The organism is Marinobacterium mangrovicola, assembly GCF_004339595.1.
Classification (GTDB): Bacteria; Pseudomonadota; Gammaproteobacteria; order Pseudomonadales; family Balneatricaceae; genus Marinobacterium_D; species Marinobacterium_D mangrovicola.
The window spans coordinates 1,542,435-1,600,105 of the sequence record NZ_SMFU01000007.1; the positions used below are offsets into that span (position 1 = coordinate 1,542,435).

54 protein-coding genes (2 of these 54 cut by a window edge) are annotated in these 57,671 nt (G+C 54.7%); 19 read left to right on the forward strand and 35 right to left on the reverse strand.

From position 1 onward, the window contains the following. The 3 genes from CLV83_RS07950 to queE form a co-directional block, all read left to right on the forward strand. Positions 1–499: the 3' portion of an adenine phosphoribosyltransferase gene (locus CLV83_RS07950; protein WP_132289908.1), read on the forward strand. The gene continues 44 nt to the left of window position 1, outside the view; only the last 499 of its 543 coding nucleotides appear in the window; its start codon lies off the left edge, out of view; its stop codon occupies positions 497–499. 106 nt (positions 500–605) lie between these two features. After that, entirely contained in the window at positions 606–1,523 is a 918-nt protein-coding gene (locus tag CLV83_RS07955; protein WP_132289911.1) for a recombination-associated protein RdgC, read from the forward strand. A 4-nt stretch (positions 1,524–1,527) separates the two neighbouring features. Further along, complete coding sequence (queE, locus tag CLV83_RS07960; protein WP_132289914.1) at positions 1,528–2,160, forward strand: 7-carboxy-7-deazaguanine synthase; 633 nt, start codon at positions 1,528–1,530, stop codon at positions 2,158–2,160. Positions 2,161–2,204: 44 nt separating this feature from the next. Here the strand turns inward: queE and CLV83_RS07965 are convergent, their stop codons facing one another. Then, entirely contained in the window at positions 2,205–3,089 is an 885-nt protein-coding gene (locus CLV83_RS07965; protein ID WP_132289917.1) for a bile acid:sodium symporter family protein, read from the reverse strand. 530 nt (positions 3,090–3,619) lie between these two features. Between CLV83_RS07965 and CLV83_RS07970 the strand changes: the two genes are divergently transcribed. Together CLV83_RS07970 and CLV83_RS07975 are read left to right on the forward strand one after the other, a co-directional pair. Further along, a complete protein-coding gene (locus CLV83_RS07970) occupies positions 3,620–4,783 on the forward strand; it encodes a cation diffusion facilitator family transporter (protein WP_132289920.1) in 1,164 nt (387 codons plus the stop codon). Positions 4,784–4,833: 50 nt separating this feature from the next. Continuing rightward, positions 4,834–5,883, forward strand: a complete 1,050-nt coding sequence (locus tag CLV83_RS07975) for a diguanylate cyclase (protein WP_132289923.1) — start codon at positions 4,834–4,836, stop codon at positions 5,881–5,883. 100 nt (positions 5,884–5,983) lie between these two features. Here CLV83_RS07975 and gor read toward each other — a convergent pair whose 3' ends face one another. After that, on the reverse strand, positions 5,984–7,342 hold the full coding sequence (gene gor / locus CLV83_RS07980; RefSeq protein WP_132289926.1) for a glutathione-disulfide reductase: 1,359 nt from the start codon (positions 7,340–7,342) through the stop codon (positions 5,984–5,986). Between the two features lie 191 nt (positions 7,343–7,533). Between gor and xthA the strand changes: the two genes are divergently transcribed. Next, positions 7,534–8,352 carry an exodeoxyribonuclease III gene (gene xthA, locus CLV83_RS07985; protein ID WP_132289928.1) on the forward strand — a complete coding sequence of 273 codons (819 nt, stop codon included), beginning with the start codon at positions 7,534–7,536 and terminating at the stop codon, positions 8,350–8,352. Positions 8,353–8,363: 11 nt separating this feature from the next. Here the strand turns inward: xthA and CLV83_RS07990 are convergent, their stop codons facing one another. Next, positions 8,364–9,269, reverse strand: coding sequence for a universal stress protein (locus CLV83_RS07990; protein WP_132289930.1), 906 nt, complete (start codon positions 9,267–9,269; stop codon positions 8,364–8,366). Positions 9,270–9,519: 250 nt separating this feature from the next. On the opposite strand from CLV83_RS07990, the gene CLV83_RS07995 reads away from it, so the two are divergent. After that, a complete protein-coding gene (locus tag CLV83_RS07995) occupies positions 9,520–10,785 on the forward strand; it encodes a GGDEF domain-containing protein (RefSeq protein ID WP_132289932.1) in 1,266 nt (421 codons plus the stop codon). A gap of 359 nt (positions 10,786–11,144) precedes the next feature. Continuing rightward, positions 11,145–11,432: an ArsR/SmtB family transcription factor gene (locus tag CLV83_RS08000; protein WP_132290479.1), complete on the forward strand. Its 288-nt coding sequence runs from the start codon at positions 11,145–11,147 to the stop codon at positions 11,430–11,432. Positions 11,433–11,450: 18 nt separating this feature from the next. Here CLV83_RS08000 and CLV83_RS08005 read toward each other — a convergent pair whose 3' ends face one another. From CLV83_RS08005 to CLV83_RS08015, 3 genes are read right to left on the reverse strand one after another with little or no spacing between them, the layout of a single operon-like run. Beyond that, entirely contained in the window at positions 11,451–11,786 is a 336-nt protein-coding gene (locus CLV83_RS08005) for a branched-chain amino acid transporter permease (protein ID WP_165900256.1), read from the reverse strand. After that, positions 11,779–12,480, reverse strand: a complete 702-nt coding sequence (locus tag CLV83_RS08010) for an AzlC family ABC transporter permease (protein ID WP_132289936.1) — start codon at positions 12,478–12,480, stop codon at positions 11,779–11,781. Before CLV83_RS08010 ends, CLV83_RS08005 begins: the two co-directional genes overlap by 8 nt. 51 nt (positions 12,481–12,531) lie before the next feature. Beyond that, a complete protein-coding gene (locus CLV83_RS08015; RefSeq protein ID WP_132289938.1) occupies positions 12,532–15,267 on the reverse strand; it encodes a bifunctional acetate--CoA ligase family protein/GNAT family N-acetyltransferase in 2,736 nt (911 codons plus the stop codon). 404 nt (positions 15,268–15,671) lie between these two features. Here CLV83_RS08015 and CLV83_RS08020 point away from each other — a divergent pair, with 404 nt between their 5' ends. Then, positions 15,672–17,405 carry a PHA/PHB synthase family protein gene (locus CLV83_RS08020; protein ID WP_132289940.1) on the forward strand — a complete coding sequence of 578 codons (1,734 nt, stop codon included), beginning with the start codon at positions 15,672–15,674 and terminating at the stop codon, positions 17,403–17,405. 250 nt (positions 17,406–17,655) lie between these two features. Beyond that, entirely contained in the window at positions 17,656–17,853 is a 198-nt protein-coding gene (locus CLV83_RS08025) for a PA3496 family putative envelope integrity protein (RefSeq protein WP_132289942.1), read from the forward strand. A 72-nt stretch (positions 17,854–17,925) separates the two neighbouring features. On the opposite strand, the gene CLV83_RS08030 is transcribed toward CLV83_RS08025, so the two are convergent. From CLV83_RS08030 to ectA, 4 genes are all read right to left on the reverse strand, one after another. Then, complete coding sequence (locus tag CLV83_RS08030) at positions 17,926–19,386, reverse strand: aspartate kinase (RefSeq protein ID WP_132289944.1); 1,461 nt, start codon at positions 19,384–19,386, stop codon at positions 17,926–17,928. Beyond that, complete coding sequence (locus tag CLV83_RS08035; protein ID WP_104001388.1) at positions 19,379–19,786, reverse strand: ectoine synthase; 408 nt, start codon at positions 19,784–19,786, stop codon at positions 19,379–19,381. The genes CLV83_RS08030 and CLV83_RS08035 overlap by 8 nt, the downstream gene beginning before the upstream one ends. Before the next feature lie 34 nt (positions 19,787–19,820). Continuing rightward, the gene (ectB, locus tag CLV83_RS08040; protein ID WP_132289947.1) at positions 19,821–21,095 is read right to left on the reverse strand and encodes a diaminobutyrate--2-oxoglutarate transaminase; all 1,275 of its coding nucleotides are present in this window, start codon (positions 21,093–21,095) and stop codon (positions 19,821–19,823) included. Between the two features lie 68 nt (positions 21,096–21,163). Further along, on the reverse strand, positions 21,164–21,685 hold the full coding sequence (gene ectA, locus CLV83_RS08045) for a diaminobutyrate acetyltransferase (protein ID WP_207894770.1): 522 nt from the start codon (positions 21,683–21,685) through the stop codon (positions 21,164–21,166). Positions 21,686–21,967: 282 nt separating this feature from the next. Between ectA and CLV83_RS08050 the strand changes: the two genes are divergently transcribed. Beyond that, positions 21,968–22,447 (forward strand): MarR family winged helix-turn-helix transcriptional regulator, encoded by a 480-nt coding sequence (locus CLV83_RS08050; protein WP_132289950.1) that lies wholly within the window; start codon positions 21,968–21,970, stop codon positions 22,445–22,447. A gap of 8 nt (positions 22,448–22,455) precedes the next feature. Here CLV83_RS08050 and CLV83_RS08055 read toward each other — a convergent pair whose 3' ends face one another. Beyond that, the gene (locus CLV83_RS08055) at positions 22,456–23,208 is read right to left on the reverse strand and encodes a GGDEF domain-containing protein (RefSeq protein WP_132289953.1); all 753 of its coding nucleotides are present in this window, start codon (positions 23,206–23,208) and stop codon (positions 22,456–22,458) included. A 180-nt stretch (positions 23,209–23,388) separates the two neighbouring features. Between CLV83_RS08055 and hisC the strand changes: the two genes are divergently transcribed. Next, positions 23,389–24,468, forward strand: a complete 1,080-nt coding sequence (gene hisC, locus CLV83_RS08060; RefSeq protein ID WP_132289957.1) for a histidinol-phosphate transaminase — start codon at positions 23,389–23,391, stop codon at positions 24,466–24,468. Positions 24,469–24,488: 20 nt separating this feature from the next. On the opposite strand, the gene CLV83_RS08065 is transcribed toward hisC, so the two are convergent. Continuing rightward, positions 24,489–25,391, reverse strand: coding sequence for a GGDEF domain-containing protein (locus CLV83_RS08065; RefSeq protein WP_132289960.1), 903 nt, complete (start codon positions 25,389–25,391; stop codon positions 24,489–24,491). A 223-nt stretch (positions 25,392–25,614) separates the two neighbouring features. Here CLV83_RS08065 and CLV83_RS08070 point away from each other — a divergent pair, with 223 nt between their 5' ends. After that, positions 25,615–26,829 (forward strand): EAL and HDOD domain-containing protein, encoded by a 1,215-nt coding sequence (locus tag CLV83_RS08070; RefSeq protein WP_132289963.1) that lies wholly within the window; start codon positions 25,615–25,617, stop codon positions 26,827–26,829. A 9-nt stretch (positions 26,830–26,838) separates the two neighbouring features. On the opposite strand, the gene CLV83_RS08075 is transcribed toward CLV83_RS08070, so the two are convergent. From CLV83_RS08075 to sdhC, 10 genes are all read right to left on the reverse strand, one after another. Then, on the reverse strand, positions 26,839–27,147 hold the full coding sequence (locus CLV83_RS08075) for a c-type cytochrome (RefSeq protein WP_132289966.1): 309 nt from the start codon (positions 27,145–27,147) through the stop codon (positions 26,839–26,841). 141 nt (positions 27,148–27,288) lie between these two features. Then, a complete protein-coding gene (gene sucD / locus CLV83_RS08080; protein ID WP_104001381.1) occupies positions 27,289–28,170 on the reverse strand; it encodes a succinate--CoA ligase subunit alpha in 882 nt (293 codons plus the stop codon). Between the two features lie 2 nt (positions 28,171–28,172). After that, positions 28,173–29,339, reverse strand: a complete 1,167-nt coding sequence (sucC, locus tag CLV83_RS08085; protein ID WP_132289969.1) for an ADP-forming succinate--CoA ligase subunit beta — start codon at positions 29,337–29,339, stop codon at positions 28,173–28,175. A gap of 131 nt (positions 29,340–29,470) precedes the next feature. Continuing rightward, positions 29,471–30,910: a dihydrolipoyl dehydrogenase gene (lpdA, locus tag CLV83_RS08090; protein WP_132289972.1), complete on the reverse strand. Its 1,440-nt coding sequence runs from the start codon at positions 30,908–30,910 to the stop codon at positions 29,471–29,473. A 39-nt stretch (positions 30,911–30,949) separates the two neighbouring features. Further along, complete coding sequence (gene odhB / locus CLV83_RS08095; protein ID WP_132289975.1) at positions 30,950–32,167, reverse strand: 2-oxoglutarate dehydrogenase complex dihydrolipoyllysine-residue succinyltransferase; 1,218 nt, start codon at positions 32,165–32,167, stop codon at positions 30,950–30,952. 46 nt (positions 32,168–32,213) lie between these two features. Continuing rightward, complete coding sequence (locus CLV83_RS08100) at positions 32,214–35,045, reverse strand: 2-oxoglutarate dehydrogenase E1 component (RefSeq protein WP_132289978.1); 2,832 nt, start codon at positions 35,043–35,045, stop codon at positions 32,214–32,216. 298 nt (positions 35,046–35,343) lie between these two features. Continuing rightward, a complete protein-coding gene (locus CLV83_RS08105; protein ID WP_132289981.1) occupies positions 35,344–36,048 on the reverse strand; it encodes a succinate dehydrogenase iron-sulfur subunit in 705 nt (234 codons plus the stop codon). Positions 36,049–36,060: 12 nt separating this feature from the next. Continuing rightward, positions 36,061–37,833 (reverse strand): succinate dehydrogenase flavoprotein subunit, encoded by a 1,773-nt coding sequence (sdhA, locus tag CLV83_RS08110; protein ID WP_132289984.1) that lies wholly within the window; start codon positions 37,831–37,833, stop codon positions 36,061–36,063. 3 nt (positions 37,834–37,836) lie between these two features. Beyond that, positions 37,837–38,184, reverse strand: a complete 348-nt coding sequence (gene sdhD / locus CLV83_RS08115; RefSeq protein WP_132289987.1) for a succinate dehydrogenase, hydrophobic membrane anchor protein — start codon at positions 38,182–38,184, stop codon at positions 37,837–37,839. Next, entirely contained in the window at positions 38,178–38,555 is a 378-nt protein-coding gene (sdhC, locus tag CLV83_RS08120) for a succinate dehydrogenase, cytochrome b556 subunit (protein WP_104001373.1), read from the reverse strand. Before sdhC ends, sdhD begins: the two co-directional genes overlap by 7 nt. 432 nt (positions 38,556–38,987) lie before the next feature. Here sdhC and gltA point away from each other — a divergent pair, with 432 nt between their 5' ends. Next, positions 38,988–40,268 (forward strand): citrate synthase, encoded by a 1,281-nt coding sequence (gene gltA, locus CLV83_RS08125; RefSeq protein ID WP_132289990.1) that lies wholly within the window; start codon positions 38,988–38,990, stop codon positions 40,266–40,268. 162 nt (positions 40,269–40,430) lie between these two features. Here the strand turns inward: gltA and CLV83_RS08130 are convergent, their stop codons facing one another. From CLV83_RS08130 to CLV83_RS08170, 9 genes are all read right to left on the reverse strand, one after another. Further along, positions 40,431–41,576 carry a sterol desaturase family protein gene (locus CLV83_RS08130; RefSeq protein WP_243642314.1) on the reverse strand — a complete coding sequence of 382 codons (1,146 nt, stop codon included), beginning with the start codon at positions 41,574–41,576 and terminating at the stop codon, positions 40,431–40,433. A 605-nt stretch (positions 41,577–42,181) separates the two neighbouring features. Continuing rightward, the gene (locus CLV83_RS08135; protein ID WP_132289994.1) at positions 42,182–42,634 is read right to left on the reverse strand and encodes a PA2169 family four-helix-bundle protein; all 453 of its coding nucleotides are present in this window, start codon (positions 42,632–42,634) and stop codon (positions 42,182–42,184) included. A gap of 587 nt (positions 42,635–43,221) precedes the next feature. Then, complete coding sequence (locus CLV83_RS08140; protein WP_132289997.1) at positions 43,222–43,407, reverse strand: hypothetical protein; 186 nt, start codon at positions 43,405–43,407, stop codon at positions 43,222–43,224. A gap of 249 nt (positions 43,408–43,656) precedes the next feature. Next, positions 43,657–45,024 carry a sigma-54 interaction domain-containing protein gene (locus CLV83_RS08145; RefSeq protein WP_132290000.1) on the reverse strand — a complete coding sequence of 456 codons (1,368 nt, stop codon included), beginning with the start codon at positions 45,022–45,024 and terminating at the stop codon, positions 43,657–43,659. 196 nt (positions 45,025–45,220) lie between these two features. Further along, the gene (locus CLV83_RS08150) at positions 45,221–45,679 is read right to left on the reverse strand and encodes a PA2169 family four-helix-bundle protein (protein WP_132290003.1); all 459 of its coding nucleotides are present in this window, start codon (positions 45,677–45,679) and stop codon (positions 45,221–45,223) included. Positions 45,680–45,694: 15 nt separating this feature from the next. Further along, positions 45,695–46,261, reverse strand: coding sequence for a BON domain-containing protein (locus CLV83_RS08155; protein WP_132290006.1), 567 nt, complete (start codon positions 46,259–46,261; stop codon positions 45,695–45,697). 237 nt (positions 46,262–46,498) lie between these two features. Beyond that, complete coding sequence (locus CLV83_RS08160) at positions 46,499–46,693, reverse strand: hypothetical protein (protein ID WP_243642315.1); 195 nt, start codon at positions 46,691–46,693, stop codon at positions 46,499–46,501. Between the two features lie 65 nt (positions 46,694–46,758). Beyond that, complete coding sequence (locus tag CLV83_RS08165; protein ID WP_132290012.1) at positions 46,759–46,935, reverse strand: DUF1328 family protein; 177 nt, start codon at positions 46,933–46,935, stop codon at positions 46,759–46,761. A gap of 517 nt (positions 46,936–47,452) precedes the next feature. Beyond that, entirely contained in the window at positions 47,453–47,644 is a 192-nt protein-coding gene (locus CLV83_RS08170) for a CsbD family protein (protein WP_132290016.1), read from the reverse strand. Positions 47,645–48,164: 520 nt separating this feature from the next. On the opposite strand from CLV83_RS08170, the gene CLV83_RS08175 reads away from it, so the two are divergent. Then, positions 48,165–49,178, forward strand: a complete 1,014-nt coding sequence (locus tag CLV83_RS08175) for a zinc-dependent alcohol dehydrogenase family protein (RefSeq protein ID WP_132290019.1) — start codon at positions 48,165–48,167, stop codon at positions 49,176–49,178. Positions 49,179–49,254: 76 nt separating this feature from the next. Here CLV83_RS08175 and CLV83_RS08180 read toward each other — a convergent pair whose 3' ends face one another. Beyond that, a complete protein-coding gene (locus tag CLV83_RS08180) occupies positions 49,255–49,929 on the reverse strand; it encodes a GntR family transcriptional regulator (RefSeq protein WP_132290022.1) in 675 nt (224 codons plus the stop codon). 307 nt (positions 49,930–50,236) lie between these two features. On the opposite strand from CLV83_RS08180, the gene CLV83_RS08185 reads away from it, so the two are divergent. Beyond that, entirely contained in the window at positions 50,237–51,052 is an 816-nt protein-coding gene (locus CLV83_RS08185) for a hypothetical protein (protein ID WP_165900257.1), read from the forward strand. Between the two features lie 19 nt (positions 51,053–51,071). Further along, positions 51,072–51,911 carry a sugar phosphate isomerase/epimerase family protein gene (locus CLV83_RS08190; protein ID WP_132290028.1) on the forward strand — a complete coding sequence of 280 codons (840 nt, stop codon included), beginning with the start codon at positions 51,072–51,074 and terminating at the stop codon, positions 51,909–51,911. Between the two features lie 69 nt (positions 51,912–51,980). Here the strand turns inward: CLV83_RS08190 and CLV83_RS08195 are convergent, their stop codons facing one another. Continuing rightward, positions 51,981–53,840: a bifunctional sugar phosphate isomerase/epimerase/4-hydroxyphenylpyruvate dioxygenase family protein gene (locus tag CLV83_RS08195; protein WP_132290031.1), complete on the reverse strand. Its 1,860-nt coding sequence runs from the start codon at positions 53,838–53,840 to the stop codon at positions 51,981–51,983. Between the two features lie 343 nt (positions 53,841–54,183). Here CLV83_RS08195 and CLV83_RS08200 point away from each other — a divergent pair, with 343 nt between their 5' ends. Further along, on the forward strand, positions 54,184–55,116 hold the full coding sequence (locus CLV83_RS08200; protein ID WP_132290034.1) for an AEC family transporter: 933 nt from the start codon (positions 54,184–54,186) through the stop codon (positions 55,114–55,116). 167 nt (positions 55,117–55,283) lie between these two features. Here CLV83_RS08200 and CLV83_RS08205 read toward each other — a convergent pair whose 3' ends face one another. Beyond that, positions 55,284–55,955 carry a GntR family transcriptional regulator gene (locus tag CLV83_RS08205; protein ID WP_132290487.1) on the reverse strand — a complete coding sequence of 224 codons (672 nt, stop codon included), beginning with the start codon at positions 55,953–55,955 and terminating at the stop codon, positions 55,284–55,286. A 193-nt stretch (positions 55,956–56,148) separates the two neighbouring features. Beyond that, positions 56,149–57,000, reverse strand: a complete 852-nt coding sequence (locus CLV83_RS08210) for a shikimate dehydrogenase family protein (protein ID WP_132290037.1) — start codon at positions 56,998–57,000, stop codon at positions 56,149–56,151. Between the two features lie 379 nt (positions 57,001–57,379). Here CLV83_RS08210 and CLV83_RS08215 point away from each other — a divergent pair, with 379 nt between their 5' ends. Further along, positions 57,380–57,671 carry the start of a DctP family TRAP transporter solute-binding subunit gene (locus CLV83_RS08215; RefSeq protein WP_132290040.1) on the forward strand. The gene runs 734 nt beyond the window's last position, so the window shows 292 of its 1,026 coding nt (coding positions 1–292); it begins with the start codon at positions 57,380–57,382; its stop codon lies beyond the right edge, outside the window.

Genomic DNA, 57,671 nt, shown 5'->3' on the forward strand with positions numbered 1-57,671 from the left:
TCCGGACTGGCCTGAGCCTGGCGTTCTGTTTCGCGATATTACCCCGATATTCAAGGATCCTCGCGCACTGCGCATGGTTGCCGATGCCTTTATCCATCGTTACCTGGATTCGGGGATAACCCATATCGCCTGCATCGATGCCCGCGGCTTCCTGTTCGGCTCTATCCTGGCACACCAGCTCAACCTGCCATTGGTACTCGTGCGCAAGAAAGGCAAGCTTCCGGGCGACACCATCCACCAGGAGTATCAACTGGAATACGGCACATCCGCCGTTGAAATGCAGGCCGACTCCGTCTCTGCCGGCGATCGCGTGCTTCTGTTTGATGATCTGATCGCCACCGGCGGGACCATCCTCGCGGCCTGCACGCTGATCAAAAAGCTCGGCGCCGAAATTGTCGAGGCTGCCGCCCTCATCGACCTCCCGGATCTGAAAGGCTCTGCGCTAATCCAGGAAGCAGGCGTTCCGGTCTATACACTGCTCGCATACGAAGGCTCCTGAGGGAAGGCGATCGTCCGCCTTTACCCCCGCCCCTTGCATCTGAGGCAGAGCCACTCAATAATGCGCGCCTTCGCTTCAATCCCTTTGGACCCTGACAGGAGGCGCAATGCTCTGGTTCAAGAATGCCGTCTGGTACCGATTTACGCCCGACACCGACTTCGACGCAGAAAAACTGGAGCAGGCACTTCTCGCCAAGCCGTTTACTCCCTGTAGCCGCCACGAGCAGAAACGCACCGGCTGGACATCCCCCTCCTACGGCCTGACCGAAAGCCCGGTATTTGCCAGCACCGGTTATCTGCTGGTCTGTCTGCAGCAGGAGGAGCGCATCCTCCCCGGCAGCGTGGTACGCGATGCACTAAATGAAAAGGTCGAACAGATAGAGGCCGAGGAAGATCGCAAGGTGTTCCGCAAAGAGCGCGCCCAGATCAAGGAGGAAGTGACCTTCGAACTGCTGCCCCGCGCCTTTACCCGGCGCCGCCCCACCCATGCACTTATCTCTGCAGAGCATGGCTGGATTGCCGTTGACGCCTCCTCCATCACCAAGGCCGAGCAGCTTCTTAGCGAGTTGCGCGAAGCACTGGGGTCACTGCGCGTACGCCTGCCGGAGGTTCAGCATTCACCAGGGGCAACGCTCTCGGGCTGGGTCATGGGTACTCACGACCTGCCGTCAGGCATCGAGCTTGAGCAGGAGTGCGAAATCAAAGATACGCTCTCGGAAGATGGCGGCGTCATCAAGGTAAAGGGTCAGGACCTGACCAGCAACGAGATCCGAGCCCATATCGAAGGCGGTATGGAAGTGAGCAAACTGGCGCTCTGCTGGGAGCAGCAGCTGCGCATGGTCCTGCATGAGGATCTGACACTGCACCGTCTTAAACTGACCGACGAATACCGCGACCAGCTTGAGGAACAGGCCCCTGAAGAGGAACTGGCCGCCCTGGATGCCGATGTCACCCAACTGGGCCTGGAATACACCCGCCTGTTCCCGCAACTGCTGGCAGCCTTTGGCGGCGAGCTGGAGCGCTAAAGCGATGTACAGCGTATACGAGATGTTCTACACCCTGCAGGGTGAAGGCGCCCAAAGTGGCAGGCCGTCCGTATTCTGCCGTTTCTCTGGCTGTAACCTCTGGAGCGGTCGGGAGAAAGACCGCGCCAACGCTATCTGTGATTTTTGCGATACCGACTTCGTAGGTACCGGTGGCCAGGGTGGTGGCAAGTTTGCCAACGCTGCGGCCCTCGCCGAGCGTATCGCCAGCCTCTGGCCTGATCTTGAGCAGGGCCGGCCCTACGTGGTCTGTACCGGCGGCGAACCCGCCCTGCAGCTAGATAGCTCCCTTATCGCCGCTCTGCACGAACTGGGTTTCGAGATCGCCATCGAAACCAACGGTACTCGCCCTCTGCCCGAGGGGATCGACTGGATCTGCGTCAGCCCAAAGGCCGGCACCGAGATCCTGATTACCGAGGGCAATGAGCTGAAACTGGTTTATCCACAATCACTGGCGCCGCCCGAGCGCTTCGAACAGCTCAACTTTGAGCACTTCTATCTGCAGCCGATGGATGGCCCATTGCAGGATACCAACACGCGTCGCTGCGTCGAGTATTGTCTGGCTCACCCGCAATGGCACCTGAGCATGCAAACCCATAAATATCTGGGCATCGACTAAGCACCAGGCCAGGCAGCGGTTGCTGGCCTGGCAAACGCTGTAGCTCAATTCGCGGCCGCACCGGCGCGGCTGAACGGAAGGTTTCGGTACAGCATCAGCAAGGCTGCAGGCAGCTGCATCACCACCCCGTAGATCAACACCACTGCAGACATCTCAGGGCTAGCCAATAGCGTTCCGGTAACCATCAATGCCGTGCCAGCATTCTGAATCCCCACCTCTATCGCCAGCGTAAGCCGCCCTGTCCGACTGATACCAAATATCCAACCCAGGCACGCACCCGCCAACATCGACAGCAGGGCTAACAGCAGCGCCACATGGGCATAGCTGTGCAGGAGGCCCGGCAAACGCTGCTGATTGGCCAGTACAATGACTGCCACCATCAGCAGAAAGCCAGCAACGGCCAGCCCCTTTACCCAGGGATAAAGCGCCTGACAGGGAACGGGAAAGCGGCCCCTGAGAGCGATACCAATCAGCACAGGAAGCAGAGTCACGGTGGCAAGTTTCAGGATTGAGGGAAGCAACGGAAAACCGCTCAGATCGCTACTGATATCGCTGTAGCTCAACACCAGTGCAGTCAGCAGGGGCAGCGTAAAGGGAGTGATCAAACTGCCCACCGCGGTCAGCGCCACCGATAAAGCGGTATCACCGCGTACAACCAGCGTAATCATATTGGAGGTCACCCCACCGGGGGCCAGCGTCACTATCATCAACGCCGCTGCGACCAATGGTGGCAGCTGCAAGGCCAGACAAACCAGCACGCCAATACAAGGCAGCAGTATCAACTGACCGAACAGACCGACGAGCAGTGCGACCCGATCCTGGCGAAACACTCGGCCCAGATCACGCCACTCCAGGGTAATCCCCACTCCCAGCATCATCAGAAACAGTGCAAACGGCAGCAGTAACCGGCCCAGTAATTCGACATCCATGACATATCCCCAAACATTCGAAACGGCGTATCAGATCGAGAATAAAGGTCTTGACCAATGCCGAACAGTGTTAACCGATGATCCGTCTGCGATTAGATTCAACAGCGCACAGAAGAGAATCCACAGCGTAAGATTTTGTTAACAGAACTGGAACAGTTCAGTAACCATGGGGCCTGGGTCGCACTACCCACATCTGTTGTGGATAAGACTGTGAAAAGTGCCACAAAATCCCTCCTCAGCACCCGCTATCTCGCCACCTCACACAGATTGATCATTTTTTAACCAGTAGTATTAAGCAATTATAAAACAATAGGTTATGATTAGCGCGCTGATATGAAAACGTCGCTTAGAGGTAAACTTCTCACTGCATGAGCCTCTTTGCATATTGTCATATTCGCTACATCTCATCAGCACAGTGTCAAGGCTTAACAAGCAGGTTTTTTGTAATAATTACGCAACACCCCACCAGCTAGCTCCATTAGAGAAAGCAGGTTAATATTGCCGCCTACGCTGTCACAGGGAACCCGTCGATGCAGGAACAGTTGGATCAACGCCGTAAAGCCGCCGAGAAAGTGACTCTGATCGGTTCGGTTCTCGATCTCGCTCTGGGTATTCTCAAAATTGTCGTCGGCATTATGGCCAGCTCTGCCGCTCTGGTAGCTGACGGTATACATTCCCTGTCAGACCTGTTTACCGATGCTCTGGTTATTGTCGTTCTGCGCCTCTCCCATCAAGCACCAGACCGCAACCACCCCTGGGGGCACGGCCGCTTTGAAACCATCGGGACGGTGGTTCTCGGGGTTATTCTCGCTACTGTGGGCATCCTGATCGCTTATGACAGTATTATGCGTCTGCTCTCTGGCGCACCGCCCACTACGCCGGGTTGGCCGGCACTGGTGGCCGCTGCGATCTCTATTCTCGGTAAGGAGTGGATATTCCGCTATACCCTGAAGATCGGCAAGGCACTTAAATCCGACCTCATTATCGCCAATGCCTGGCACAGCCGTTCTGACGCACTCTCATCAGTGGTCGTGCTCGTCGCCCTGGCCGGTGCCATGATGGGTGTCTGGTGGCTGGATGGCCTCGCTGCCGTGTTGGTCGCGCTGTTGATCGGAAAGATCGGCTGGGACCTGGTTGCCCGCAGCGTCACAGAACTGGTCGATACTGCCCTGCCTGAGGAGCGCGTAAAGGAGCTCAGGGAAACGATCCTGGCAGTTGAAGGGGTAGAGAGCGTGCACAGCTTCAAAAGCCGCCAGATGGGCAGCGAGAGCCAGCTGGAAATGCACCTTCAGGTTGAGCCCCACCTCAGCGCCGCGGAGGGACACTATATAGGGGATGTGGCGGTACTGAGACTGAAAGAGCGTTTCGATCATATCGGTCATGTGATTTTTCACATCGACACCTACGATGACCAGATTTATCCCGACGACAGCCTGCCGGTTATGCCGGCCCGCGCCGAAATAGAGCACCATCTCGATGCTGCTATCAGCAGGATTACTGGTGAGAACCCGGACTACGAGCTGATTCTTTATTATCACCCGGAATATATCGACCTCGAACTGCGAGCATCAGCAGAAATGCACGACATTCTGCGGCAAACCAACATTGAGGCAAAAAGCCTGGAGCAACAGCTGATTGAGCAGCTGAACAGCCAGAGTTGGTTCCGTGAGCTCAGGGTCTGGCTACCAGCCTGATCCACACAGGGCTCAAACCGCCAGTACAATACAGGGAGGACAGATCTGTCATGAAATACACCGAGGCGCCTAACCAGGCCACCGCGTACCTGCGCGAGGCTCTACCGCTGATGGTACGTAACAACATCCCTCCCAACCCTCTGAACTACGCGCTCTGGTACACCTACGTGTCGAAAAAGGTACCAGCGCTGAACGCCGCACTGGATAGCACGCTCAACACCTACGGAACCTGCCCGAACCTGCTCAGTGAACAGCTGTTCCAGGATCATCTGGCTGAGAACGACGCCAACGGTAGTGGTAACGAAGTCCTCACGGGACTGCTGAAGCTCACCTCCCTGCTCCAGGACCAGGCGGGCGAAGTAGCCGGTAATACCGACAGCTATTCCCAGCAGTTGCGTAAGAGCTTTGAGGCGCTGCAGGAGACCCGCACCAACCCCGAAAGCGGCCTGCCGCTGGAATCGATCATCCAGGATCTGGCTACCAACACCCAGGCGATCAACGAATCCACCCAGCGTTTCCAAAAAAGAATCGACGAAGCGCAAAAAGAGATCGAACAGCTCCGACAGGAGCTGACCAAGACCCGTCAGGATGCCCGCATGGATGTCCTCACGGGACTCTATAACCGCCGGGTGTTCGATACCGAACTTGCTCAGTTGATCGACCTTGAACTCCCTGCCGGATTTTCGCTGGTACTCGTCGATGTGGATCATTTCAAGCAGTTCAACGACACCTACGGTCACCTGATGGGCGACAAAGTGCTGCAGTACGTAGGCCGTATTCTCAAGGAAAAATGCGCCGAACCACTGATACCGGTGCGCTTTGGCGGCGAGGAGTTCGCCGTGCTCATGCCGGGAACTAACCTGGACGGTTCACAGAAGCTGGCTGAGGAACTGCGCAAACGGATCGAAGCGATCCGCATTCGCCAGAAAAGCTCCGGCACGGTGATCAGCTCGATTACCGCGTCCTTCGGCGTCGCCACATTCCACAGCGACGATAGCGCTCAGTCCCTGATCCAGCGGGCAGACGATGCGCTGTATCAGGCCAAGCAGCAGGGACGCAACCAGGTGAGACTGCAGAGCTCCCCAGCGACAAAAACTTAAGCCAGATTCAGCATCACTGGACGCAGGCAATAAAAACGCCAGCTATCAAAGCTGGCGTTTTTTTGTGTCGACTTCACGCTATTTTCTTAAAAATCCGCGCTCAGTTGCGTGTAGGCTGACGCATGGTAACGAACTCTTCTGCGGCCGTCGGATGGATACCGATGGTGCTGTCGAATACCGCCTTGGTTGCACCGGCTTTCAGTGCCACGGCAATGCCCTGAATAATCTCACCGGCATCATCACCAACCATATGCACGCCCACCACCCGATCGGTGGCTTTATCGACGATCAGCTTCATCAGGGTGCGCTCGTCGCTGCCACTGAGCGTATGTTTCATCGCTCGGAACTCAGAACAGTAGACCTCAATCTCGTCGTAACGCTCCCGCGCCTGCTCCTCGGTAATACCCACAGTGCCAATATTTGGCTGACAGAATACCGCGGTAGGAATCAGCTCGTAATCCACCTTGGCGCTCCCTTCGGCATAAAGATGACGCACCAGCGCCATACCTTCAGCCAGGGCGACGGGCGTCAGCTGCACGCGATCGATCACATCGCCAATCGCATAGATCGACGGCACCGAACTCTGGAAGTTGTCGTTGACCTTGATTGCACCATTATCGGCCAGAGCAACGCCCGCTTCTTCAAGCCCCAGCCCGCCGGTTTTCGGTGTCCGACCGGTGGCATAAAGAACCTGGTCGGCCTCAACCTTGCGACCATCGGTGTATTCGACCAGCAGAGAGCCGTCAGCCTGCTTGTCGATACGCACTACATTGGTGTTGAGTGAGAGGTTAACCCCCTTCTTGACGATCTCCTTGGCGGTAAACTGACGAATCTCCTCGTCAAAGCCACGCAGAATCATGTCGCCTCGATAGAGCAACTCGGTGTGTGCACCGAGGCCCGCGAAGATACCGGCGAACTCCACGGCGATATAGCCGCCACCGACCACAACCACCTTCTGCGGGAAGGACTCCAGATCGAACACCTCGTTGGAGCTGATGACATGCTCGCTACCCGGGAATTCCGGCACGAACGGCCAGCCACCGGTGGCCACCAGAATGCGCTCAGCGGTGTAGGTCTTACCCGCAACCTCGACACTGTTCGGACCGGTCACCACGGCGCGACCATCGATCAGATCACAGCCGGAGTTACGCAGCATGTTGCCGTAGATACCATTGAGACGTGAGATCTCTGTCTTTTTGTTGTCTCTCAGGGTCGGCCAATCAAACTTCACATCCCCCGCTTCCAGTCCGAAGCCCTTGGCTTCATGGAAACCGTCCGCGTAGTGGGAAGCGTAAACGTAGAGTTTCTTGGGCACGCAGCCAACGTTGACACAGGTACCGCCCAAATAAAGATCTTCTGCTATGGCCACTTTGACGCCACGACCCGCCGCCATACGTCCGGCACGCACACCGCCGGAGCCGGCCCCGATAACAAAGAGATCGTAATCAAACTGAGACACGCTCATTACTCCCGATTAGCTGATAGTTTCCATCCGATTGCGCCAACCTTAACCGGTTCACTCCATGGAGGCCAATTGAACGGGCAAACACGATAGATAAACAGAATCTATCAGCCCATTAGCCGCCTCGGGAACGCAATTTTGTTAGTATCCCGTCTCCAAAGTGAGCCTCGAACCAAGGGAGATCCCCAGTGACCAAATTAGTCTCGTTCAACGTTAACGGTATACGGGCGCGCCAGCACCAGCTTGAAGCATTGATCGAACGCCACTCACCCGACGTTATCGGGATTCAGGAGAGCAAGGTCGCCGATGATCAGTTCCCGGTCGAGATGATTGAATCCCTGGGCTATCACGTGGCGTTCTTCGGCCAGAAAACCCATTACGGCGTCTGTCTGCTGTCAAAGAAGCCCGCAATCTCGGTGCAGAAAGGTTTTATTGGTGATGAAGAAGACGCCCAGCGCCGGCTGATTATCGGCGAATACGAAAGCGAGACCGGCAAGCGCTTCACCCTGATCAACGGTTACTTCCCTCAGGGGGAAAATATCGCTCACGAAACCAAGTTCCCGGCGAAACGACGCTTCTATGCGGACCTGCTCACCCATCTTCAGGAACATTGCGATCCCACCCAGCCGCTGGTGGTGATGGGCGACCTGAACATTTCTCCGGCGGATATCGATATCGGCATCGGCGACCAGAACCGCAAGCGCTGGCTGAAAACCGGCAAGACCAGCTTCCAGCCGGAAGAACGTGAATGGCTGCAGCGTCTGTATAACTGGGGCTTGGCCGATACCTACCGCCACTGCCACCCCGAACGCGACGATCTTTTCAGCTGGTTCGATTACCGTAGCCGCGGTTTCGATGACGATCCAAAACGCGGCCTGCGCATCGACGCGATCATGGCAACGCCATCAATGCTGGACAGCTGCACCGACGCCGGCATCGACTACGAGATTCGCGGTATGGAAAAACCATCGGATCACGCCCCGGTTTGGGCACTTTTCGATTTCTGAGCTTTTCGCTTTCAGTCAGGCTTGATCACCATCAGGTCGCAACTGACTCGATCCAGGATGCGCTCGGCACTGCTACCCAGTAGCAGCCGCTCGAGCGCACCGCGAGGCACGCTCCCCATTATCAGTAGATCAACCTGCTGATCCTTGCAGAACTGCGGCACCAGATGGTGCAACTCCCCTTCCATCAGATGGACTTCCGGCGCACCTTCCAGGTGACGCCAGGGTGCCAGCAACCCCTCCATGCGCTGCTGATGCTCATCGACAACCTTTTTCTGCAGATAACCGAAATCGGTTACCTGGTGCTCATCGAACACCGCGCTCTCCGGCAGCATCGTGTAGGTATGCAGTACATGCAGCTCCGCCTCAAGCTCGAGTGAAAGCGCCTCTGCCATCTGCATCAGCTTGGTATCCAGGGAAGCCGGTTCATTGCGGCTATGGAACGGATCGATGGCAACGGCAATGCGGGGGTGGCTGGGCCACGACCGGTCACGACTGATCAGCAAAGGCACCGGGCACTCGCGCAGTACCTTCCAGTCTTCGGGCGCCAACAGATGATGCAGCAGCGCCGATTGGGGCGCCACCGGATAGATCACCAAGTCAGCACCGAAACGTTCGCATTTACGTAGCAGCGCATGAGCCCCGTCATCATCCCAGGCGATGTCGGTACCGATGCGCTGCGGGTCGATACGGATGCGTTCGGCCAGATGGTCCAGTCGACCTTCACACTGCACCATGTAAGCGTGCCGGGAGCGCTTTTCCGCCTCCGCGTTAAATACACCTGCGCCCTTGATAAAGGGCTGATAAGCGCAGCAGAACAGCTCCAGCTGCCCCTCCGTCCCGGAGAGTCTTATGGCCTTCTCCAGCATCTCCAGATGCTCTCTCTGTTCATCAACATCGACAAGCAGTTTGTTGAACATCGCCTCTCTCCTATTCCTTTGCGCTTTGAATTGATGCAGGGGGGCTATTCCATGCCCCTCTTGATCTAAGCATAGCGCCGCACATCTTTTTTCTCGCCCCGGCACCACAGAAAACAGCTCAAGCGTCTGCGGCCAGGCAAGGATTTATAACCCCTGGCAACAAACCGCCCCTAACCCGGAGCATCTTCTCCTTATACCTGTCTCCATCGTGATACAATATTTTCTTACCGATCCGAGGAAACATACGCCGGTGCTCCGTTTCATTCGTCTTATCCTGCCACTGTTGCTGATCGCCCTGCCCTGGGCAGTGTATCCGCTCGTCCGGCAGGCGGATCCGGTACTGGAACGGTTGACCGAAGGCTTGCCGCTACTGCTAGCGATATCCGCCCTGTTGCTGGCGATCGGTTTCAAGCGCGGTCGTATCGCCCTGGCATCGATCGCCCTTGGCTGCAGTAGCCTGTTGCTCAGCGCTGCCAGCAGGCGCGGCCTGGACTACCCCGACGCCTACGTACTTTTCACTGCCACCAGCCTGTTACTGCCGCTGGTCTATGCCTGGCTGCTGGTACAGCGGGATACCTCGTTATTAAATCTACGCGGTCTGATTAAACCAGTCGCTCTCCTCTTCTCTTTCGCACTGCTGTTGTTCGCCTGGCAATATCCGCAACAGCTGGCCCTTGGCCTGCCCCGGCTGCCAACTCCTCTGCTGGAGGTCATCGGCGAGCACTCGATGCTGACCCGGGGCATATTCTGGCTTTCCCTTCCACTGCTCGCTCTATATCTGCTGCTGACCCTGACCCGACGCAGTGTCGATGAGGTAGCTTTGTTCGGCGCATTCCTGGCGCAGCTGCTCGCTTTACACAACCTTCAGGAGCCAAAGCTGGCGGCCCTGTTTGAGGCAAGTGCGGGGCTTATATTCATTACCGCCATAGTCGTACATATTTACGCGCTGGCCTTTGTCGATACGTTGACCGGAGTGCCGGCAAGACGTGCGCTTGAACACCATCTGGCCAACCTGGGTAGGCACTACAGCATTGCCATACTCGATATCGATCACTTCAAACGTTTTAACGATACCTACGGCCACGACGTGGGTGATCAGGTACTCAGAATGGTGGCCTCGCAACTCAGCAGAGTCAGCGCCGGTGGCAGTCTGTTCCGATATGGCGGCGAGGAGTTCACCATCGTCTTCAAGGGCCAGCGCGAGGAAGAGGTGATCGCAGCACTGGATGCGATGCGTCAACGCGTTGCCGATTACCCAATGAAAGTCCGTGCGCCACAGCGCCCCAAAGATGATCGCCGTGGTCGCAAGACCCGCTCAGAAACCGCACCGGCTGACACCGAGCAGGTGAAAGTAACCATCAGCATTGGTGCCGCTTGGCGACTGGCGGAGGAAAAACCAGACATGGTGATTAAACGCGCCGACAAGGCGCTTTACAAAGCCAAGGGAGCCGGGCGTAACCGGCTAATGACAGATATTGCCAGCAAGCCTCGCAGACAAGGAGGAACTGCGGGATAGATACGTGAAAAAACAGGTCCAACGTTGAGTGACCGCCCGATCACACTTGATCGACCTTCCCGGGATGAAGGGGAGAGATGAACCGGACCAAGCGCTGGAAGGTGCTGATATTTAATCTATATTAGAAACTGATAATAGTTAAATAGTCAACGGTGCTTGGTATGAGCAATTAGTCGATTACGATATAATCAGTAATCATTATCGTTCAGGTTCTTATGCAGCTTTACAGAAGCGACCTTCCTTCACAGGCTGCAGAATCCAAGAGAAACCTAGACTCGAATAACGGAGATAGACTCGTGAGCCAAGCAAACAAACAGCCCGCCAACGAGCAGACAGACAGCAAGGAGATGCTGGAACTAATGAAGGAAAACGCTGGCCGCGCCGCCAAGCTGATGCGCGCACTGGGCAACGACAGTCGCCTGTTGATTCTGTGTCATCTGGATGGCCAGGAGCTTTCGGTAAGCGAGCTTAATAGCCGTCTGGATCTTAGCCAGAGCGCCCTTTCCCAGCACCTAGCGGTACTGCGTAAGGATGAACTGGTTAAAACCCGCCGAGCGTCCCAGACAATCTACTATTCTCTGGAAGGCGACACCGCCAAACGCATCATCCGCACGCTGCACGAGATGTTTTGCCCGGAAACCCTGTAATCAACCGGTACAGAGCTATCATTGCCCCCCCAAAGGCATAAGCGACTGCACCAGCACCATATAGCAGAACGTTCCACCGAGGATACTGATTAACGCGTTACGCGCCAGCAGATGCAGCACCGTGACAACGGTCAATGAGACCAGTGACTGCGTCAGTCCGTCACCCTCAACCAGGGGCGTTCTTAGCGCATAAACCACAAGCAGGACCATCAGCACTGGCGGCAAATAACGTCCAAGAAAAGTCAGCAGCGGATGGTCTGCCTGTTTTGACAGCAGCAGGAACGGGGTGGCTCGGGTCAGAAAGGTAGCCAACGCCGCCAGTGCGATAAAACCGATCAGATACGCCTCAGACATCAGCCTGCCTCCCCCGCGCCATCAACAACAGAGACACCGCCAACAGAATCGCAATCATCAGCATGTTATCGGCGCTGATCAGTAGCGCCAGCCCGGCAATCGCCAAGGCCACCAGAAACAGCAGCGGACGCCGCACAGCTCGATACTGCTCAATGGCCAACACGGTAAACAGTGCTGGCAGCGCAAACTCCGCACCTTCAGTCGGCAGATCCAGCTGACTGCCAAGCCAGGCACCCAGCGTACAGCCAAACACCCAGTAAAGCTGATTCAGCGCGGCGATTCGCAGCTGCAGTGAATTATTCTGAGCCCCTGATCGGGTGATACTCAGCAGCGAGTAGGTTTCATCGGTCAGCGCAAAAATCAGATACCAGCGACGCCACCCCTTAAGCTCCAGCGTAGAGATCAGCGACAGACCATAAACCAGATGACGGGCATTCAGCAGCAGAATAGCCACAAACACTTCGAACAGTCCCGCGTGATTGGCGATCAGCCCCACGGCCAGAAACTGCGCAGCACCGGCATAGATAAACAGCCCCATGGCGGTGGCCCAAAGCCAGTGATAACCCAGGTCGGAGAAAAGCACCCCAAAGGCGATGCCTAAGGGTATGTAGCCAAACATCACCGGCAGCGACAGACGCAGCGCAGAGCTCGGTTGAGGAGTGGATTGAAAACTATCGGGGCTTCTTGAAGCCATAGCGCGTGATCCTGACTGAACGATCAGGCGCGCTATGGTAATGCGCCGGCGTTACTGCTGCAAACGATAGATCTGCCAGTCTTCGGTCGGCTCGTTGAGCTGCATCTTCATCTCAACGACCTCCTCTTCAGCGTTATAGCTGATATCAAAACCGAGTTTACGGGCCAGTGCCTGCATCCCCTTATTGCTGGCAAGCGTCGAGCCGGACAACTCCAGCGTGCCTCGCGAACGGCAATAATCGATGGTTTTCGACATCAGGATGATACCCAGCCCCTCGCCCTGCAGATCATCACGAATGACCACTGAGAACTCGGCGCGAATGTTGTCGGCATCGGTCACCGCCCGCACCACGCCCAGAGTTTCATAGCCTTTACCATCAAGACGCGGCGCCGAGACGATGAAAGCCATCTCACGGTCGTAATCGATCTGTGTCCAGTTGGCCAGTTCATCGTGGGTCGGCACCCCACGGCTGTAGAAGTAGCGCAGACGGATCGATTCAGGGCTTAGTTGGTTGTAGAACTCCAGATGCGCGGGCTCATCTTCTCCGCGCACCGCACGCAAGATCGCGGGCCGCCCCGAGCGCTTAAGGGTGATCTGCTCGGTCAAATGCTCAGGGTAAGGACTGATCGAAAGCCGCCCCGGCTCAGCCACGGTAGCGGAATAGTCCACCGCCAGCAGACCACGCTTATTCAGCAGCAGCGGGTTGATCTCAAGGGATTTGAGCTGTGGAATATCCACCAGCATCTCAGACAGACTTACCAGTAATCCGCTGATCTGTTCTACATCGCGCTCAACCTGGTAGCTGTTTTCGGCAATGATGCGATAGATGCGTGAAGAGCGCACCATCTCCTTGGCCAGCGCCAGGTTAAGTGGCGGTAGCATCACATTGCGATCCGCCAATACATCCACGGTGTACCCCCCCACACCGAAAATCATCAATGGCCCGAACACAGGATCCCGGGTAAAGCCGACGTTGATCTGCATCGACTGGAAGCCGCGCTTCATCTGCTGCACAGCGTAGCCGAACAGCTGTTCATTGCCGTAAAGCTCGTTCACCCGGTACGCCAGCTTGGTGGTGGAGTGACGCACCTCGCTGATGGAGTAGAGATCCAGCGCCAGGTCATGCCAGCGCTGATGACCTGATGCGTCGTAGCTGAAAGGGTAAACATTGGCGCTATGCAGCGCCTTGACGGCGACCGAGCCACCCATCTGGCGGGCACAATCCACCACGCCCTGAATATCCTCGGCATAACGGGTTCGTGAGGTGGGGATCTCGTACAGGTTCAGCAGCGTGCTGACCTCGGCATGAGTAAGGAAATCACGCTCATCACGGGGAATCGCTTCGATCAGCGCGGCCGCCTGCTCCTGGCCTGGTGCCAACTGCCCCAGGAACGGCGCAGGCGTCTGACGCATCACCCGCTGGTTGCGATGGTAGTCCACCATATGCAGAAAGGCGTTGATCGCCTCCTCTGGCGTCAGGAACGTGGCGATACCAGCGGTATTACAGGCGTTACGGGCAGCGATCGCCGAATAGCGGCCCATCCAGCACGTCAGCACATTACGGGGGGTTTTACGGGCAATGCTGATCACCTGCTCGGCGGTTTTTACACTGTCAGCCAGGCGTGTCGGCGCATGGATCACCAGCACCGCATCCACATTGGGATCTTTAGTCAGCAACCGGGTCGCTTCGGCGAAACGCTCGGGGTTCGCGTCGGCGTTTAGATCTACCGGGTTGGAGGCTCTCGCTTCCGGCGGCAACAGTTCGGTCAGGAGCTGTTCGGTTTCCTCCGAAAGCTGTGCCAGCTGACCTCCATTTTTAAGCAGCCGGTCGGCAGCCAGCGCATTGGGCCCCATGCCGTTGCACACCAGCGCCAGCCGCTCACCGCGCATGGGCTTCATGCGCGACAAAGTTTCCAGGGCATTAAACAGCTCATCCGCACTCTGCACCCTCACCGCACCGGCACGACGCAGGGCTGCATCGTAGACCACATCGGGATCAGGAATGCCCGGTGTACGCGTCTGTGGCGCATCTTCCTGGAGTACCAGGTTGGATTTGAGAACCAGTACCAGTTTGTTGCGCGAAGCCGAACGCAGAGCAGACACAAAGCTGCGCGCGTCTCCGATCACCCGGTCCATCTGCAGCAGAATCGCATGGGTCCAGGGATCACGGGCGAGGTAATCGATAATCGATGGCAGATCCACATCGACACCATCACCCAGGGTCAGAAAGTGGGAAAAGCCGATCTCCTGGCCGTTGGCCCAATCGATCATCGCCGTGCCCAGCAGGCCGGACTGGCCAACGTAAGCCACCTTCCCCTTGAGTATATTGATGTGGGAATAGCTGGCATTCATCTTTGAACCGGGCACCAGCATACCCATGCAGTCGGGCCCCAAAATACGAATACCGTAGGGACCTGCGGCCTCGCGAACCTCTTCGCGCAGAGAACGCGCGTGACTGCTCTGATGCAAAGAGAGCCCACCGGTAAGAATCATCGCCGCCTTCACCATATTGGCGCCGAGCTTGCGGATGATTCCGGCTACCGCTTCCGGCGGAGAGCAGATGATCGCCAGATCGGGCATCTCGGGCAGTTCGGCAACGCCTGCGTAACAGGTGATCCCGTTAACCTGCTCATAACCCTTGGAGTTCACCGCCATCAACCGGCCTTCAAAGCCGCTGTCGATCAGATTTCGCAGGACGATACCGCCCATACTGTCTTCTCGCTCTGAGGCACCAAACACTGCAATGGAACGGGGTTTGAAGAAGCGCTTTAGATATCGTGTAGACACGCAGCAGACCCTGAGATTGACCTTGAATAGTGAGGCCCTGAGCGGCGGCAAACTCCAGACGAAGCGGCTGAATTAACTGGCAGCTCCGGCCCGAGGTATACCGCCCCGCTTTCAGGACGTATAGACAGCCTGTTCCGTCTGACTCTAGAACAGTCTACATTCTATGTCTTGTGCAGGTGCAGCAAAAGAGATAGATCGAGGCACTTATGCGGTTCCCTGGTTCGGGACAATAAAAGCGTCACTAAAAGCCGCGACACTCAGGTGCGGGCTTGCTTCGTCTGTCGGTCTGTCACTAGGATGAACGGAGCCATCATCGGCACTCGCTGCGGATTTTTCGCTGCAGATTTATCCAACGCCAGACCACCGTGCCGTGCCGCCACTATCCATCACGGAAGGAGTTCAGCATGGAACCGCCAGTGTTCAACGAATTGAAGAACAATATCGACCGCGCCATTCATGCCTTCGAGGGGCGAGTAACCCAGGGTATCTCCCCTGCTTCTCTGTCGCTGGCTTATATGGACTGGTTGATCCACCTGCTGCACTCCCCCGGTAAATTTGGCGAGCTGGCCGAAAATCTGACACGCAAACATTTTGCCTATTCGGTGTGGAGTGCCCGTGCGGCAACCGATCCTGCTACGCCACCGATGATCAAACCGCTGCAACAGGATCGCCGCTTCAACGACCCGGCCTGGGGCAAGTTTCCGTTTAACGTTATCGCCCAGGGGTTTCTGATGCGGGAACAGTGGTGGCACTACGCGACCACCGGCATTCCCGGCGTTTCCCGGCACCATGAAAATGTAGTGTCCTTCGCCGCGCGTCAATGGCTCGATATGTTCTCGCCAACCAACTTCCCGCTCACCAACCCGAAAATTATTGATCGCACCGTCCAGACCGGCGGCATGAACCTGGTGCAGGGGATGGAGAACCTGCTCGAGGATATTCAGAACTACACCACCGGCAGCGCACCCAGCTGCGAAGGTTTCTGCGCCGGGGAAAACCTGGCCACCACCGAAGGCCAGGTGGTCTACCGTAACCGCCTCATCGAGTTAATTCAGTACAGTCCGAAAACCGAGACGGTCCACGCCGAACCGATACTGATCATCCCCGCCTGGATCATGAAGTATTACATTCTCGATCTGTCGGAACACAACTCCATGGTCCGCTACCTGGTGGAGAAAGGTCATACGGTATTTATGATCTCCTGGCATAACCCTGATGCGGCCGATCGCGATATGGCGATGAAGGACTATATCAACCGTGGTGTTCGTGATGCCCTCAAGGCGATCAACGCTATTGTTCCGGAACGCCAGATCCACGCCGTCGGCTACTGCCTAGGCGGCACCCTGCTGGCGACCACGGCCGCCGCTATGGCGAGGGACGAGGACAATCGCCTGAAAACCCTGTCGCTATTCACCGCACAGACCGATTTCACCGAGGCCGGCGAACTGATGCTGTTTATCGACGAGAGTCAGCTCAGTTACATGGAAGATATCATGTGGGACCGGGGCTACCTGGACACCACCCAGATGTCTGGCGCCTTCATGCTGCTAAGGTCCTACGACCTGCTCTGGTCCCGTATGGTCAGCGAATACTGGCTCGGTGAACGCCCGCCAATGAACGACCTGATGGCCTGGAACAGTGACTCGACGCGCATGCCGTACAAGATGCACACCGAGTACCTTAGCCGCCTGTTCCTGCACAACGACCTCGCCAGCGGCCGCTTCATCGTTGATGACGGCCCGGTGGCACTGCGGGATATCCGCGTACCGATCTTTTCCGTCGCTACCGAAAAGGACCACGTGGCGCCCTGGCGATCCGTCTACAAGCTGCACGGTCTGGTAAATACAGACCTGACATTCGTACTCACCAGCGGCGGCCACAATGCAGGGATCGTCAGCGAGCCCGGACACCCCCGTCGCCGCTATCGCATGGCACTGAATCGACCGGAAGACAAATACATCTCCGCATCTCAATGGTACGAGCGCAACGAAGCCATTGACGGCTCCTGGTGGGAGCCCTGGAGCGAGTGGCTGGCACAACATTCAGGCGAACGAGTGGCGCCTCCCGAGATGGGAAATACCGACGCCGGCTACGCCCCCCTCTGCAAGGCACCGGGCACGTATGTTTTTGAAAAGTAAAAACGGCTGAAACGTCCGTATGCCAGCGCCTGTAGCCCGATTCATTGATAGCTATAAGGCGCTATTTTTTCACTTCTCGATAGCAAAATTTAATTTTCAGATTTCGCCAGGGCTGCTCTATATTCGCGTTTCAGAGGCACCTGAAATCCGGCAGCCGTAAGTGCATTGATCCGGCGTTTTGAAGCCTCACCAAAGAAACGTTGCAGCAACCCCGCTGCGCACTGTCAACTTAAGTGTGAGATTAAGGCCGATGGGCACCAAGATACGTGTCGATCATTCACTCGACGACCTGGATGACTGGAGCGAACAGCTCACAGACGACGAAGAAGTCGCACAGACACGCGTTAGATACAACGGCAAACGCCGTCGTCAAATCGAAGATCTGATGGAAGAGCGTGCGCTCGCCCGACAGCTCAACGACAGCTACGACTTCGACGAGCGGATCTGATACAGGATCAAAAAAAATCGGCCCGCCGGGTTTTCCCCGAGCGGGCCGATTCATTTCCAGCGAGAGGCGGGATCAGGCAGCGCAGATAACGTCGCCATGCTCCTCTTTCTCGATCAACGCATGGTGCAGGGCGCGAACCGCTTTTTCATAGTCCTGTTCGCGAATGATCGCCTGCATCTCGACCTGACGCACCGACTGATGCAGCGCCTGAACGCTGATATCAGCGGCAGACAGTGCCGACACTGCCTTGGCCAGAATACCCGGTACCTTCATATCGGAACCGATGGCGGAAACAATCGCCACGCGATGCAGCTGAACCTCAGCACCGCTGTATTTTTCACCAATCAGACGCACCGCACGATTGATAATCTTACGGGTGCCGGACAGGTAGTAGGTCTGGCTGTTGGCATCAGAGTCACGCGCGATCACGTAAACCTTGAGTTCTTTCAGCAGCTGCAGCAGCTCGATCTCGTAGGCGATATCACCTAGCATATCCTGATCGAACACCTCCAGCGCCAGCACCCCACTGCGACCCGCGATGATCTCGACACAGGGCTCTGCACTGCAGTAGTCCTGGCTGATCAACGTACCCGAATGCTCAGGCTCGAACGCGTTCTTGATACGTAGCTCGATCCCCTGCTCACGCAGGCCTTTGGCCGCTTTCGGGTGGATCGCTTCCATACCGAGGTTAGACAGCTGGTCAGCCACGTCGTAGTTGGTACGGCCGATGGTGACGATATTGTCCAGACCGACGATACCGGGATCCGCCGTACTCAGGTGGAACTCCTTGTGGATCACCGCCTCGCGGGCGTTGGTCAACGTCGCGATCTTGCTGAACGTCATCTCGCTGTAACCACGGTCAAAGGTCTTCATCAGACCCTCTTTGCAGTGGGTGTAGCCAGTGACGATCGGCAACTCTGTGGCCAGATCGATACCGTCGAGATGGCTTTTCAGCATCTCTTCGAAGGCCAGCGGTTCCGGCTCATGCCAACCGCTGAGATCCACCAGCCGCGCCTTCACACCCGCGCCCTGCAAAGCAAGCACGGTGTTAAACGCACTGTGCGTTTCACCGATAGCCGCCAGCATCTCACGCACACGCAACAGGTGGTCGGTGAGCTGGAAGTGGCCATATCGGCAGAGCGCCTGCAGGTTATCCATGCAGCTGCGTGCACCCTCGATACGCTCGGTGATAAAGGCATCGGCCTTACCGCGGGCGGTTGAGTCACCGAACAGCGAGCGGTTCATTGCCAGCATCTCATCACGAACCTTATCCAGGGACTCGTGCCAGCTCTGCTCCTGCTCACCATTGGCAAAACGCCCATAGACGCCGGGGTCACCAGTTTTCTTGTGCTCAAGCAGCAGATTGGTCATGCCGCCATAGGCGGAAACAACGAAGACACGCTGATAGAGATCCTCACCACTCCGGCCTCCGATCAGGATCGTATCCATGAGTTCGGTAAACCGACTCATGGACGTACCGCCTATCTTTTCGACACTGTGTAGAGCAGTCTGAGTATTCTCAATATCAGGCATCAAGTGCCTCCGCTTCGACCGGATAAACTCCGTTTTCATCATGTACCTCTTTGCCGTTCAGTGGCGGGTTGAAGGCACAGGCAACCTGCATGCCTTCAGGACCACCGCGCAGCAGATGCTCATCATTTTTGTTCAGAATGTAGACTGTTCCAGGCACGATCTTGTGGATCTTGCCATCGGCCAGTGTCTCAACCTCACCGGAACCGCTGATGCAGTAAACGGTTTCGAAGTGGTTCTGATACCAGATGTGCGTCTCGGAGTTCGGGTAGATGTTGGTGATGTGAAACGAGAAGCCCATACCATCATCCTTCAAAGACATACGGGTGCTGTCCCAGGTGTCGGTCTCTGAATAGATCTTGCGGCCGTTCTCTTCACATTCTGCCAGTGTACGTACGATCATCGTGTAAAAATCCTTGTCTTGAAAACGGGTTAACTTATGAGGCTTTCTTCTGGCGCTCAGATACAGCCTTGGCAAACGCCTGATCAAGCACATTCAGGCCAAAATCGATCTGGGCCTGAGTAATCGTCAGCGGCACCAGGCATTTAACAACCTGGTCATGGGCGCCACTGGTTTCGATAACCAGTCCGTTTTCAAAGGCTTCACGAATAACAGCGGAGGCCAGCTCGCCATCCGGGCACTCGATACCGCTCATCAGACCACGTCCTTTCAGCTTCAGAGTCGAAGGGCCGTGATTGCGAATCAGTTTTTCCAGACCCGCACGCAGATGGTGAGCTTTCTGCTGCACCTCTTCGGCGAATGCCTTGTCGCTCCAGAACAGTTCGAACGCCTTGGCAGCAGTGACAAATGCCAGGTTGTTACCACGGAAGGTGCCGTTATGCTCACCCGGGGTCCAGATATCCAGCTCACCACGGTAGGTCACTGCCGCAAACGGCAGACCATAGGCGCTGAGTGACTTGGACAGTGTAACGATATCGGGTTTGATGCCGGCTTCTTCAAAGCTAAAGAAGTGACCGGTACGACCACAACCCGCCTGGATATCATCGACGATCAGCAGCATGTCGTGACGACGACATACAGCTTCCAGGTTACGCAGCCACTGGGCATTAGCCGCATTCAGGCCACCCTCACCCTGCACGGTTTCAACGATAACCGCCGCCGGGTGATCAAGACCGCTGCTCGGATCTTCCAGCAGCTTTTCGAAATATTCGGTGGTGTCGACCCCTTCACCGAGGTAGCCGTCGAACGGCAGGCGGAACACATCATTCAGAGACGTGCCCATACCACCGCGGTGGTGCTGGTTACCTGTCGCGGCCAACGCACCGGCGCTGCAACCGTGGAAACCGTTGGTGAACGCCGCGATGGTCGGGCGCCCTTTCACCTTACGGGCCAGCTTCATGGCAGCCTCAACCGCGTTGGTGCCAGTCGGTCCGGTGAACATGACACGAAAATCATCCATGTCACGCGGTTTCAGGATGTACTGCTGGAAAGACTCAAGGAAGCGAGCCTTTGCAGAAGACATCATGTCCAGACCGTGAGTGATACCCTCGGAGCTGATGTATTCGATCAGCGCTTCACGCAGCTCCGGGTGGTTATGTCCATAGTTCAGAGTGCCTGCACCCGCCAGAAAATCGATGTAGGTACGACCCTCTTCAGTAGTGAGCTCAGCCCCGCGGGCCTGGTTGAATACCACAGGGAACGAACGGCAATAGGAACGAACTTCTGATTCAACCTGCTCAAAAATACTCATTACAAACTCCTGATTGAGTTAATTACTTGCTCTTTACTTCACTTCTTACTTCGTACGTGCGATGCCGCTTACGACGCCAGGGCTACCGACAGCTTGAACGGACCAGCGCGATACAGCTCCTCGTCATCGTGCGCGCCATCGAAGTGGTCATCGCTGGCGAACTTGACGCTCTTTTCAACCGGAGCGCTCAAGGCAGCGAAGAAACGCGCGAACATCGCCTGCGATGCTTTGTTATCCGGCGTGATCGTGGTCTCGATGTACTCGACACCGTCGTCGGAGAGACGATCAGCCAGCTCCATCAACATACGATTACCGAGCTTCTGACCACGCGCGGAAGGACAAACCGCAACCTGCCAGACAAACAGGGTCTCCCGACGAGCCGGCGGGCGATAACCGGAGATGAATCCGATCATCTTGCCCTTGTCGTCAAACGCTGCAATAGAGGTGTCGGCGAAGTCGCCGCACTGCAGCAGGTTGCAATACATTGAATTGGTATCCAGTGGCGGGCAGCGTTTGATCAGGTTGTACACCGCAGCACCATCACGGGAATTCGGCTTACGAAACTTGATCTTCATTTTGTTGGTATTCATAGCGTCCTGAATATTTAGCCTTACGATGGTTTTTATTGTAAAACATATCGCAGAGCGTTAATCAACCTCGACTTTCGTTCGCTTTACGATAGCTAGGATTTTCGAAAAAACCCTTATTATTCGCCGCATAGAGCCAAATACCGGGGTCTAACGTGTCATTTTAATTTGCTTAGCGTTACAATAGATTTAAATTCGTAAGACAGCTTTTTATTGCAAGGTTCCATGAATCAGGCTAAAAACTCCGCTATCTCGTTAGATGCAGAAGATAAAACCTGGAAAGATATGCCGAAGAGTCAGGACGTTCTGGTGCTGTTGCGCCAGATAATTCGCGTAACAGACATGCACGATAAGCAGCTCAGCCGGATCACCGGGCTGACCATGCCTCAGTTAATGACCATGCAGACACTGGATGCCGAGGGTGCGATCACCATCGGCATTCTGGCTAAGAAGATGAACCTGGCCCAGGCTACAGTCACCAGCATTCTGGACCGACTGGAGCTGAAAGGACTGGTCAGAAGGGAGCGCAGTCAGACCGACAAACGCAAGGTGTTGGCGTGCCCGACCCATGCGGGCATCGAGCTACTCAAATCGGCCCCTACCACACTGCAGGACCGCTTTGTTGGACAATTTGAGGGACTTAAAGACTGGGAACAGTCAATGATCATTGCGTCGTTACAGCAGATCTCAGGCCTGCTGGAGGCCGATCAGATCGATGCGGCCCCGATGCTCGACATCGGCGCCCTGGACCGACCGATACAGTAACTCCTTCCTCAGGGCTTCGCCGCCGTAGCGCCGGGGCCCGATACCCGATTCCTCCCACCCCGCTTCGCCCAATACAAGCGCTCATCGGCACGCTGCATCAAGGTGGCCGAGCTCTCGCCAGGGCGCAACTGAGATACCCCAAAGCTCGCGGTCACCGCCTGATCAATGCCGAAGCTGGTGGTTTCTACCGCGGAGCGCAATCGCTCCGCCAGCTCTACCGCCCCTTCGCCTCCGGTTTCTGTAGCGATCACCATAAATTCCTCGCCACCAGTACGCGCCATAAGATCCAGATCACGCATGCGCGCCGATGCGAGATTGGCAAATGACTGCAACACCCGATCACCCGCAGGATGACCGAACTGATCGTTGATCTGTTTAAAGTGATCGATATCGAAAAGTATGACCGATAGCTGACGATGGTAACGGTGAGATCGACGCACCTCGCGCGTAAGCAGCTCCATGGCACGGCGGCGATTAAGAATCCCTGTGAGAACATCCGTATTCGCCTCTTCGACAAGCTTCCCCATCTCCCGATGACGCCGCCAGGCGAATACCAGCAGATAGACAGGGCCGACAATGAGAACGCTCAATAGAATATCGTCCAGCTCATAAGCCTCATGCCTCATTGCCCACTCCATAAGCCACTCACTCACATCGAACCGGGCGGTCAACAGAAACACCAGCACCAGCAACAGAACGGCCAATACCAGCTCGCCGATCAGGCGACGTATATCGAGATACTTATGTGTGAATCGAGGCAATCTATTAACGTCCAATTTTGGAGACAATGTTGGCCCATTTTACCAGCCAGTAGCCCGCTGAATACAGTAATTCTCATTACTACTTTAGAGCCCGTCTAAAGCCCTTTCTCGCCAGCGATTACGCAATCTGCTATCCTTCTCCGCCTCATTTATCGCAGTCCTCAGGCACACGTACAGATCATGAGCAAATTCTGGAGTCCCGCAATTGAATCCCTGGTTCCCTACACGCCGGGAGAGCAGCCACGTATTGCGAATCTCACCAAGCTCAATACCAATGAGAACCCCTATCCTCCGGCACCTGCAGTGACCGCGGTGATCCAGGCGTTCAATACCGAGCGCCTGAGGCTCTACCCCGACCCTGACGCATCGACGCTGAAACAGGCACTTGCCGCAGAGTTCAGCACCGAGACATCCAAGATTTTTGTCGGCAACGGCTCCGATGAAGTGCTGGCGCTGGCATTTATGGCGTTTTTCCGCCAGCCGAAGCCACTGCTGATGCCGGAAACCACCTACAGTTTCTACGACGTCTACGCCAACCTGTTTGCCATCGAGCACACCAAGATCCCGCTGACGTCGGACTTTCAGATCGAACTGGACAACTACCCCAGTGAAAACGGCGGTATCATCTTCGCCAACCCCAACGCCCCCACCGGCGTTGCACTCCCCCTGAGCGCGATCAAAACGCTGCTGGAACGTAACAGGGATAGCGTCGTACTGGTAGATGAAGCCTACGTGGATTTCGGTGCCGAATCCGCGGCCAGCCTGGTTGATCAGTTCCCTAATCTGCTGGTCGTGCAGACCTTCTCCAAATCACGCTCTCTGGCAGGATTGAGGATCGGCTACGCCATCGGCTCGGCAGAACTGATTGATGGACTGGAGCGCGTCAAAAACAGCTTCAACTCCTACCCGCTCGATATGCTGGCGATCGAGGCGGCCTGCGCCTCACTGTCGGACAAGAACTACTTCGAACAAACCTGCGCGCAGATCATCGCTACGCGGGAGCAAACTCGCCAAGCACTGGAAACACTGGGCTTTGAGGTACTCCCTTCCGCGACAAACTTCCTGTTCGCCAAGCACCGCGAACTTGCGGGCAGTGAGTTAATGGCCTACCTGCGTGAGCGCAATATCCTGGTGCGCCACTTCAGCAAACCACTCATTGCCAATTACCTGCGTATCACCGTAGGCACCGATACAGAGATGCAGCTGCTGATCGACACGCTTAAGCAGCACCCCGCCATAGAGACAAAACCGGCGCCCTGAGGCGCCGGTCACCCATTGCATTAAATCGATTCACCCTCCACCCTGTTACCACCACTGCTGCGGGCCACAAAGAGATTCTCCTCAGCCCGCTTAAGCATCGCTGTAGCACCATCTTCAGGACCCAACAGACCCGCCACACCTACGCTGGCTGTGCAGGTGATGTCACCGGTCGGATAAGGCATCTCCATCTCTGCAATTAAGCGCCGCACCCGCTCACCGGCCGCCACTCCCTGCTCATGATTGGTCTCAGGGAGTAATAGCACCAACTGATCATCACCATAACGCGCAAGGAAATCAGCGGTGCGCTTGAGCTTGTGAATCCCGCTCACGATCTGCTGCAGCAGCTGATCACCGGCGTCCCACCCCTGCTGATCATTAATCCGACTAAAGTCATCTACATCAATAATCATGACACTGCAGACCCAGTCGTAACGCAACGCCTGAGCCACCGTTTGCTCCATGACGGTCATCAGAGCACGGCGGTTATAAGACCCAGTCAGCGGATCTCTCTGCGCCTGATTCGTCACCTTGCGCTGAAGCTTTTTACTATCGTTTATGTCGCGCGCGCTCCAGAAAACCTCCCCGTCTTCAGCAGCGAGAATTCGAGCATCAAACCAGGTTGGCTCACGCAAGCCCGCCTCCCGAAAAACCGGCACCTGTTCGGGCCTGAGCACATACTCCAGAGACTGTAGTTGACCCGGCGATGCCAAAGCGCGCTCTATGGCGCCCTTCACGGATACCAGCAGATCCGCCGGCAGCATCTCATCCAGACTTCCTCCGATCAACACCGACTCCAACAGCCACTCAGACTCACCGGCGTGACAAATATCCACGACGCCGTCTTTCAAGACCATCACCAGATCACGGTTAACCTGCAGCAACGCATCGAAACGCCCAGCGCTGGCGGAAACATCCTGACTCATCCCACATTCTCCCCGGCTAATGCCGCCGTTGTTGTTATGAGGCACTTTAGACACCTAACAGAAAACTACCGGAAAAAAGCACAACTTCAAAGAAGAACCAAAAACAAGCTGTCGCAAATTAACTACAGCGACAACCCCTACCCATCAGCGACGCGCAATCAGCAAACGCGTTGCCCGTCCCTTGAAATTATGGTGACATTGCTGCAAAGAGGAGGGTAACAATGTGACAGCGACGTCTCAGATACTTATGGCAAGACAACCAATTTTCGACCGGGAGCTCAACGTTGTTGCCTATGAACTGCTTTATCGCTCCGACGATGAACCCTCCGTCGCCAAGATTTTCAACGGTCATCAAGCCACCTCTGCGGTCCTGATCAACGCTTACACCAGCATTATTGAAAACCAGGAGCCGAAAAAACTGCCGGCGTTCCTCAACCTCCCGCGCGAAATGTTCGAGTCCGATGCCCTCCCCTCAATGTCCCACAAACACCTTGTCATTGAAGTCCTGGAGGACGTCAAAGTCGACTCAACCCTGCTCGAAGCCGTGACCCGCTATAAACAGGCGGGCTACCGTATCGCACTGGACGACTTTGTTTACAGCCCGGATTATGACCCCCTATTAGCACTGGCCGATATCATTAAACTGGATATTCTGGCGCTGGGAATGGACAAGGTCCGGGCCAACATCGGCCACCTGAAAAAGTTTCGCGCGACGTTGCTGGCAGAAAAGATCGAAACCTATGATCAGCTTCGCGAATGCATAGCGCTAGGCTTCAAACTGTTTCAGGGGTATTTTCTGCAGCGACCCGAGATTGTCGCCGGACGGCGCCTGGAAAGTAATGAGGCGGTGCTGTTACAGCTCGTCGCAGAACTCAATCGTGCGGATCCAGACGATATCCGTGTTACCGATCTGATCGAACAAGACCCAACTCTCACCTACCGCCTGCTGAAAATAGTCAACTCTGCCGCGCTGGCAATGCAGCATCCGATCAATAGCGTTCACGAAGCGATCGTTATTCTTGGCCTGAACGAAGTGCGAAAATGGATATCGCTGATCGCCCTGTCGGGTCAGAAAAGAAAACCGCCCGAACTGACACGACAAATATTGATCGCAGCACGCCTGAGCGAGCTGGTCGCAATACGCCTTAATAGCCCAGATATACCAATCAGCAGCGCCTTTCTCAGCGCACTGCTTTATAGACTGGACGCGGCTCTGGATATCGATCGGGAACAGCTACTCACCGAAATTACCATCGGTGAAGATATAAAAGATGCCGTCAGGGACGGCCGCGGCCCCCTTGGCGAGCTGATAGGTAACGCCTACGCGCTTTGCGACGGCGACTGGGCAAATCTTCCCAGCGCCGAACTTGACGTCTACGAGGAGTCCTATCTGCAGGCCCTGGCATGGGCAAACGAGACCATGACCTGCCTTGAGTAGCGTGCAGTACTAACGCACCTGCTGAGTCATCAGATCGATTGCCGCCTTTAACTCATCGTCGGTACATTTCATACAGGTACCCATACGCGGCATCGCCCCCTTACCCGCTTTCACGGTAGCGAGCATTGCATCCATACCCGTTTCAAGTCGCGGCGCCCAGGCAGCCGCATCATCCAGTTTCGGCGCCCCCGCCGTACCAGCCTTGTGACAAGCCACGCAATGCTTGTTCACTATTTCATCGGCCGTCTGCGCATTGACCACCTGACCTGCGAGAAATAACGCACTACCCAAAGAGAGCCCAACCAACAGACGCTTCATCAACGACCCCTTATCTTAATGAGTGATACTGCTATCAAAACAGATACCCCCAGGAGTTAAAAGGGCTTAAATCAGGTTTTCGTGACTATTCGGACACAAAAAAAGGCGACCTAAGTCGCCTTTTTCACTACCAGAAAAGAATTACTTCATTTCCCAGCCAGTCAGTTCAGACAGCGCCTTGCCGATGTCGGCCAGGGAACGCACAGTCTTAACACCAGCGTCTTCCAGTGCTGCAAACTTCTCGTCAGCAGTACCTTTACCGCCAGAGATGATCGCACCAGCGTGACCCATGCGCTTGCCCGGAGGAGCGGTAACACCAGCGATGTAAGAAACCACCGGCTTGGTGACGTTTGCCTTGATGTAGGCAGCCGCTTCTTCTTCAGCAGAACCGCCGATTTCACCGATCATCACGATCGCTTCGGTCTGCGGATCATTCTGGAACATTTCCAGGATGTCGATGAAGTTAGAGCCCGGGATCGGGTCGCCACCGATACCAACACAGGTAGACTGACCGAAGCCAGCATCAGTAGTCTGCTTGACCGCTTCGTAAGTCAGGGTACCTGAACGGGAAACGATACCGACTTTACCCGGCAGATGGATGTGACCCGGCATGATACCGATCTTGCACTCACCCGGAGTGATAACACCCGGGCAGTTCGGACCGATCAGGCGCACGCCCAGCTCGTCACACTTAACCTTGCACTGCAGCATATCCATAACCGGGATGTGCTCAGTGATACAAACGATCAGCTTGATACCTGCGTTAGCAGCTTCCAGGATGGAATCCTTACAGAAAGCAGCCGGAACGTAGATAACAGAAGCTTCAGCGCCAGTGGCTTCAACGGCTTCAGCAACAGTGTTGAATACCGGCAGACCCAGGTGCTCAGTGCCACCTTTGCCCGGAGTTACGCCACCAACCATCTTGGTGCCGTAAGCGATCGCCTGTTCAGAGTGGAAGGTACCCTGACCACCAGTGAAACCCTGACAGATTACTTTGGTGTCTTTATTAATCAGTACGGACATGATTATTTACCCCCCGCTGCTTTAACCGCCTGCTGAGCCGCGTCGGTCAGGCTGGTCGCTGCGATGATATCCAGGCCAGACTCGGACAGGAGCTTGGAACCCAGATCTGCGTTGTTACCTTCCAGACGTACCACAACCGGTACGCTCACACCCACTTCCTTGACCGCGCCGATGATACCTTCGGCAATCAGGTCACAACGAACGATACCGCCGAAGATGTTAACCAGTACGGCTTTAACGTTGCTGTCTTCAAGGATGATCTTGAACGCTTCGGTAACACGCTCTTTGGTCGCACCACCACCAACGTCGAGGAAGTTGGCCGGGAAACCGCCGTGCAGGGAAACGATATCCATGGTACCCATGGCCAGGCCTGCGCCGTTAACCATGCAACCGATGTTACCGGTCAGTGCAACGTAGTTCAGGTCCCACTCAGCAGCGCGGGCTTCACGCTCGTCGTCCTGAGAAGGATCGTGCATTTCCTGGATATCCTTGTGGCGATAAACGGAGTTACCGTCGATCACGACTTTTGCATCCAGGCAGTGCAGATTGCCCTGGTCGGTGATAACCAGCGGGTTGATTTCGAGCAGCGCGAGATCTTTCTCTTCAAACATTTTCGCCAGACCCATGAAGATCTTGGTGAACTGCTTGATCTGGTCGCCTTTCAGGCCCAGTTTGAACGCCAGCTCACGACCCTGATACGGCTGAGCGCCGGTCAGCGGGTCGATGGTTGCCTTGAGAATCTTTTCCGGAGTCTCTTCAGCAACTTTCTCGATTTCCACACCACCTTCGGTAGACGCCATGAAGACGATACGGCGGCTGGAGCGGTCAACAACGGCACCCAGGTAGAGTTCGTTGGCGATATCGGTGCAGGTTTCAACCAGGATCTTGGAAACCGGCTGACCGTTAGCGTCTGTCTGGTAAGTTACCAGACGCTCGCCGAGCCATTTTTCAGCGAAGGCTTTAGCTTCTTCCGGGCTGTCGACCAGTTTCACACCGCCCGCTTTACCGCGGCCGCCGGCGTGTACCTGAGCCTTAACGACCCACTTGTCTCCGCCAATCTGCTTGGCTGCTTCTACTGCTGCTTCCGGAGTATCTACCGCAATCCCTTTGGAAACCGGCAGACCATAGGCGGCAAACAGCTGTTTACCCTGGTACTCGTGAAGGTTCATGCTCTAATCCGTTATTGTGTCGGTTATTCATACACGGGCCGCGAATGTGCAGCCCCGTGTCTGCTTATAATGATGCTGCCACATCAGGCCGGGCTTGTGGCCCGGCCGTCTTGCAGCGCAACCCTCAGGATTTAACGCTTCTTACGGTTGGCGACGTGGATAGCGTGACCATCCACAGCCAGTGCAGCTTCGTGAACCGCTTCACTCACGGTCGGGTGAGCGAAGATGGTCAGCTGCAGGTCTTCCGCGCTGGAGGAGAACTCCATCGCGATCACACCCTGAGCGATCAGCTCGGATGCGATGCCGCCAACAATATGAACACCCAGAATGCGGTCAGTCGCTTCGTCAGCGATCATTTTCACGAAGCCTTCGGTGGCATTAGCTGCCATCGCACGACCTGATGCCGCAAACGGGAATTTGCCGACTTTATATTTTACACCCTCAGACTTGAGCTCCTGCTCAGTCTTACCGACCCAGGCCAGCTCCGGGAAGGTGTAGATGATGTTCGGTATGCAGTCATAATTCATTGCGGCTTTATGGCCGGCAATGATGTCCACTACCATGATGCCCTCTTCCGAGGCCTTGTGTGCGAGCATCGGGCCACGAACGGAATCACCGATCGCGTAGACGCCCGGTGCGTCAGTGCGGCAGCTTTCATCAACGAAGATGAAGCCACGCTCATCCAGCTTAACGCCGGAATCTTCAGAAAGGAGTCCCTGGGTCTGCGGACGACGGCCAACCGCTACGATCAGCTTGTCGACGACCAGTTCCTGCTCGCCGTTGGAATCGGTGTACTTAACTTTCACCTCTTTTCCATCGACGATTTCAGTACCGGTGCAGCGCGCACCCAGTTTGATGTCCAGACCCTGCTTGGTCAGCAGTTTCTTGGCTTCTTTGGCGACATCGATGTCCGCCAGAGACAGGAAGTCATCCATCGCTTCAAGCACGGTGACCTCAGAGCCACAACGAGCCCAGATTGAGCCCATTTCCAGACCGATAACACCTGCACCGATGATACCGAGACGCTTAGGTGTCTCATCAATATCCAGCGCACCGGCGTTATCCAGGATCAGACCTTCGGTCAGCGGAGCCGGCGGGATCTCAACCGGTACAGAACCGGATGCCAGGATCACATTGTCCGCGTCGTGAGTGGAAACGTTACCGTCTTTGTCGGTCACTTCCACTTTTTTGCCAGCCAGCAGTTTGCCGGTACCCTGCAGCAGGGTCACGCCGTTCGCCTTGAACAGACCACCGATACCGCCGGTCAGGTTCTTAACGATCTGGTCCTTGCGCTCAACCATTTTCTTGGTATCGATCTGAACGTTGTCAGCGACGATACCCTGAGCAGCAAAACCGTGCTGAGCTTCATGCAGCTTATGAGTAGTTTCAAGCAGCGCCTTGGACGGGATACAACCGACGTTCAGGCAAGTGCCACCCAGTACAGCGGTACCTTTGTCGTCAACCCACTTCTCGACACAGGCAGTTTTCAGACCCAGCTGTGCTGCGCGAATAGCAGCTACATATCCGCCGGGGCCGGCGCCAACAACAATTACATCAAATTTATCTGCCATTACTTAATCCTGTTCTCTCTCGTTCGATTGTGGGCTCGATTAGATATCCAGCAGCATACGGGCCGGATCTTCCAGGAGGTCCTTGATGGTGACCAGGAACTGTACTGCTTCCTTACCATCAATCATACGGTGATCGTATGACAGCGCCAGATACATCATCGGCAGAACCACAACTTCGCCGTTCACGGCCATCGGGCGTTCCTGGATTTTGTGCATACCCAGAATCGCAGTCTGCGGCGGGTTCAGGATCGGAGTAGACATCAGGGAACCGAACACACCACCGTTGGTGATAGTGAAGGTACCACCCTGCATGTCATCCATGCCCAGCTTGCCGTCACGACCGCGTGCGCCGAAGTCACGGATAGTGCCTTCGATGTCGGCCAGGCTCATGCTGTCGGTATCACGCAGAACCGGAACCATCAGGCCACGATCGGTAGATACGGCAACACCGATATCCTGGTAACCATGGTAAACCATGTCGTTACCGTCGATAGAGGCGTTCACAGCCGGGAAACGCTTCAGCGCTTCGGTAGCCGCCTTCACGAAGAAGGACATGAAGCCCAGACGGGTACCGTTGTGAGTCTTCTCGAACAGATCTTTGTACTGCGAACGCAGATCCATGACCGGCTTCATGTTGACTTCGTTGTAAGTCGTCAGCATGGCAGCATTCTGCTGAGCTTCAACCAGGCGCTTGGCGATGGTTGCACGCAGGCGGGTCATCGGAACGCGCTTCTCGGTGCGCTCGCCAGCCGGAACATTAACCGGAGCAGCCGCTGCAGCAGGCTTGGCAGCCGGAGCCGCCGGCTTGTTTTTCAGGAAGTTCTGAACGTCTTCCTTGGTGATACCGCCACCTTTACCGGTAGCCGGAATCTGGCTGGCATCCAGGTTGTTTTCTTCGATCAGCTTGCGTGCTGCCGGGCCGACCTTGTCGCCATCGCCAGTTTCGCCCGCTGCGGCGGTGGTGGTTTCTGCCGCCGCCGGTGCTGCTTCTTCTTTAGCCGGCGCAGACGCACCCGCAGCACCCTCTTCGAAGATTGCGATAACTTCGTCGCTCAGGACAGTATCGCCTTCGTTTTTAACGATTTCCTTGATCACACCGTCTGCCGGTGCAACCACTTCAAGAACGACCTTATCGGTCTCGATATCTACGATAAGATCGTCAGCTGAGCAAGCCTCACCAGGCTGCTTGTGCCAGGTTGCAACAGTACCGTCCGCTACGGACTCCGGGAATGTCGGTGCTTTGATATCGATGGACATGCTGTTTCCTTTATATGGTGCTCGTTTCTATGCTAACGAACTGTCATTAACCGTTGATTGCTTCGTTGACCAGCTGTTCCTGCTGCTCGAGGTGAACCGAGATGTAACCTACAGCCGGTGCCGCGGCGTGCGGACGACCTACACCCTCGAGGTAGAGCTTGGCATTGTGCTTATGCAGCACGTTGCGCATGTGGTGCTGACTGCAGTACCACGCGCCCTGGTTCATCGGCTCTTCCTGACACCAGACCACTGTTTCCAGGTTGGTGTACTCGCTGATCGTTTCCAGCAGAATCTCTTCCGGGAACGGGTACAGCTGCTCGATACGGACGATAGCAACATCATCTTTCGCCAGTTCGGTGCGACGGTTGTACAGATCGTAGTAAACCTTACCGCTACACATAACGAGGCGTTTAACTTTCTTCGGATCGATCGCATCCACTTCCGGGATCACCGGCTGGAAGCCACCATCAGCCAGCTCTTCCAGGGAAGAGACCGCCTGCTTGTGACGCAGCAGTGACTTCGGCGACATCACGATCAACGGCTTGCGCAGCGGACGTACAACCTGACGGCGCAGCAGATGGAAGATCTGAGCCGGTGTTGTCGGTACGCAGACCTGGATATTGTGCTCGGCGGACAGCTGCAGGAAGCGCTCCAGACGTGCTGAAGAGTGTTCCGGCCCCTGACCTTCAAAACCGTGCGGCAGAAGCATGGTCAGACCGCACAGACGCTGCCACTTCTGTTCACCAGAAGTGATGAACTGGTCGATTACCACCTGGGCACCGTTGGCGAAATCACCAAACTGGGCTTCCCAGATCACCAGCGCGTTAGGCGTAGTGGTGGCGTAACCATATTCAAAACCAAGCACCGCTTCTTCCGACAGCAGAGAGTCGTAGATATCGAACTCAGGCTGTTCCGGCGCGATGTTCTGCAGCGGCACGTAGCTGCTGGCATCTTTCTGGTTATGCAGCACCGCATGACGGTGGGAGAAGGTACCACGACCTACATCCTGACCGGTCAGACGCACCGGATAGCCTTCTGCAAGCAGGGTTGCGTAAGCCAGGGTTTCGGCGAAGCCCCAGTTCGCTTCCATGGCACCGTGTGCCATCTTCTTGCGGTCTTCGTAGATCTTCTGAACCTGACGCTGAATCGCGAAGCCTTCCGGGTACTCGGCGATATTGTTCGCCAGTTCCTGGAGAAGTTTCATATCAACGCGGGTATCGCAGTCGAAGCTCCACTGGTGACCCAGGTACGGACGCCAGTCAACGAACAGTTCGGTGTTCGGCTCTTTAACCAGAGCGCGCGCCACGTGCTCACCGTTTTCGAGCTGGCTGCGGTACTCTTTCTCCATCGCCTTGCTCTGCTCTTCAGTGATCACTTTTTCAGCGACCAACTGCTCAGCGTAAAGCGTACGAGTGGATTTCTGGTTCTTGATCTTGGAGTACATCAGCGGCTGAGTACCGGACGGCTCGTCAGCTTCGTTGTGACCACGACGACGGTAGCAGACCAGGTCGATAACCACGTCTTTGCCGAATTCGTGACGGTAATCCACCGCCAGCTGAGTCACGAAGCGAACCGCTTCGGGATCATCGCCGTTCACGTGGAAGATCGGCGCCTGCACCATTTTCGCAACGTCAGTACAGTACTCGGTAGAGCGTGCATCTTCTTTGCGAGAGGTGGTGAAACCAACCTGGTTGTTGATGACGATGTGGATGGTACCGCCGGTTTTGTAAGCACGGGTCTGAGACATCTGGAATGTCTCCATAACCACGCCCTGACCTGCGAACGCCGCATCACCGTGGATATTTACCGGTACGACGGTATCGCCATTCTCGTCATTACGACGATCCTGACGTGCACGTACGGAACCGACAACAACCGGCGCCGCGATCTCAAGGTGAGACGGGTTGAACGCCATCGCCAGGTGAACTTCGCCACCATCGGTCATCACGTTGGATGAGAAGCCCTGGTGGTACTTAACGTCACCGGAACTCTCTACCAGCTTCTTACCTTCGAACTCGCCGAACAGATCGGTCGGGTTTTTACCGAAGATGTTAACCAGGGTATTCAGGCGACCACGGTGAGCCATGCCGATAACGATCTCTTTGGCACCCTGCTTACCGGCGCGACGCACCAGCGTATTCAGGGAAACGATCAGAGATTCGCCACCTTCAAGACCGAAGCGCTTGGCACCGGCGTAACGGGAGCCGAGATATTTCTCCAGCCCTTCCGCAGCAGTCAGACGCTCCAGCACCATCATCTTCATATCCTGTTCTACTTCAGGATGTGAACGGACGGGCTCCAGGCGCGACTGAATCCAGCGCTTTTCCTGGGTATCGACGATGTGCATGTACTCAGCGCCGACCGTGGTGCAGTAAGTCTTCTTAAGATCGGCCAGGATCTCTTTCAACGGCGCTTCTTCTTTACCGAAGAACAGAGAGCCAAGCTGGAACACGGTGTCGTAGTCCGCTTCAGACAGCTCATGGAAGCGAGGCTCCAGATCAGGCACCTGCTCGCGCTCAAGAAGTCCAAGCGGGTCGATCTGTGCCACCTGGTGACCACGCACACGGTAGGCGTTGATCATACGCAGCACACGAACCTGCTTCTTCTCATGCTCGGAGCTTACGCTGCTGACAGCACCGGGCTGAGCGCGCTTCTGGTTCTTGGAAAGATAAAGAAAGTGTTCCCGAATAGGAGAATGGGGAACATCTTGGGAGATGCTGTCACCAACTTTGGGAAGCTGGTCGAACTCTTCACGCCACTCTTGTGGAACGGCGTTCGGGTCCATCAGGTAGGTTTCGTACAGTTGCTCGACGTAGGAAAGGTTGCCACCGTACAGGTGAGCATTCTTCCACATCAGCTCCATTATGCCATCTTGCATTATGATATCACCCTGGCTTTGGGGGCGTAGGCCGCGATCAGGGTGCACCATGTCCTGCTCATCAATACCTATCCCCTGCTGATTACCGATTTGTTATTCAGCTGCAATCTAACGGGTCGCGTGAAATTGCGGGAAATATTTTACGACTTTTCATTGAGCCTTAACACAGCTAGCGGGGATGGATACTACTAAAGTTCCCTCGAATTCTGTTTTTCCTTCCACAAAAGACGAATTGCGCAGGCCCAAAATGCAAAAAAGCGGCACTCAGTGCCGCTTTCTGTTCAATCCTCAACCAATATCAGGTTGCCTGCTGAATCAGCATGGTACGGATCTTACCGATCGCCTTGGTCGGGTTCAGCCCTTTCGGACAGACGCTGACGCAGTTCATGATGCCGTGGCAGCGGAATACGCTGAACGGATCATCAAGCTCGGCCAGACGCTGACGCGTAGCAGTATCACGGCTATCTGCCAGGAAGCGGTAAGCCTGCAGCAGACCAGACGGCCCAACAAACTTATCCGGGTTCCACCAGAAAGACGGACAGGCAGTAGAACAGCATGCACAGAGAATACACTCGTACAGACCATCCAGCTCAGCGCGCTCTTCCGGAGACTGCAGACGCTCGATCGCCGGCGCCGGAGTATCGTTGATCAGGAACGGCTTGATCTTCTCGTACTGCTTGTAGAACTGAGCCATATCGACAACCAGGTCACGAATGACCGGCAGACCCGGCAGCGGACGCAGCACCAGCTTGTCGCCTTCAACAACCTGGGACAGCGGCGTGATGCACGCCAGACCGTTCTTACCGTTCATGTTCATACCGTCGGAGCCACAAACCCCTTCACGGCATGAACGACGGAAAGCCAGAGTCGCATCTTTCTCTTTCAGCAGCTGGAGAAGATCCAGCACCATGATGTCTTTGCCGCCCGGGATATCGATATGGATATCCTGCATGTACGGCGCGTCATCAACTTCAGGGTTATAGCGATATACACTTACCAGCATAGTACCAGCCCCTTAATAAGTTCGTACTTTCGGCGGGAACGGATCCATCGTCTTCGGTGCGAAGTTAACCGCACGCTTGCCGATGTGCTTATCCTGCGGGTAGAAGACAGAGTGGCAGAGCCAGTTCTCGTCATCACGATCGGTAAAGTCGTTACGGGCGTGAGCACCGCGAGACTCTTTCCGCACTTCCGCAGCAATAGCCGTTGCTTCAGCCACTTCCATCAGGTTCTCGAGCTCAAGCGCTTCGATACGCGAGGTATTGAATGCCTGACTCTTATCTTCCAGATGTACGTTGGCAACGCGCTCTCGGAGCTCTTTCAGCAGACCAAGACCCTTCTGCATGCTTTCGCCGTCACGGAATACACCGAAGTACAGCTGCATGGTGTTCTGCAGATCCTTGCGCACATCAGCGATGCTTTCACCACCGGTGCTGGTGTTCAGGCGATTCAGGCGACCCATAGCCGCTTCGATGTCTGCATCGGTAGCACCAGCCACTTCGTAGCCTTCACGCATCTGCTGTTCAATCTGCAGTCCCGCCGCACGACCGAATACAACCAGGTCAAGCAGGGAGTTACCACCCAGACGGTTTGCGCCATGCACGGATACACAGGCAACCTCACCACAGGCAAACAGACCCTGAACAACGGAATCTTCACCGTTATCGTTCGGTGCCAGCACCTGGCCGCCGATATTGGTCGCCAGACCACCCATCATGTAGTGGCAGGTCGGCACAACCGGGATCGGCTCTTTAACCGGATCCGCAGCAGCGAAGGTCTGAGACAGCTCACAGATACCCGGCAGACGGGAGTGCAGAACTTCTTCACCCAGATGATCGAGCTTCAGGTAAACGTGGTCACCGTTTTCACCGCAACCGCGACCTTCAAGAATCTCGAGAATCATGGAACGGGCAACAACGTCACGACCAGCAAGGTCTTTCGCGTTCGGAGCATAACGCTCCATGAAACGCTCACCATCCTTGTTGATCAGGTAGCCACCCTCACCGCGGCAACCCTCGGTCACGAGAACACCAGCGCCGGCAATACCGGTCGGGTGGAACTGCCACATTTCCATATCCTGCGCCGGAACACCGGCACGCAGCGCCATGCCGACACCGTCACCGGTGTTGATCAGGGCGTTGGTAGTGGAAGCGTAGATACGACCCGCACCGCCGGTAGCCAGTACGGTGGCCTTAGCCTTGATATAAACGGTTTCGCCGGTCTCGATGCAGATCGCGATACAACCAACGACAGCGCCGTCAGCGTTCTTGACCAGATCGACCGCGTACCATTCATTCAGGAAGGTAGTACCGGCCTTCATGTTGGCCTGGTACAAGGTGTGCAGCAATGCGTGACCGGTACGGTCAGCAGCGGCACAGGTACGGGCAGCCTGACCACCCTCACCGAAGTTTTTCGACTGACCGCCGAACGGACGCTGATAGATGCGGCCTACTTCAGTACGGGAGAACGGCAGACCCATGTGGTCGAGTTCAAATACCGCCTGGGGGCCCACAGAGCACATGTACTCGATAGCGTCCTGGTCACCGATGTAATCAGACCCTTTGACGGTATCGTACATGTGCCAGCGCCAATCATCGTTCGGATCAGCACTCGCAATCGCACAGGTAATACCACCCTGGGCAGATACAGTGTGGGAACGAGTCGGGAAAACCTTGGTCACACAGGCAGTGTTCAAGCCGGACTGTGCCAGCTGGAGCGCAGCGCGCATGCCTGCACCACCACCGCCGACAACAATAGCGTCGAAAGAGAGCGTACGCAGTTTAGACATGTCTTAGATACCCCAAAGAATCTGGATGCCCCACACAACGTAAATAAACGCCAGCAGGCCACAAACGGACTGGAATACGAAACGGGCGCCGGTCGGCTTGATGTAGTCGGTAGAAACAGACCACATACCGATCCAGGCATGAGCCACCATGGAGAGCAGTGCCAGCAGCGTAAAGATACGCATACCGGTTCCATCGAACAGGCCTCTCCACTGGTTATAATCCATATCCGGGTTGAACAGCAGGTAGCCGATCATGAACACGGTGTAAGCGAGAAGAATGACGGCAGTAACACGCTGCATCATCCAGTCATACAGGCCACTACGGCCAAAGCTCGTAATACTGGTTACCATATCCATACTCCTGCCAGAAGAATCGCTACAACAGCGACAACGAGTGTCACCTTAGCTGCGCGCTGACCGCTTTCCAGTTCTTCACAGAAACCAGCATCCATAATCAGGTGCTTGATACCAGCAAAGAAGTGGTACAGGAGCGCTGAGACCAGACCCCATGCAATGAGTTTTGCCAGGAAGGATTCCTGGAGCATCTCCTGGGCTTCAGCAAAGCCTTGCGGAGATTCCAGCGAAAGGCTCAACGCGTACACCATGAAGATGGCGCCGAAGAACAGCGCGACACCTGATACACGGTGTAGGATGGACGTAATCGCCGGTAGTGGCTGTTTAATTGTTCGCAGATCTAAGTTTACAGGTCTATTTTTGTTCACGGCTCTAGTTCACACTCTTTCGGCCCTGTTGCAGGACTCGGTTGTTTGGAAGTGCTCAGAGAGTAGTACCTCGAGATGCCTGAAATGCGCTCATATATTTTGCTTTTCTGAGTCATTTCAGGAGCCGAAGTATAGACACTTCCCCCTTTGAACACAATGCAGCGCAGCCCGCATTAGCCTTATGTCCAATGCCGCCGACACGCTGCAAAAGGCCTCTACCCCTCTCTTTTTAATAGCATTGTGCCTATGAATGGAATTGAAATTTTCCTCATGATGCAATGCAACATATTAGCCCTTCGGCTAAATTGACAATCACGCTTCAAACCTTATAGTGGTTGCACTCTTTCAGGGGCCTCAGACGATCCTGAACCCCCGAATTTAAGCGGCTGACAACAAGTCGCAGCTATTACAACCGAATGATAGGAGCCTCGAATGGCTGACAAAAAAGCACGTTTGACAGTCGATGGTCTGGAAGATGCAATTGAGCTTCCCGTTTATAGCGGTACAGAAGGCCCGGACGTTATCGACGTACGCCCTCTGACCGGTCAGGGACTTTTCACCTACGATCCGGGCTTCGTTTCAACGGCAGCCTGTGAGTCCAAACTGACCTACATCGACGGCGGCAACGGCATCCTGCTTCACGGTGGTTACCCGATCGAGCAACTGGCACAGAACGCGGACTACCTCGAAGTTTGCTACCTGCTACTTAACGGTGAACTGCCCACCCCGGAGCAGAAAGAAACCTTCGTGAACACGGTGACTAATCACACCATGATTCACGAGCAGATGAGCCACTTCTTCAACGGCTTCCGTCGCGACGCGCATCCAATGGCCATCATGTGTGGCGTTGTCGGCGCACTGTCAGCCTTCTATCACGACTCCCTGGATATCAACGATCCGCATCACCGCGAGGTCTGCGCTTATCGTCTGATCGCGAAAATGCCAACACTGGCAGCCATGTGCTACAAGTACTCCATCGGCCAGCCGTTCATCTTCCCGCGTAACGAGATGAGCTATGCCGAAAACTTCCTGCACATGATGTTCAGCACCCCCTGCGGCGAGTACGAAGTCAGCCCGACTCTGGCCAAAGCGATGGACAAGATCTTCATCCTCCACGCTGACCACGAGCAGAACGCTTCTACTTCAACGGTTCGTCTGGCGGGCTCTTCAGGCGCCAACCCGTTCGCCTGTATCGCCGCAGGTATTGCAGCACTCTGGGGACCGGCTCACGGCGGTGCTAACGAAGCCGTACTGGTGATGCTGAACGAAATCGGCGATGAATCACGCATCCCCGAGTTCATTGAGCGTGCCAAAGATCCGAACGATCCGTTCCGTCTGATGGGCTTCGGTCACCGCGTATACCGTAACTTCGACCCGCGCGCCAAAGTCATGGCAAAAACCGCAGATGAAGTTCTTTCTGAGTTGGGTATCGAAAACGATCCGCTGCTGAAGATCGCCAAGCGTCTTGAGCAGATCGCTCTGGAAGACGAATACTTCGTTAAGCGCAAGCTGTACCCGAACGTCGACTTCTACTCAGGCATCATCCTGAAAGCGATCGGCATTCCGACCAACATGTTCACTGTGATCTTCGCCCTGTCCCGTACCATCGGCTGGATCTCCCACTGGAATGAATTCCATTCCAGCCCGAACAAAATCGGTCGTCCGCGTCAGCTTTACACCGGCCCGCAACAGCGCGATTACCCGACGAAGTAAGTCTTACTTCGCAACTGAAACAGCCCGCCAAGTGCGGGCTGTTTTATTTCTGGAACACTGAAATCCCATCGTTTTCAGCATCAGGAGATGAAAGCCTCTGATTTCAACAGTCACTCACCGTCTGAGCGACCTCCTAATAGCCACTCAAAAACGTCGAATATCCTAATCCGCCTGACTGTGCCTTCTCCGCTTTCTCTCCCACCTCTGCCAATTGGCATTAACAGGATAGAGCAGCTGCCCGATCACCGATCGCGGCAAGGGTGTCGTCGTGCCATAAAACGCTGGCCAGAGATCCTTAGGCATATGGTAGGTGCCAAACAGACGGTCAAAAAGGACCGTATGAGCGCCATAGTTGGTATCGAGTGCAGGCTCCTCGGAGCTGTGGTGCCAGTGATGAAACTGCGGCGTCACCAGGAGATACTTGATAGGGCCGAAAGGGATCGCCACATTGCAGTGGATCAACACCGCCTGCAAAGCTGCAAACACCACATAGATGTTTAGTGCAGCCTCATCTGCCCCAAGCAGGTAAAGCGGCACCATCACCAGCGCACGTTCCGAGAACACCTGCACAAAATGGCCCCGGGAGCCTGCCAGCCAATCGATATTCTCAACCGAATGATGCACAGCATGAATCGGCCATAACAGCTGCACCTCATGGTAAAGGCGGTGCTCCCAATACAGCACGAAATCCGCGCACAGGACAATCACAACCACCTGCAGCAACACAGGCGTCGCTCTCACAGCTTCCTGCACAGACGGACTTAGCGCCCAGTCAAAGTGACTGGCCTGATAGTTAGCAAAAATCAGGATGGCGGAAATCGCCAGATGATTAAAACAGAAATAGAAGAGATCGACTGACCACTCCGGCCGCAGAATCAGCTGGTCGCTGTACTTAGGGAACAGCTTCTCCAGCGTCATAAAGATCAGCGTCGATCCAAGAAACGCCAGTACCAACCAATCGACACCCAGTGATAACTCCCTGGGTTCTACATCTCCTACCGGCACGCTGTAACCGCCCAGGGCAAACGCCACGAGCGTCAACCCGACACCTATCAACCCCAGCTTTTTATAAGCCGCCCGATTCAGGACAAACGTCAGCATGCCGAACAGCAGAGACGCATACATACCGTACTTGAGGACGTGCTGAAGTTGCTCGCCATCATAGGCTTTTCGTAAATCGGTGGTAGTGAGATATGAGGGGTAAAGATAAGCCAGAACAGAAAGCACACTGAGCACACCCAGGGTGACAGAGAGATAAGCGCTGATACGCCCCTCCCCTAATCGAAACTCTTGAGCAGGGTCTTTCATCACCTCTCGGGGCCGATATTCGTAACCGCTATCCATAATTGTTACTGATCCATTAATAAAGCTGTGTTCGGCCGCAAAGGAAAAGCGCGTCGCTCGGCCACATTCCATCAAGCGCAATTACAGAGCGCTGTATCGACGGCGAGTGTAACTCACTACTTAATTAAACTGGAGCCGATCACTACTGAACTCAAACTCAAAGACTGTCCGATATGAACAGGATAGATGCTCTCATTGATGGCTTGCGCCGCAATGAACCCGGTCTCTTTAACGGCCTGGCACCTCCCTCAACACGTTATGAGTGGGTTGTGAAGGTTCTGGATGATGCGCAAAGTTCTGCGTCCACTTTCGCCACTCAGATCCAGTGTTGCCGCCGGGCGGCACTAGAAGAGGGACTATCTCTTTGACGATATAGAATCCAATGCCGGATTTTCCAGGTCCGGGTAGTGCGTAGTTTTCTTTGCCTAGTCAGTGATAAAAAAGACTAAGAGTCTCCGGGGAATAGAAAATGGAGACTTTTCCCAAAACGGCGGATTGTGTGACGGCTCCAGTCTCAAACTGCACCCATGAAAAGGCCGCCCGATAGGCGGCCCTTTTCGTACTGTTTGTCAGATGCGATCGAGGCGGGTCTGTTTCAACGCCTTAAGCTGATCATGACTGAGCTGAATGGTAGCGAGATGGTTGGCTAACTCCTGAGCAACTCTCCTGCTCTCCACCTTGTGAGTGCTAAGCTTGAAGTCGTTGAGTGCGCTGGCCTCTAACGTTTCAAGGTCGGCAATATATCGCTGGTCACCGTTCTCCGCCAGGCGCGCGCGAAGCTCCGTATAGAACTGCTTCATCCGCCCAGTCAAAGTACCGCTTACATCCGGTTCGTGACCAAGCTCTTGAAGCTTGTGTGCCAACGCTTCAGCTATCGTTTCTCGTGTGCTTGCCATCTCTCGAAACAGTAAGCGCAGCTCACTGTCCTCAACCTCGCGAGCGGCCGTCTCATAAAACCGCGCGCCATCAACACAAGCAGCAATCAGCTCATTCACCACCTGACTGTCGCGTGCTTCCACCATGTTTGAACCTTTTCAACACCAGCAGCCAAGCTGCTTCAGCTTGATTCAGCGACGCGCCACAACTGGAACCCGAGGGTTCTCCTCATCCTGCACGCTCTCTCTCTGAATCGTATTCATTGCCCCGCCACACAGGATACCGATGATCATTGCAGCAGTATCTGCTCCCTGTACGGAACACTCCCTATCCCCCCTAGCCAATCTTGTGCCACTTATTCGGCATTCATAATCAACAAGTTATGGCGAAGAACCACCCAAGATCGGATATTTGCCAAATTCGGTCTGAAAATTTTACAAGTTCCGCCTGAAACTCTTACAACCATTCGTATAAACGCTTCGACACGCTGCTCAGTAGCGCTCAAAAAGTCAGTACGGGGCTATCAACCTGACTACTCGTCGGAGGTGCCGCCTGCTGGTCGGCTACAGATGCATATTCATTTTTGTCCATGACGCATCCAGAGATAAACATGAATAGACCACTGACACATGCCGCTATCGAGAAGGCTTTAATCCGTTTCATCCTTCGCTTCCTTTTCTGCTCACATTGCTATCGTAAAAATGATTTCTTAAGAACCCGCTGCCCCTTAGAGTCAGTTCGGCTCCGGCACCCAGAGTCGACGCCCGATATGGGCAATGACGGAAAAAGCCATCACCAAAACAGCAATCTGGAGTGGGATGTCACTGATGCTGCCAAGCGAAGAATCCGAACCAAAGACCAGTTCAACGACATACAGAATCAATGCGATAACAAAACTTACTGTACCTATTCCAAGCATGGGTAACTCCTCCTTTTAGCTAGAGTCAGCAAGCCTCATGCCAAACCATAAATGCTTGTTTTTATTGGATTAAATTGCAGATATCTAACACAGACCCAAGATTACATCGGTAAGAATGAAAAACTGTCGTGAATTTTTTACAGCACAGACTGGCGTGCCCAGAAAGGATTGTTCACAGAGGAGTGCTCAGGATAGAGAAGCAAGGGGAGACTGCGCAGGCCTTGGCAGCCTGCGCGAATGGAAGTTGGGTTATTCTTCGTCCTGACCAGCAGCACCCTGACCACTACCCGCCTCTTCAGCTTCGTAACGTTCAAGCTTGTTGTAGAGGGTTTTGACGCTGATCCCGAGCTGTTCAGCGGCCAGTGTTTTATTCTGCTCGCAGGCATCGAGCGTCGCGAGAATCAGAGCCTTTTCCGCCTCTTTTAACGAGATACCCGGACGAATAAGGTTCGGATCGATTTTTTGTCGCTCCGTCAGCGACGGCAGTTCCGCCAGCGTAATATCATCGATCGCCAGTATATGCGCACGCTCAACGCAGTGTTTCAGCTCACGCACATTGCCGGGCCAGTCAAATTTACCGATCGCATCCAGCGCTTCATCGGTAAACGCCTTGCTGGTCTCCGTCGCCTTGTTGCGATAAGCAAGAAAGTGCTTGGCCAGCTCAATGACATCACTACCGCGTTTCCTCAACGGCGGTAGCTGAATCGGGAAATGCGCCAGACGGAAATAGAGATCCTCACGCAGGTAACCCTCTTCTATCGCTTCGGAGGGAATGCGGTTAGTAGCTGCCACCACACGTACTTGGGTCAGCATCACCTTGTCGCTGCCAAGACGGGTGAACTCTCCTGTTTCCAGCACGCGCAAGAGTTTGCTCTGCAGTGCCAGAGGCATCTCGGTGATCTCATCGAGAAACAGCGTTCCATCGCCACCCTGTTCAAAGAAACCCACATGATCGGCCACTGCACCGGTAAACGCCCCTTTCTTATGACCAAACAGCTCACTTTCAACCAGTTCGGCCGTCAAAGCTGCACAGTTAATGGCGATAAACGGTTTGTTGGCACGCGGGCTCTGCTGATGGATCGTACGAGCGGCCAGCTCTTTGCCGCTGCCACTCTCACCGATCAGCAACACGTTTGCATCTGTCTGGCTGACACGACGAATCAGACGATACAGCCGCCGCATCGCTGCGGAGGAACCAAGCAGCAGACCAAACTGATCGAGATTCGAGGTTAAGGGGGCTTCAGCATGACTCGCCTTCTCTTCACGAATCTCAACATAGAAGTCGCCAATAACCTCTTTGAAATGCTTGTCATCGATCGGGGTGCGGAAATGATACGCCACCCCCTGACTCATCATCTTGTCAAGCCAGGGGTTAGGAACGCCATTACTCACCAGCATCCACTCCGCATCCTCGTGCAGCGGGTGTTCGAGATAGAGCCTATACTGCTCTTCATCAAACTGATAAGGCGCGAAAATCACCACATCACCTTGGGGCGGCGTTGTCAGATCCGCCGCCATTTCGGCAGACTGCGCTACTCTGAAACCCGACTCATCAAGCATGGGCAAAATCTGCTCCGCTAAGGCAATATCCTCGGATATCAGGTGGAGTCTTGGCATAGGTGGGTATTCCGGCAGGTTTAGAGTAGTCGCCAAGGAAGGCGACCTCGACAGTGAACTATACCACTCTTAACAACGATTTATAGCAATAGCTGTGACAAAACCGTTTCGACGAAGTTCGGCACAAAATACAACCTGAACATAAAAAAACCGGGGCTGATGCCCCGGTTAAACGCTGAGTACTGTTGAGAGGGTTTTATCGCCTCTGACGTCCCTCAATCTCCTCCCTGATCAGATGCATTCGATCATGCATTACCTGAATTGAGGCCAGATGTCTCGCCAGCTCCTGGGCGAGCCGCGTGTTTTGCACGCTACTGATACTCTGGCGAAAGTTATACAAGGCATGGGCCTCGCGATGCTCGAGCTCAGAGACATACCTGACATCACTGTCCCGAGACAATCTGGCTTCCAGCTCGGCGTAGAGACGCCTCATCCTTTGAGAGAGGGCCGTACCGTCACGACCCTCTCCCTCTGCGCCAGCCAGTTTGTCGCTAAGTGCTTCAGCGATCTGGCGGCGACTATCTGCCATCTCCCAGAACAGCGAGCGTAACTCGCTGTTCTCGACAGCCTTGGCAGCGTGGCGATAAAAGCATTCTCCGTCATGGCACACAGCAATCAACTCATTTAAAAGATCGCTATCCTGTGTACCTGACATAAGATCGCCTCCGGCTTAGTTCACCACCTTAAGGTCATCTTCCACGTCTCGGACGCGGTCATAACCCTGTGCGATCTCCAATGCCAGATCATGCGCGGCATTGCTTGGCACCTGACCGGTCAGTGTCACGACACCGGCCTCGGATTCGATATCTATATCGCTGCCATCCAAACCATCGGACGTGGCGTAACGCATTTTGAGTCCGGCCTGAATGGTCAGGTCGTTGACATCACTGGCGAACTGCTCGGCAACGTTGGGCTCATCGGATGCCCCTGTCTCACTCTCGACCGTCAGTTCGTTGTTGACGTCAGTGATCCCGTCGATATTCGCCGCAATCTGACCAGCCAACTCTTTTTCTGTCTCATTACTGACCTGACCACTCAAGGTGACAACGGTCTTATCGACATCGGTATCAATTTTGAAGTTATTCAGTTCAGTGTTAAGCATCAGGGCTGTTTCCAGTTTACCATCCAGCCAGGCATCTTTTGATTGACCTTCCCAGTCGTTCATATCAGCCATTGCAACCGGTGCGGCCAGAATTGAAGCTGTCGCCAAGGCCAGAGTTGTCTTTTTGATCTTCATGCTATCCTCCTTGGATATATCATTTGGTCCCGATGTATAAAGCCAATATCATGCCAATAATTCAAAACCCCTAAAATTGGGGCTTAGAGCTAAAATATAATTTAAAAAATCAAGAATCCCTTATAAAACAGTGAAACTCTTACTTATTACCCATGTACTTTTTACATTAAAAATTCAATTAGTAGCAGGCACAAAAAAGCCCACACTGAGTGGGCTTTTAACAAGGAAGAATAGGATTTAACAGTCGGTATCGTCTGCTCCCACGCCTTCCTTGAACTCTTCACAGCTATCTTCAATAGCGTTACCAGTGTCAGTTGCCACCTCATCGATCTTGGCACCTGCTTTCTCTGCCGGCCCCTCAGGTTCACTGCATGCGCTCAGCATCAGGACGGAAACCAGGGTCACCAGGGGCATTGCAATCCATTTTTTCATCATTTTCTCCATCGATCTTGTGTATCGTATTCAAAAATTGTGAATAGCCTTGCAGAATATACGGTTTATATTCGTGGGCCACGACCGCGTGTTAAATGAACAAAGACACTGATAACAAGGAACACCAGAAATACGAAAAATAGTATTTTTGCTATTCCGGCTGCAGCTCCGGCGATACCACCAAACCCTAAAACGCCGGCGATCAGCGCGATAATAAAAAATACAACAGCCCAGCTAAGCATAACGTTCCCTCCATCCTTAAATTTCTCTCGATATTTATAAAGCACCTATCATGCCAACTATAAAAATAACGGTATATCGTGCGTTTCAAGCAGCGTAACGTTATATATCGCGATGGTGAGTCAGTTTTTTACAGGGTAATCATGAATATTTTACCGTCGTTTACTGATAACTATAGTGAACCCGCTCTGTGATCCACTGCTTTCTCACCAATATGAAGGCCAAGCTGTACAACAGGTCTGAATTTAAAACTATTGAGGACTGACAACCGAATCCTTCGATTCAGCTAGCCGGGTAGAGGCAAGTTGAACTCACGCAGGATCTCACTCTCGCTTTACAAACCTTCCTATCGCCAGCCAGTTCTTACCGGTGGCAGCTGCACTGCAACACCTCCCTACTCACCCTGGAGCTCAGGGCAACACGGTTTAACAAAACCATTTTTGACCGGTTCAGCTAGCGAGCAGGCACAAAAAAGCCGCCCCTCCGGGCGGCTTGATGGATCCGTTAATATCGACGCGATCAGCGCAGCAGAAACTCGATCTCTTTCTCAGCCTGCTCGCGCTCAAGACCGTAGCGCTCCTGCAGCAGACCAACCAGTCGCTCGCTACGACCTTCAACCTGGTTCAGCTCATCATCGGTAAGCTTACCCCAGCGATTCTTTACTTCGCCTTTAAGCTGTTTCCATTTACCTTCTGCGATATCGATATTCATCTTTATCTCCTTGCCTGAACTGATTCTGCGAGCCTCCGCCCGCTGCGGCTTACAATGCACCGACGCCTGAAGCGCCTCAGTACACACGATGTTCGTATCGTGCTTTAAACTAAGCCAGCAACGTGCCAAGAAAAATAAGCAATTGTTTTTTAAGATATTTTAATAAAAACACCCTTATCACAGACCGCCAAGAGCCTTTTCACAGGCCAACTGCCTAAAATTTTTTCACGCCGGGTATGAGCTTTTTACGCTGGGCACGAAGAGTACGCTCGCCAGCCCAGCTCAAGTCGCTTCAGGGTAAAGTCCCCCCCCCTATGCGGCCATTCAAGGCCAGCCTATGCTCACCACCGATCCCTACTACCCCTCAGCAGTTTGTGCTTGGCCTATTAAGCCGCACAATCAAGCAGGCCTGTGCGCAGACGATACAGCCTCAGCCAAGCAGCGCCACTTCGCCTTGCCACCAACCATGTTAACCTTGAGCTTCAACCCATGGAGGCCTTATCAAAGGAATGGAAGAGTTATGAAAAGCTGGCGCTCTAGCGAAACAATTCAGATCGATAGCCTCAGGCTCACCGAAGAGCCACGCACCTCTCCACAAAGAGGTGAGGTGTTGATTCGTGTGCGTGCAGTTTCACTCAACTTTCGTGATGTCGCCATGCTCAGCGGGCGTTACCCTCAACCTTATCAGCCGGGACTGATTCCCTGTAGCGATGGCGCGGGCGAAGTGGTCGAGGTCGGTGAAGGTGTCGATGAGCTCCAGCCCGGCGATCGCGTGATGGGGCTGTTCCATTTACGCTGGTTTGAAGGCCCTATCCCGCAGGATATCGGCCAGAGCGCCTATGGCAGCCAAATTGATGGCTGGTTGTGCGAATACAAGGTGATCAGCCGCGAATCGATTGTCCCGATTCCAAACCATCTCAGCTTTGAGCAGGCCGCCACCCTCCCCTGTGCAGCCACGACTGCCTGGAATGCACTGAACGGACTTACACCTACGATGATCGGCGATACCGTTCTGGTACAGGGCAGCGGCGGCGTGTCGCTGTTTGCATTGCAACTGGCCAAGGCTTTGGGCGCGCGCGTAATTGCTACCACCTCACAGACAGATAAAGAGCGCCGTCTGAAGGCGCTCGGTGCCGATGAGGTCATCAACTACCGTCAGGAGCCTGAGTGGGGCGTTAAAGCCAAAAAGTTAACAGGCGGTCTGGGTGTGGATCGTGTCATTGAGGTTGGCGGTGCAAACACCTTCAACCAGTCGATCAAGGCGATCAAACTCGGCGGTAAGATCGACTCCATCGGTTTTCTCAGCGGCCAGAGCGATGAGGGGATCGACTTTTATCAGCTGTTCGCCACACGCGCCGAGCTTCGCATGATTCAGGTGGGCAACCGGGCTTTGGTGAAGACACTCTGCCAGGCGATGGCCGCCCGGCAAATTGAACCGGTGATCGATCGGGTCTTTGCATTTGAGGATGCCCGGGCCGCCTTCCATCACCTCGATAGTGGCCACCACTTTGGTAAAACAGTTATTCGCTGTTAAACAAAGCGGCCTGACGACAGCCCTTGGAGGGGATCTTTTTTTAAAGCTGGAAGCTCATCCACCCAGCGCATAGATATCAACTGCGCTCTGGAAACAGCGTCTCGATCACGCGCTGGTTGGAGTGCTCTATATGTGCCTTCAATAGCGCGCAGGCTTTATCTTCATCTCTTGCAAAGGCCGCTTCCACCATCGCTTCATGCTCGTCGCCCCCCGGACGGGTATCGGCGAGGCTTATCAGCGAAAGGCGCCGAAACCTTTCGGACTGGTCGTACAGTGTCGAAATAAAACGCAGCTGCCACTTGGAAGGACAGCCGGAAATCAGCGCCATATGAAAGCGGCGGTTTTCGCGGATCAGCTCACCGGCGTGTTCGCTGTAGTTACCCTCGGCGTTACGCCGCACGGTGAGCTCTCTATGCCGGGCTCCGGCTATATTCGCCTCCCAGTCCAGATCGCCATGCAGTATGGACTGGCGAAAGGCATCGACCTCGAGCATCTCTCTTAGCCGCGCGACCTCGACAAACTCCTCTACCGAAACCGGTGCCGCCCAGTAACCTCGCTGCCCCTTGCGTATAACCAGCCCTTCCGCAGCAAGACGGGATAGCGACTCACGCACTGGTGCTGCGCTGGCGTTATAGCGACTGCTCAACTGCGCGATAGACAGCTTGCTGGCAGGCTCAATCGAACCGTCGAGAATATCGTTTCTCAGTTGCTGATAGGTACTGTTGTTTTCCAGAGTGTCGAGATTTTCCATGGTGCAGTCTCGCGAGTTGAAGCCAGAGTTGCCTGGAAGGCAGGCATTCAACTCACCCGACTTACAATCCACGCAACTTCATAAGAAATTCAGCATATCACAACTAATGCAATCTATTAGCCATCTCAATTACATACTATTATTCGATTTAGATAGGACTTAAAATAATTGATACGACAGTTATCCTAGCTGTGGCGCCTGCAACAGGGAGCGCACTATAGTTAACTGCACAGCATCGCAAGGCCGAGGATCCAAGGCTCGCTTTGCGCCACAGGTTTACATGCGAAGAGAACGGAGTGCGCACCTCATGCCTGACCCCTACTTTGAGCCCGGTAATAACCAGGACGCAGCACCCACTATTGAGGGTATCGAGTTTATCGAACTGGCGACGGACCAACCCGAGGCGACCGACCGTATTCTGCGCCAACTCGGGTTCTCTCCACGGGCTCAGCACCGCAGCAAGAACGTTACTCTTTACAGTCAGGGCTCGATTAACCTGGTGGTTAACTTCACGAAAGACAGCTTCGCCTCCGGCTTTGCCGACCTGCACGGAACCTCGGTCTGCGCCCTTGCCCTAACCACACCCAATGCCAGCAGTGCTTACCAGAATCTTTTGAACCGTGGCGCCTGGGAGACCCAAACCTCTGCCGGTGCGATGGAGCTTAATATTCCAGCGGTTGAGTCGATTGGCGGCTCTCAGATCTACCTGATCGACCGCTACGGTGATGGCATCAGTATCTACGATATCGACTTCAAGCCACTGGGCGAACAGCCCGAAGAGTCACCAGTGCTTACCTCTCTACGCGGCCTGACCCTGTCCATGAGCACTGAACGCCAAGGCCCCTGGCGCGACTACTTTAACCAGTTGTTTGGCTTTGTCGCGACCGATGCCTGCGAGCTCAAAATCGATGACGAGGCTGTAATCACACTGGACACGGCCGATAACACAAGCCTTGATGATGAGCGTATCAGCGCCCTGGTATTCGGCACTTCCGACCTTGACGCCACGCGCGCCCACCTGCAAAAGCAGGGGCTTACACTGAAGTCCGACGGCAGCGAAGATAGGTTTGAAGTTGCCGTTCCTGCGGACGAACTGTCGATCCGTGTATTCATCTCCCGTTGATCCGTCTGGAGCTATTAGCATGCAAGCGCCCAACTTTTCCATCAGTACCCTGAGCCTCACCGGGAGCCTGGACGACAAGCTCAAGGCGATAACGGCTGCGGGCTTTCGCTCTGTCGAGCTTGGCGCTCTGGATCTCTCCGGTTCCAGCGACGGGGTTTCCGGCTCGGTCGAGCTGATCAAGCAGAGTGGTGTTCAGATCAGCGCACTGCAGGAAGTAAAGGATTTTGGCGGTCATTCGGGCAGGATCCTGGCATACAAAATGGAGCTGGCAAAATCCTACCTTCGCCTGATGCGCCGACTGGGATGCCGACTGCTGATTGTCACCCCGGCTACGTCTACCCATGTCAAACTCGACGCAGACCGAATCGCCGCAGATCTTCGCACCCTGGCCACCCTGGCAACACCTCTTGGGGTGAAAATCGGCTTTAAGCCGCTCTCCTGGTCACCAAGCATCAACAGCTACGACGCTGCGTGGGATTTAATTCAGCAGGCCGATAACAGCAATCTAAGCCTGGTGCTCGACAGCTACCAGTTGCAGGCTCAGATGCAGGCGCCCGATGTTCTGGATGAAATACCGGCCTCGGCTATCAGCCTGGTGCAGCTATCCGATTTCGCCATGACATCGGTACCGCTGGTTGAAGACCAGATAGATATCGCCCGCCACCATCGTCTCTACCCTGGCGAGGGCAGCCATGGCGCCAGTATCTGCGGGCTGGTGAAATACTGTGTAGACAAGGGCTTCAGTGGGGATTTTGTCTTTGATGTGTATAACGACAAATATCTGGCGATGGCACCAGCAGAGTCGATACAGCACGCGGTGCGCTCCAGAGAATGGATTCTGGAGCAGATCGGAGCTTAACAGCAACATACAGATCGGGCGCCCAAAGGCGCCCGAGTCTTTTTAGCTATGGATGCCGAGACAGGTTAATCAGGACAGCTCCCCTTCATCATCAGACAACTCGTAATAGCGCGACTGTGCCGCAAAGCGGATATGCGCATTCGCTTCACCGTAACGACTGTAGCCGCCCTTACGCTGCGCCACCTCGAAAAATACACCGTGTGTCTCAAGCGTATAGAAATGGAAAAACTCGCCACCCTTTTCATCGCGATCATAAAGAACGTTCAGACTCTGCAGCCGTTCGATCAACTCTGGCTCCAGCGCAAATTTGGCCTCAATATCGCGATAGTAGTTACCCGGCACCGGCAGTACCTTATCGCTTTCAACCCCTGACGCCGCAACGAAAATATCGTCACACTCAAACGCAACCTGCTGGAAACCCGAGCCTCTTGAACGCTGGATAAAGCGCTGTGGTGATGCCTGACGCGCTTCACTCATATTGATAGGAATACGTACCCGGCCATTACGACTTTCAGCGGTGCGACTCACCACCAGGCCATAGATATCCGGCAGATCCTGACTCGGTTCAATGGTGAAGTCGAACAGGGATTTGTAGAAGAACGAGGCGGACAGGAAATCAGTATTAGCCACCGACTGCCCAAGATGGTCGATCCGCTGCAGACCCAAGCCAGACTCACGCCCTTCCACCGGCACAAAATCAATATCGAAGAAGCGGAAGTTGCTGCTGCGCTCAACGAAATAGACCAGGCTGTCACCGACACCACGAACAGCCGGGATATTCAGCTCGCCGGGGCCTGCCTGATTGGCAAAGCGGGTCAGCTTATAGCGTTCGGAACGCTCCAACAGAGCCTTCAGGTTATTGGTCGCCAGCGCCAACGCACAGACCGATACACCATGTAACTGGTAATGCTCACGGGCCAGGCTCTCCGGCTCACGGTTAAGTACCAGGTTGATATCACCCTGGCGCATCAGGCTCACGTTTTTGGAACGGTGCTTGTGGGTTTCACGGAAGCCCAGGCTCTGGAGCAGCTGCACCAGCTCTTCCCCGCTTTCACCCTCAACCGCAAACTCGACAAACTCAACGTCGGTGATTTCCGGCTCAGGAATCGATACATCCTTACCTACCTGCTCTTCGAGCCAGATCAGTGAACGAACGCCATCTACCGCCTTCTCTTTCGGCGAGGAAGAACGAAACTCATCGTTAAAGATCTCATGCGAGAGATAATCGTCAAAGCCCTTGTCTTTCAGGCACTGCACAAACTCAACCACCGGCAGGTCACCCTGCCCGGGGAAGCAGCGGAAGTGACGGCTGTACTGCAACACGTCCATCTGCATGATCGGCGCATCCGCCACCTGCACCAGGGCGATCTTCTCGACCGAGATCTCGTTGCGCAGGCAATCCAGCGTATTGCCGCGGGCAAACATATGGAAAGTATCCAGGTTGATTCCCAGAGCGGGATGGTCGGCCCGTTTGACCAGGTCCCAGGCATCTTCGTAATCGGCGATGTGACGGCCCCAGGCCAGTGCTTCGTAACCGGCACGCAGCCCCTCGCGGGATGCCATCTCAGCAATCTCATGCAGGTCAGCGGCGCACCGGGCGCGATCGCTGCTCGCGTGGGGTGACACATTACTGCACATCAGCAGGCGGTCCGTACCCAGTTCATGCATCAGTTCAAACTTGCGCTGAATGTAATACATCTTCTGGCTTCGGTAGGGCTCGGGCATCCCCTCCATATCACGGAACGGCTGCAACGCGATGATCTCTAGCCCCAGATCTTCCGCCATCCGCCGCACGTCAGCGGGTGAGCCGTTGAACTGGGTCAGATCGTTCTCAAAGATCTCTATGCCCTGAAAACCCGCCGCGGCAGCAGCTTCAAGTTTAGCCGGCAGAGATCCCGACAGCGTGACGGTGGCAAGTGCCTTTTTCATTATTGTCCCCCGCTTGGAACTGGTGGCGGCTGCGCAGAGGATCCGCCTGAACGACAGGACTCGCAGCCAATCAAATGGGTAAATTTAAAAATATCCTATCTTTTTATTTTTAACCGATCAAATGAAACAGATAACATCTAACTTAATATAGAAGACATCAAAATTTTGAATAGATAGCGCCGTAAAGCTTATTTCACAACGGCTTGCTAAAGAGTGACAATTAACAGCCCCGCTTTCGCGCTAGCTGTCACAGCATTCGGTATCCCGTTAAGTGATATACCGAATTAACCGCTCCAAGCCTGCCCAATGCAGCCGGGTGTAACGCGCCTTCATGGAGAGAACGATGCTCGCTGTCTTATCGATTACCGCCCCCATATTTCTTTTGATCGCCGTAGGCTATATCTCGGTAAAAACCCGATTGATGCCTCAGGAGGCGATTCCAGGCCTTGGCCGATTCGTTATCTACTTCGCACTGCCCGCGCTGATGTTCAGCACCATCTCCAGCATGGACTTCGGGGAAGTTATCGAACCCAACTACCTGGCAGTATATGCACTGGGATCTCTGCTCGCCCTGCTCTCCGGGATAGGACTGCACCGCTTCCTGCTGCGCAAATCTCTGGTGGAGAGCGGCGTAAAAGGGATCGGCATGTCGATTCCCAACAGTGCATTTATTGGCTTTCCGATATTGATGCAGGTATTCGATTCCCCCATCACTCAGGCTTTTGCACTGGCGATCATGGTAGAGAATATTCTGATCCTGCCGCTTGCCCTGATCATCATCGAATCAGGCAGACGCAAAGAGGGGGAAAATTCGGGCAACATCTGGCTTCCGGTCTTCTCTCGCATCGTCCGCAACCCGCTGATTATTGCTATCGCCGCCGGGCTTTTCTGCTCAGCCCTGTCGATCCGACTTCCGGCTGTCGCCACCGAGGCGCTCGATATGCTGGCACGAGCTTCGGCTCCAACCGCCCTGTTTGTTATCGGCGCATCACTGATGGGGACTCAGATTCGCGGCAATATATACAGCATCAGCACCGTGGTGACCGGTAAACTGCTGCTTCACCCGCTGCTGGTGGCACTGGTGCTATGGCTCTGGCCCGCATTCGATCATCGCCTGGAGCTCGCAGTCATGATCATCGCCGCCATGCCGATGATGAGCGTGTTCCCAATCATTGGTGGCAACTACGGTTTCCGTAACACCTGCGCGAGCATGCTGCTGATCACTACCGTTGCATCGTTTGTGACCATCACCCTGCTTCTCGGCGTACTGACCTGATTAACCGTAGAGGCTTTGTTCCTGCACCGCCCGAACGGACTCACACCTAAGGTGCGTAGACAGAAGATCTAGGGAGAGTGGTCACTCAAAGAGCGACAGTGAAATGCCTCGAAAGGGCTTAGGAATCAGACTCACGGGAAAGCCGGCTCCGCCGGCTATTCCAACGGTCAGAATTCGGGGATTTTCTGCGCACCCTTGGTGATATGATCGCCAAGCAGATCAACCGCTTTATCTACATCATCACCGACAAGGGCATCCAGTAATTCACGATGCTCTACCGCTGCCGCTTCGCCGCGGAAAGGCCGCTTGCTCAGGGCTAAAAGCTGGTATCGCATCGACAGTTCGAGGATAGAGGCGTGGTAGCGCATCAACTGCTGCGAACCGCAGTTTGAAACAATCGCGCGATGGAAGTCACGATCAGCCCGCTCCCACTCCTGCACATGAGCGGCCTCGTCCTCCATCATCAGCTTTTCCATACAGCTCAGACGATAGTGGGTACTGATCAGCTTGGCCTTCCAGTCCATATGCCCCTCTTTGCTGGCCATGGACTTACGCAGACCGAGTGTTTCCAAGGTTCTACGCAACTCCACCAGCTCTTCAAGATCAGCAATGGAAACTGGCTTCACCCGGAAACCTTTTTGCCCCTCGACCTCAACAAAGCCATCCGAGACCAGGCGCATCAGCGTTTCCCGCAACGTGTTCACGCTGACACCGTATTCGCCGCGCAGAGCATTAAGTTTAAGCTTCTGTCCGGGCGTTAATTTGCCCTGCATGATGTGATTGCGGAGCTGCTCATAAGCGGATTCGCCAACCAGCTTACGTTCCACACTAAGATTCATACTGCTCACAGTGACCTCTTTTTTTCCGCCAATGGTACACCAGTCGACGGGACAAAATCGCTGTCGAAAAACCACAACGGTAAGACGGGTAAAAAAGAGGGGGCAAAACTCTCCCCCTCAATCAGCTCTCACAGCAAAAACCGGAACACCCCATCAAACATCAAGAACACCACATGGCGCGTTATCTGACCGATCACTCGACCAGGTCGCTATGAATCTCAAACTTTTCCCTGAACGCCTGAATTGCGCGGGCAGGATCCACCTTGCGCTGAGTGAAAATCTCGAAGGCATCCAGCCCCTGATAGATGAAAAGGTCAAACCCGGACACCAACTGCAAACCCTCGGCATGTGCTGCCTGCAGGAACTCAGTATCCATGGGTGTGTAGACGGCATCAAACGCCCACGACTGACCACCGAACAGTTCCGCGTCCAAAGGGTTACCAGGCGTTTTGTAATGCCCCACCGGCGTGCAGTTAACCAGACCATCAGCCGATCCAGCGGCATCGGCCAACTCCTCTTTTCGCACCAGACGGGCCGGCTTGCCAGCCGCATTCAACGCATCGCACAGTGCCGCAGCGCCTTTCTCATCCAGATCGAAGATCATCACTTCACTGGCGCCAACCTCATAAAGCCCAAAGGCAACCGCACGACCGACGCCGCCCGCACCGAGAATCAAAACGCGACCTGCTTCAGCATCGCCTCGACGACTGCGGTAACCACGGATAAAACCGGTGTAGTCGGTGTTAGCTGCGCTGATTTCGGCCTGCAACGAAAGCGTGTTCGTTGAACCAACCAGCTTAACCGCCTCATTGACCTTATCCGCATATCCAACCGCCAACTGCTTGTACGGGAAAGTGACATTGGTGCCACTGTACCCAGCCGCCCGCATCTCATTCAGGGTTTCGGCAAACGCTTCGGCGCTCGTATCACGCGGCTCGTGTAACTCGTAACTTACATCGATGCCGTAAACCTCGCCGAGCATCATGTGCAGCGAAGGGGCGCGAGACTTGGCGATGGACTGACCGATAAGGCCCAGCTTGATCATTTATTTTTCTCCTGACTACAACGTACACCCGCTTTGCTAATCGCGGGTCATAAAGCCTAATCCCTATCACTATCGGAATAGCGATCCGGCGATCCCGAGGCAACCGGACTAAACTTGAGAAACTGACTAAAGGTTTTCTAGCCACCTTTTCTAGCCACCAAGTGTATGGCAAAACCAATAATATAGGATATTTTTTATTTAAACCTACACACTTGACCCTAGTCAATTGTATTGCTAGCCTCCAACAACCTGATTATGGCAGCCTGTGCGCCCCACCCCACTAAGGGTCGACACTGGTACATAAAAAAATAAACTGCAGTGAGCGTTTCCCTTGCTTAACTCAAACGTATCGCTGCGTGAGAACAATAAGGAAAACAGCATGAAGTTTTCGAAGAAGACGCTTGCCACCGCCCTGGCAACCCCACTGATGGCCGGACTTCTCTCGGCTCAGGCTTTTGCAGCCGACATCACTCTGACCCTTGGACATGTTGACCCGCCTGAATGGCAGACCTCTAAAAAAGGCGCTGCGACAAAGGTTTTCAAAGAGCTGGTTGAAGCCGAGTCCGGTGGCCGCATTGAGGTTAATGTTTATCCCAACGGACAATTGGGCGGCGAAACCGACCTGATCCAGTCCGCTCAGGATGCAACCCTGAGTATGGCAATGGTGTCCG

Bases quoted from the DNA above. Each gene is read 5' to 3' on its own strand.
- CLV83_RS08025 (WP_132289942.1), top strand. From the start codon at position 17,656: ATGGGCACCAAGATACGTGTCGATCATTCACTCGACGACCTGGATGAC.
- CLV83_RS08050 (WP_132289950.1), top strand. From the start codon at position 21,968: ATGCCGAAGAGTCAGGACGTTCTGGTGCTGTTGCGCCAGATAATTCGC.
- CLV83_RS08205 (WP_132290487.1), bottom strand. From the start codon at position 55,955: ATGAATCTTAGTGTGGAACGTAAGCTGGTTGGCGAATCCGCTTATGAG.
- CLV83_RS08010 (WP_132289936.1), bottom strand. From the start codon at position 12,480: ATGGCTTCAAGAAGCCCCGATAGTTTTCAATCCACTCCTCAACCGAGC.
- gltA (WP_132289990.1), top strand. From the start codon at position 38,988: ATGGCTGACAAAAAAGCACGTTTGACAGTCGATGGTCTGGAAGATGCA.
- sucD (WP_104001381.1), bottom strand. From the start codon at position 28,170: ATGTCCGTACTGATTAATAAAGACACCAAAGTAATCTGTCAGGGTTTC.
- CLV83_RS07975 (WP_132289923.1), top strand. From the start codon at position 4,834: ATGAAATACACCGAGGCGCCTAACCAGGCCACCGCGTACCTGCGCGAG.
- CLV83_RS08035 (WP_104001388.1), bottom strand. From the start codon at position 19,786: ATGATCGTACGTACACTGGCAGAATGTGAAGAGAACGGCCGCAAGATC.
- CLV83_RS08210 (WP_132290037.1), bottom strand. From the start codon at position 57,000: ATGATCAAGCTGGGCCTTATCGGTCAGTCCATCGCCAAGTCTCGCGCC.
- CLV83_RS08100 (WP_132289978.1), bottom strand. From the start codon at position 35,045: ATGCAAGATGGCATAATGGAGCTGATGTGGAAGAATGCTCACCTGTAC.
- CLV83_RS08005 (WP_165900256.1), bottom strand. From the start codon at position 11,786: ATGTCTGAGGCGTATCTGATCGGTTTTATCGCACTGGCGGCGTTGGCT.
- CLV83_RS08160 (WP_243642315.1), bottom strand. From the start codon at position 46,693: ATGAAAAAATGGATTGCAATGCCCCTGGTGACCCTGGTTTCCGTCCTG.
- CLV83_RS08145 (WP_132290000.1), bottom strand. From the start codon at position 45,024: ATGCCAAGACTCCACCTGATATCCGAGGATATTGCCTTAGCGGAGCAG.
- CLV83_RS08165 (WP_132290012.1), bottom strand. From the start codon at position 46,935: ATGCTTAGCTGGGCTGTTGTATTTTTTATTATCGCGCTGATCGCCGGC.
- ectA (WP_207894770.1), bottom strand. From the start codon at position 21,685: ATGAATACCAACAAAATGAAGATCAAGTTTCGTAAGCCGAATTCCCGT.
- lpdA (WP_132289972.1), bottom strand. From the start codon at position 30,910: ATGGCAGATAAATTTGATGTAATTGTTGTTGGCGCCGGCCCCGGCGGA.
- CLV83_RS08075 (WP_132289966.1), bottom strand. From the start codon at position 27,147: ATGAAGCGTCTGTTGGTTGGGCTCTCTTTGGGTAGTGCGTTATTTCTC.
- CLV83_RS08150 (WP_132290003.1), bottom strand. From the start codon at position 45,679: ATGTCAGGTACACAGGATAGCGATCTTTTAAATGAGTTGATTGCTGTG.
- CLV83_RS08175 (WP_132290019.1), top strand. From the start codon at position 48,165: ATGAAAAGCTGGCGCTCTAGCGAAACAATTCAGATCGATAGCCTCAGG.
- CLV83_RS08190 (WP_132290028.1), top strand. From the start codon at position 51,072: ATGCAAGCGCCCAACTTTTCCATCAGTACCCTGAGCCTCACCGGGAGC.
- CLV83_RS08000 (WP_132290479.1), top strand. From the start codon at position 11,145: ATGAAGGAAAACGCTGGCCGCGCCGCCAAGCTGATGCGCGCACTGGGC.
- CLV83_RS08130 (WP_243642314.1), bottom strand. From the start codon at position 41,576: ATGAAAGACCCTGCTCAAGAGTTTCGATTAGGGGAGGGGCGTATCAGC.
- CLV83_RS07970 (WP_132289920.1), top strand. From the start codon at position 3,620: ATGCAGGAACAGTTGGATCAACGCCGTAAAGCCGCCGAGAAAGTGACT.
- CLV83_RS08105 (WP_132289981.1), bottom strand. From the start codon at position 36,048: ATGCTGGTAAGTGTATATCGCTATAACCCTGAAGTTGATGACGCGCCG.
- odhB (WP_132289975.1), bottom strand. From the start codon at position 32,167: ATGTCCATCGATATCAAAGCACCGACATTCCCGGAGTCCGTAGCGGAC.
- CLV83_RS08180 (WP_132290022.1), bottom strand. From the start codon at position 49,929: ATGGAAAATCTCGACACTCTGGAAAACAACAGTACCTATCAGCAACTG.
- CLV83_RS08020 (WP_132289940.1), top strand. From the start codon at position 15,672: ATGGAACCGCCAGTGTTCAACGAATTGAAGAACAATATCGACCGCGCC.
- CLV83_RS08200 (WP_132290034.1), top strand. From the start codon at position 54,184: ATGCTCGCTGTCTTATCGATTACCGCCCCCATATTTCTTTTGATCGCC.
- CLV83_RS08135 (WP_132289994.1), bottom strand. From the start codon at position 42,634: ATGGTGGAAGCACGCGACAGTCAGGTGGTGAATGAGCTGATTGCTGCT.
- queE (WP_132289914.1), top strand. From the start codon at position 1,528: ATGTACAGCGTATACGAGATGTTCTACACCCTGCAGGGTGAAGGCGCC.
- CLV83_RS08065 (WP_132289960.1), bottom strand. From the start codon at position 25,391: ATGAGTCAGGATGTTTCCGCCAGCGCTGGGCGTTTCGATGCGTTGCTG.
- ectB (WP_132289947.1), bottom strand. From the start codon at position 21,095: ATGAGTATTTTTGAGCAGGTTGAATCAGAAGTTCGTTCCTATTGCCGT.
- CLV83_RS07990 (WP_132289930.1), bottom strand. From the start codon at position 9,269: ATGTTCAACAAACTGCTTGTCGATGTTGATGAACAGAGAGAGCATCTG.
- sdhA (WP_132289984.1), bottom strand. From the start codon at position 37,833: ATGTCTAAACTGCGTACGCTCTCTTTCGACGCTATTGTTGTCGGCGGT.
- CLV83_RS08030 (WP_132289944.1), bottom strand. From the start codon at position 19,386: ATGCCTGATATTGAGAATACTCAGACTGCTCTACACAGTGTCGAAAAG.
- sucC (WP_132289969.1), bottom strand. From the start codon at position 29,339: ATGAACCTTCACGAGTACCAGGGTAAACAGCTGTTTGCCGCCTATGGT.
- CLV83_RS08140 (WP_132289997.1), bottom strand. From the start codon at position 43,407: ATGCTTGGAATAGGTACAGTAAGTTTTGTTATCGCATTGATTCTGTAT.
- CLV83_RS07955 (WP_132289911.1), top strand. From the start codon at position 606: ATGCTCTGGTTCAAGAATGCCGTCTGGTACCGATTTACGCCCGACACC.
- CLV83_RS08155 (WP_132290006.1), bottom strand. From the start codon at position 46,261: ATGAAGATCAAAAAGACAACTCTGGCCTTGGCGACAGCTTCAATTCTG.
- CLV83_RS08185 (WP_165900257.1), top strand. From the start codon at position 50,237: ATGCCTGACCCCTACTTTGAGCCCGGTAATAACCAGGACGCAGCACCC.
- CLV83_RS07965 (WP_132289917.1), bottom strand. From the start codon at position 3,089: ATGGATGTCGAATTACTGGGCCGGTTACTGCTGCCGTTTGCACTGTTT.
- hisC (WP_132289957.1), top strand. From the start codon at position 23,389: ATGAGCAAATTCTGGAGTCCCGCAATTGAATCCCTGGTTCCCTACACG.
- CLV83_RS08195 (WP_132290031.1), bottom strand. From the start codon at position 53,840: ATGAAAAAGGCACTTGCCACCGTCACGCTGTCGGGATCTCTGCCGGCT.
- CLV83_RS08170 (WP_132290016.1), bottom strand. From the start codon at position 47,644: ATGAATATCGATATCGCAGAAGGTAAATGGAAACAGCTTAAAGGCGAA.
- sdhD (WP_132289987.1), bottom strand. From the start codon at position 38,184: ATGGTAACCAGTATTACGAGCTTTGGCCGTAGTGGCCTGTATGACTGG.